The organism is Vibrio sp. Vb2960, from assembly GCF_033337665.1.
GTDB lineage: Bacteria > Pseudomonadota > Gammaproteobacteria > Enterobacterales > Vibrionaceae > Vibrio > Vibrio alginolyticus.
Genome location: NZ_JAWORD010000005.1, coordinates 173,015 through 230,685 on the forward strand (window position 1 = coordinate 173,015; position 57,671 = coordinate 230,685).

The 57,671-nt window shown below is 43.8% G+C and carries 47 protein-coding genes (2 of these 47 running past the window's edge); 14 read left to right on the forward strand and 33 right to left on the reverse strand.

What is annotated here, in order from left to right:
- On the reverse strand, window positions 1-838 hold the 5' portion of the coding sequence (locus tag R7O03_RS06320) for a sensor domain-containing diguanylate cyclase (RefSeq protein ID WP_318131592.1). It extends 704 nt beyond the left edge of the window; the window shows 838 of its 1,542 coding nt (coding positions 1-838); it begins with the start codon at window positions 836-838; its stop codon lies off the left edge, out of view.
- Window positions 839-1,129: 291 nt separating this feature from the next.
- Here R7O03_RS06320 and R7O03_RS06325 point away from each other — a divergent pair, with 291 nt between their 5' ends.
- The 3 genes from R7O03_RS06325 to R7O03_RS06335 are packed head-to-tail and all read left to right on the forward strand — an operon-like array spanning window position 1,130 to window position 6,607.
- The gene (locus tag R7O03_RS06325) at window positions 1,130-1,762 is read left to right on the forward strand and encodes a DUF2760 domain-containing protein (RefSeq protein WP_017634945.1); all 633 of its coding nucleotides are present in this window, start codon (window positions 1,130-1,132) and stop codon (window positions 1,760-1,762) included.
- The gene (locus R7O03_RS06330; protein ID WP_318131593.1) at window positions 1,762-3,726 is read left to right on the forward strand and encodes an Hsp70 family protein; all 1,965 of its coding nucleotides are present in this window, start codon (window positions 1,762-1,764) and stop codon (window positions 3,724-3,726) included. The genes R7O03_RS06325 and R7O03_RS06330 overlap by 1 nt, the downstream gene beginning before the upstream one ends.
- Before the next feature lie 55 nt (window positions 3,727-3,781).
- Window positions 3,782-6,607: an Hsp70 family protein gene (locus R7O03_RS06335; RefSeq protein WP_213912416.1), complete on the forward strand. Its 2,826-nt coding sequence runs from the start codon at window positions 3,782-3,784 to the stop codon at window positions 6,605-6,607.
- A gap of 85 nt (window positions 6,608-6,692) precedes the next feature.
- Here R7O03_RS06335 and R7O03_RS06340 read toward each other — a convergent pair whose 3' ends face one another.
- Window positions 6,693-6,887: a hypothetical protein gene (locus R7O03_RS06340; protein ID WP_005377692.1), complete on the reverse strand. Its 195-nt coding sequence runs from the start codon at window positions 6,885-6,887 to the stop codon at window positions 6,693-6,695.
- Window positions 6,888-6,973: 86 nt separating this feature from the next.
- Here R7O03_RS06340 and R7O03_RS06345 point away from each other — a divergent pair, with 86 nt between their 5' ends.
- Window positions 6,974-7,660, forward strand: coding sequence for a DNA-3-methyladenine glycosylase I (locus tag R7O03_RS06345; protein WP_213912415.1), 687 nt, complete (start codon window positions 6,974-6,976; stop codon window positions 7,658-7,660).
- An 83-nt stretch (window positions 7,661-7,743) separates the two neighbouring features.
- Here R7O03_RS06345 and R7O03_RS06350 read toward each other — a convergent pair whose 3' ends face one another.
- Together R7O03_RS06350 and R7O03_RS06355 are read right to left on the reverse strand one after the other, a co-directional pair.
- A complete protein-coding gene (locus R7O03_RS06350) occupies window positions 7,744-8,721 on the reverse strand; it encodes a Gfo/Idh/MocA family protein (protein ID WP_017820639.1) in 978 nt (325 codons plus the stop codon).
- 11 nt (window positions 8,722-8,732) lie between these two features.
- A complete protein-coding gene (locus tag R7O03_RS06355) occupies window positions 8,733-9,020 on the reverse strand; it encodes a putative quinol monooxygenase (RefSeq protein WP_017820638.1) in 288 nt (95 codons plus the stop codon).
- A gap of 103 nt (window positions 9,021-9,123) precedes the next feature.
- Between R7O03_RS06355 and R7O03_RS06360 the strand changes: the two genes are divergently transcribed.
- From R7O03_RS06360 to R7O03_RS06385, 6 genes are all read left to right on the forward strand, one after another.
- Window positions 9,124-10,002: a LysR family transcriptional regulator gene (locus R7O03_RS06360; RefSeq protein ID WP_017820637.1), complete on the forward strand. Its 879-nt coding sequence runs from the start codon at window positions 9,124-9,126 to the stop codon at window positions 10,000-10,002.
- A 424-nt stretch (window positions 10,003-10,426) separates the two neighbouring features.
- Window positions 10,427-11,770, forward strand: coding sequence for a sodium/glutamate symporter (locus R7O03_RS06365; RefSeq protein WP_213871989.1), 1,344 nt, complete (start codon window positions 10,427-10,429; stop codon window positions 11,768-11,770).
- A 204-nt stretch (window positions 11,771-11,974) separates the two neighbouring features.
- The gene (locus R7O03_RS06370; protein WP_005377704.1) at window positions 11,975-12,466 is read left to right on the forward strand and encodes a type II secretion system protein; all 492 of its coding nucleotides are present in this window, start codon (window positions 11,975-11,977) and stop codon (window positions 12,464-12,466) included.
- Window positions 12,467-12,737: 271 nt separating this feature from the next.
- A complete protein-coding gene (locus R7O03_RS06375) occupies window positions 12,738-14,477 on the forward strand; it encodes an ABC transporter transmembrane domain-containing protein (protein ID WP_025998567.1) in 1,740 nt (579 codons plus the stop codon).
- Between the two features lie 3 nt (window positions 14,478-14,480).
- Complete coding sequence (locus R7O03_RS06380) at window positions 14,481-16,256, forward strand: ABC transporter transmembrane domain-containing protein (RefSeq protein WP_169644495.1); 1,776 nt, start codon at window positions 14,481-14,483, stop codon at window positions 16,254-16,256.
- Between the two features lie 250 nt (window positions 16,257-16,506).
- On the forward strand, window positions 16,507-17,055 hold the full coding sequence (locus R7O03_RS06385; RefSeq protein WP_017820633.1) for a hypothetical protein: 549 nt from the start codon (window positions 16,507-16,509) through the stop codon (window positions 17,053-17,055).
- Between the two features lie 42 nt (window positions 17,056-17,097).
- Here the strand turns inward: R7O03_RS06385 and R7O03_RS06390 are convergent, their stop codons facing one another.
- The 8 genes from R7O03_RS06390 to R7O03_RS06425 form a co-directional block, all read right to left on the reverse strand.
- Window positions 17,098-19,320 (reverse strand): TonB-dependent siderophore receptor, encoded by a 2,223-nt coding sequence (locus R7O03_RS06390; RefSeq protein WP_318131594.1) that lies wholly within the window; start codon window positions 19,318-19,320, stop codon window positions 17,098-17,100.
- Between the two features lie 199 nt (window positions 19,321-19,519).
- On the reverse strand, window positions 19,520-21,496 hold the full coding sequence (gene fhuB, locus R7O03_RS06395; RefSeq protein ID WP_213893823.1) for a Fe(3+)-hydroxamate ABC transporter permease FhuB: 1,977 nt from the start codon (window positions 21,494-21,496) through the stop codon (window positions 19,520-19,522).
- Complete coding sequence (locus R7O03_RS06400) at window positions 21,493-22,377, reverse strand: iron-siderophore ABC transporter substrate-binding protein (protein WP_054574124.1); 885 nt, start codon at window positions 22,375-22,377, stop codon at window positions 21,493-21,495. Before R7O03_RS06400 ends, fhuB begins: the two co-directional genes overlap by 4 nt.
- A gap of 11 nt (window positions 22,378-22,388) precedes the next feature.
- Window positions 22,389-23,153 (reverse strand): ABC transporter ATP-binding protein, encoded by a 765-nt coding sequence (locus R7O03_RS06405; RefSeq protein ID WP_005377721.1) that lies wholly within the window; start codon window positions 23,151-23,153, stop codon window positions 22,389-22,391.
- A 324-nt stretch (window positions 23,154-23,477) separates the two neighbouring features.
- Complete coding sequence (locus R7O03_RS06410) at window positions 23,478-23,696, reverse strand: hypothetical protein (protein WP_005377723.1); 219 nt, start codon at window positions 23,694-23,696, stop codon at window positions 23,478-23,480.
- 87 nt (window positions 23,697-23,783) lie between these two features.
- Window positions 23,784-24,908: an HD-GYP domain-containing protein gene (locus R7O03_RS06415; RefSeq protein ID WP_054701448.1), complete on the reverse strand. Its 1,125-nt coding sequence runs from the start codon at window positions 24,906-24,908 to the stop codon at window positions 23,784-23,786.
- 274 nt (window positions 24,909-25,182) lie between these two features.
- Window positions 25,183-26,388 carry an aromatic amino acid transport family protein gene (locus R7O03_RS06420; protein WP_033905238.1) on the reverse strand — a complete coding sequence of 402 codons (1,206 nt, stop codon included), beginning with the start codon at window positions 26,386-26,388 and terminating at the stop codon, window positions 25,183-25,185.
- A gap of 161 nt (window positions 26,389-26,549) precedes the next feature.
- Window positions 26,550-27,743, reverse strand: coding sequence for an iron-containing alcohol dehydrogenase (locus R7O03_RS06425; protein WP_047102205.1), 1,194 nt, complete (start codon window positions 27,741-27,743; stop codon window positions 26,550-26,552).
- Between the two features lie 626 nt (window positions 27,744-28,369).
- Between R7O03_RS06425 and R7O03_RS06430 the strand changes: the two genes are divergently transcribed.
- Entirely contained in the window at window positions 28,370-29,635 is a 1,266-nt protein-coding gene (locus R7O03_RS06430; protein ID WP_031778971.1) for an HD domain-containing phosphohydrolase, read from the forward strand.
- 54 nt (window positions 29,636-29,689) lie between these two features.
- Here the strand turns inward: R7O03_RS06430 and R7O03_RS06435 are convergent, their stop codons facing one another.
- Both R7O03_RS06435 and R7O03_RS06440 read right to left on the reverse strand, forming a co-directional pair.
- Complete coding sequence (locus R7O03_RS06435) at window positions 29,690-30,292, reverse strand: 2OG-Fe(II) oxygenase (RefSeq protein ID WP_005377733.1); 603 nt, start codon at window positions 30,290-30,292, stop codon at window positions 29,690-29,692.
- 159 nt (window positions 30,293-30,451) lie between these two features.
- Window positions 30,452-31,222 (reverse strand): TerC family protein, encoded by a 771-nt coding sequence (locus R7O03_RS06440; RefSeq protein WP_005377734.1) that lies wholly within the window; start codon window positions 31,220-31,222, stop codon window positions 30,452-30,454.
- Between the two features lie 411 nt (window positions 31,223-31,633).
- Between R7O03_RS06440 and R7O03_RS06445 the strand changes: the two genes are divergently transcribed.
- Window positions 31,634-32,572 carry a LysR family transcriptional regulator gene (locus R7O03_RS06445; RefSeq protein ID WP_005377737.1) on the forward strand — a complete coding sequence of 313 codons (939 nt, stop codon included), beginning with the start codon at window positions 31,634-31,636 and terminating at the stop codon, window positions 32,570-32,572.
- 19 nt (window positions 32,573-32,591) lie between these two features.
- Here R7O03_RS06445 and R7O03_RS06450 read toward each other — a convergent pair whose 3' ends face one another.
- The 4 genes from R7O03_RS06450 to R7O03_RS06465 all read right to left on the reverse strand — a co-directional run bounded on the left by R7O03_RS06450 (window position 32,592) and on the right by R7O03_RS06465 (window position 37,306).
- Window positions 32,592-33,473 carry a YjjW family glycine radical enzyme activase gene (locus R7O03_RS06450; protein ID WP_213968795.1) on the reverse strand — a complete coding sequence of 294 codons (882 nt, stop codon included), beginning with the start codon at window positions 33,471-33,473 and terminating at the stop codon, window positions 32,592-32,594.
- A 22-nt stretch (window positions 33,474-33,495) separates the two neighbouring features.
- Window positions 33,496-35,040, reverse strand: coding sequence for a YjjI family glycine radical enzyme (locus R7O03_RS06455; protein WP_318131595.1), 1,545 nt, complete (start codon window positions 35,038-35,040; stop codon window positions 33,496-33,498).
- A 212-nt stretch (window positions 35,041-35,252) separates the two neighbouring features.
- Complete coding sequence (locus R7O03_RS06460) at window positions 35,253-35,876, reverse strand: LysE family translocator (RefSeq protein ID WP_017634019.1); 624 nt, start codon at window positions 35,874-35,876, stop codon at window positions 35,253-35,255.
- Window positions 35,877-36,088: 212 nt separating this feature from the next.
- Window positions 36,089-37,306 (reverse strand): HD-GYP domain-containing protein, encoded by a 1,218-nt coding sequence (locus R7O03_RS06465; RefSeq protein WP_064368376.1) that lies wholly within the window; start codon window positions 37,304-37,306, stop codon window positions 36,089-36,091.
- Window positions 37,307-37,793: 487 nt separating this feature from the next.
- On the opposite strand from R7O03_RS06465, the gene R7O03_RS06470 reads away from it, so the two are divergent.
- Window positions 37,794-39,497: a putative bifunctional diguanylate cyclase/phosphodiesterase gene (locus tag R7O03_RS06470; protein WP_138939414.1), complete on the forward strand. Its 1,704-nt coding sequence runs from the start codon at window positions 37,794-37,796 to the stop codon at window positions 39,495-39,497.
- Window positions 39,498-39,605: 108 nt separating this feature from the next.
- Here the strand turns inward: R7O03_RS06470 and R7O03_RS06475 are convergent, their stop codons facing one another.
- The 5 genes from R7O03_RS06475 to R7O03_RS06495 form a co-directional block, all read right to left on the reverse strand.
- On the reverse strand, window positions 39,606-40,079 hold the full coding sequence (locus tag R7O03_RS06475) for a response regulator (protein ID WP_053303110.1): 474 nt from the start codon (window positions 40,077-40,079) through the stop codon (window positions 39,606-39,608).
- Window positions 40,066-41,403 (reverse strand): ATP-binding protein, encoded by a 1,338-nt coding sequence (locus tag R7O03_RS06480; RefSeq protein ID WP_275114990.1) that lies wholly within the window; start codon window positions 41,401-41,403, stop codon window positions 40,066-40,068. The genes R7O03_RS06475 and R7O03_RS06480 overlap by 14 nt, the downstream gene beginning before the upstream one ends.
- Before the next feature lie 3 nt (window positions 41,404-41,406).
- Window positions 41,407-42,825 (reverse strand): SLC13 family permease, encoded by a 1,419-nt coding sequence (locus R7O03_RS06485; RefSeq protein ID WP_017634015.1) that lies wholly within the window; start codon window positions 42,823-42,825, stop codon window positions 41,407-41,409.
- 236 nt (window positions 42,826-43,061) lie between these two features.
- On the reverse strand, window positions 43,062-43,526 hold the full coding sequence (locus R7O03_RS06490; RefSeq protein WP_017820619.1) for a GNAT family N-acetyltransferase: 465 nt from the start codon (window positions 43,524-43,526) through the stop codon (window positions 43,062-43,064).
- A gap of 35 nt (window positions 43,527-43,561) precedes the next feature.
- The gene (locus R7O03_RS06495; protein ID WP_054579459.1) at window positions 43,562-43,924 is read right to left on the reverse strand and encodes a hypothetical protein; all 363 of its coding nucleotides are present in this window, start codon (window positions 43,922-43,924) and stop codon (window positions 43,562-43,564) included.
- Between the two features lie 478 nt (window positions 43,925-44,402).
- Here R7O03_RS06495 and R7O03_RS06500 point away from each other — a divergent pair, with 478 nt between their 5' ends.
- Window positions 44,403-44,960 carry a DUF3750 domain-containing protein gene (locus tag R7O03_RS06500; RefSeq protein ID WP_064353879.1) on the forward strand — a complete coding sequence of 186 codons (558 nt, stop codon included), beginning with the start codon at window positions 44,403-44,405 and terminating at the stop codon, window positions 44,958-44,960.
- Window positions 44,961-45,011: 51 nt separating this feature from the next.
- On the opposite strand, the gene R7O03_RS06505 is transcribed toward R7O03_RS06500, so the two are convergent.
- From R7O03_RS06505 to R7O03_RS06550, 10 genes are all read right to left on the reverse strand, one after another.
- A complete protein-coding gene (locus R7O03_RS06505; protein ID WP_318131596.1) occupies window positions 45,012-46,589 on the reverse strand; it encodes a sensor domain-containing diguanylate cyclase in 1,578 nt (525 codons plus the stop codon).
- 185 nt (window positions 46,590-46,774) lie between these two features.
- Window positions 46,775-47,245: a heme-degrading domain-containing protein gene (locus tag R7O03_RS06510; protein WP_053306491.1), complete on the reverse strand. Its 471-nt coding sequence runs from the start codon at window positions 47,243-47,245 to the stop codon at window positions 46,775-46,777.
- The gene (locus tag R7O03_RS06515; protein WP_318131597.1) at window positions 47,242-48,282 is read right to left on the reverse strand and encodes an oxidoreductase; all 1,041 of its coding nucleotides are present in this window, start codon (window positions 48,280-48,282) and stop codon (window positions 47,242-47,244) included. The genes R7O03_RS06510 and R7O03_RS06515 overlap by 4 nt, the downstream gene beginning before the upstream one ends.
- Before the next feature lie 11 nt (window positions 48,283-48,293).
- Window positions 48,294-49,067 carry a DeoR/GlpR family DNA-binding transcription regulator gene (locus R7O03_RS06520; protein WP_318131598.1) on the reverse strand — a complete coding sequence of 258 codons (774 nt, stop codon included), beginning with the start codon at window positions 49,065-49,067 and terminating at the stop codon, window positions 48,294-48,296.
- A 178-nt stretch (window positions 49,068-49,245) separates the two neighbouring features.
- Window positions 49,246-50,088, reverse strand: a complete 843-nt coding sequence (locus tag R7O03_RS06525) for a phosphate ABC transporter substrate-binding protein (RefSeq protein ID WP_318131599.1) — start codon at window positions 50,086-50,088, stop codon at window positions 49,246-49,248.
- The gene (locus R7O03_RS06530; protein WP_054574113.1) at window positions 50,078-50,698 is read right to left on the reverse strand and encodes an OmpA family protein; all 621 of its coding nucleotides are present in this window, start codon (window positions 50,696-50,698) and stop codon (window positions 50,078-50,080) included. The genes R7O03_RS06525 and R7O03_RS06530 overlap by 11 nt, the downstream gene beginning before the upstream one ends.
- Window positions 50,691-52,004, reverse strand: a complete 1,314-nt coding sequence (locus R7O03_RS06535) for a TolC family outer membrane protein (protein WP_005377756.1) — start codon at window positions 52,002-52,004, stop codon at window positions 50,691-50,693. The genes R7O03_RS06530 and R7O03_RS06535 overlap by 8 nt, the downstream gene beginning before the upstream one ends.
- Before the next feature lie 15 nt (window positions 52,005-52,019).
- Entirely contained in the window at window positions 52,020-53,333 is a 1,314-nt protein-coding gene (locus R7O03_RS06540) for an HlyD family type I secretion periplasmic adaptor subunit (RefSeq protein ID WP_021033865.1), read from the reverse strand.
- The gene (locus R7O03_RS06545; protein WP_318131600.1) at window positions 53,330-55,501 is read right to left on the reverse strand and encodes a type I secretion system permease/ATPase; all 2,172 of its coding nucleotides are present in this window, start codon (window positions 55,499-55,501) and stop codon (window positions 53,330-53,332) included. Before R7O03_RS06545 ends, R7O03_RS06540 begins: the two co-directional genes overlap by 4 nt.
- Window positions 55,498-57,671, reverse strand: part of the annotated coding region (locus tag R7O03_RS06550) for an Ig-like domain-containing protein (RefSeq protein WP_411977466.1) (this coding region is incomplete at its 5' end). 5,944 nt of the annotated region lie beyond the right edge of the window; 2,174 of its 8,118 annotated nt are in view. The genes R7O03_RS06545 and R7O03_RS06550, both read right to left, overlap by 4 nt.

Below are 57,671 nucleotides of genomic sequence, written 5' to 3' on the forward strand. Positions count from 1 at the left end.
TGTTATCCCAGCTAGCACTTTGAAAGAGAACAGGGTCATCTGCTGCGTCGAATCCCAAGTCTTCTACGCGCACCGACATATCGAGCTCCGTCGCGGTTTTCGTAATCAAATCCTCAAAGTAAACCGTACTTCGGATAACGCCGGTCACTACTCCTAATAAATATTTGTTCTCGAAGTCGAACACTGGATGGAACACCAGCAACCCAGTCTTAGGTATGGACTTGTCATAACCATCTTGCAGTAAGCGAACTTTATCCGAGACATTCGCTCGCCCATTTTCGGAAATATCATCCAAGATTAAATCGAAGCGTTTGCGCGAAAAATAGAAACCCAATAGAGAAAGGTTTTCCGGTGTTCTTGGGTAGATATCCGACGCGATAAAAATTGGCTCATTGTTTTCAAAAATGTACCCGTAGGTTTTGGGACCATCTTTAGGAACGGTAAACGGTTGGAAGTTTGGAAATTTTTGACGGGTCTTTAAAATATGTTCATCAAGATCTTCGAATTCGACCTTTTGCATCCATTGAAGTCCAATAAGACTTCGTGAGCTATTAATCACTTGTTCCGCATACATGGGAAACGATGGCCAATAGCTTCGCTCAATCGAATGGAAAAAGTTTGCGCCCGCACCAATGAACTTTAGATCATTCTCGACGTTTGCTTTAAGTGATTCTGCTTGTCGGTCGGCTAAAGTATCAAACGTCGTCTGTGTATACCGTTGCTGCATTGTATAAGCAGCACCAACTACACCAGCAGTGACACATAAAGTCGCCAAAAAAGCTAAAATAGAGTCTGAATGTCGTTTTATAAAGCTCTTATGAGCGGTGCTTTGTGTCATATCGTAATTTTTGATACTTCCGTAAGTTAAACTTCGGGATCTATTGAAATACTGCGTTAGCAATGCACAAACATCAAGCAACAACCTATATTGGGGAGTCTGATCGTCGATTTTTCACGCTGTTCGTACGGTATAGTCACGAATTATTACAGCCTTAAGCCTTGAATATGCTACCATCCGTCATCATTTTAATGTCTAAACTTGGTGCAAGATCGCAAAGACGATCGTTTTAGTGAACAAATATGAGCCAATACTGAGCACCAATAAATCAATAGAAAGAGAAAAAACGTCATGAACATTGATTTGAACCTAATTCCTCAAACGTTCGATATGCTTCACGCTGGCCTAACCGCATCGAGCGTTTTGCTTCTTCTAGTTGCAGTGTCGCGCAAATCAAAAGTGGTCGAGAAAGTGGTAGAAAAACCAGTCGAGAAAATCGTCGAGGTTGAGAAACCAGTTGAGAAGATCGTTGAAGTAGAAAAAGTAGTGGAAGTAGAGAAAGTCGTAGAGCGTGTTGTAGAAGTTGAATCAAAACTTGCAACCGCATCAACAGACTCTGCAATGCAGCTGCTTTCTATCATGCAACAAGAAGCTCGTCTGATTGACTTCTTAAAAGAAGACCTAACGTCATTCTCTGATGAAGAAGTAGGCGCAGCCGCTCGCGTAATCCACACTGGCGGTCAGAAAGTACTGAACGACTACGTGACGCTAGCGCACGTTCGTAACGAAGACGAAGAAACTCGCATTACGGTTGAAGAAGGCTTCAACCCACAAGAAATCCGCCTAACTGGCAACGTAACAGGCAGCGCGCCATTCAACGGCACGCTAGTTCACAAAGGCTGGAAAGCAACATCAATGACGTTGCCTAAACTTGCTGAGAACTACGATGCATCTGTGATCGCTCCAGCTGAGGTTGAGCTGTAATGGAACACATGAACCAAGAAAACCATTCTCAAGAAGCGTCTGTTGAAACTCAACAGACGCCTAAATTCAGTGTTGGTATCGACTTAGGTACAACACACTGTGTTATGTCTTTTGTTGATACACACAACGAAGACGCTCGCGTTGAAGTGATGCCAATCCCGCAGTTGACTGCGCCGGGTACGGTAGAGACTCGTAGCCAATTAGGCTCTTTCCTTTACCAGCCGCACGAACACGAAATGAACCCGCAATCACGCGTTCTTCCGTGGTCGAGCGAGCCAAAAGCTCTGGTTGGTGCGATTGCACGTAACCTAGGTTCGAAAACGCCAATTCGTCTTGTTGCAAGTGCGAAATCTTGGCTTTGCCACGCTGGTGTAAACCGTCGTGATGCTTTCCTGCCAGCAGGTAGCCCAGAAGAAGTGGAAAAAGTCTCCCCTCTTCGTGCGACAGAGCTTTACCTAGAGCATCTAAAAGACGCTTGGAATCACGCGAACCCAAATCACAACCTTGCCGATCAAGACGTGACTATTACGGTTCCTGCTTCTTTTGATCCTGCTGCTCGCGATCTAACTGCAGAAGCAGCACGTAACGTTGGCTTTGTGCACCTAACGCTTCTAGAAGAGCCACAAGCTGCGCTTTACAACTGGATCGATAACAGCAACGACAAATGGCGCGACGAAGTTGAAGTTGGCGACATCGTGCTTGTGGTCGATATCGGTGGTGGTACAACCGACCTTTCTTTGGTTGAAGTAACTGAAGACGACGGCAACCTAACTCTGAACCGCATCGCGGTAGGTGAACACATCCTACTTGGCGGTGACAACATGGATCTTGCACTTGCGTACCGCTTGAAAATGAAGCTAGCGCAAGAAGGCAAAGAGCTACAGCCATGGCAAGTTCAGGCAATGACACACGCATGTCGCGACGCAAAAGAAGCGCTATTGAACGACAGCGAACTTCAGTCAGTGCCAATCGTAGTACCAAGCCGTGGCTCTAAACTGCTTGGCGCAACGCTGAAAACAGAACTGACTCAAGAAGAAGTACAACAAACACTAGTTGACGGCTTCTTCCCTCAAGTTGCGATTACTGATCACCCTGTTCAACGTAACCGTGGTGCACTAACGCAAATGGGTCTGCCTTACGCACAAGATGCAGGCATTACTCGTCACATTGCTGCGTTCTTGTCTAAACAAGCCAATGCTCTTTCTGCTTCAGGAAATGGCGCAGAAACAGCCCCTCAAGATTTCAACCCATTCGCTAACATGCCTGGTATGCCAGGTGCGGATGCAGCGCAATCGGCTGACTTCATCAAGCCAACGGCAATCCTATTCAACGGTGGTGTTCTGAAATCGAAACTTCTAGCAACTCGTCTAGAAGACACGATCAACGAATGGTTAATTGAAGCAGATGCTGAAATGGCAAAACGCCTAACAGGTGTGGATCTAGACCTTGCGGTTGCTAGCGGTGCGGCTTACTACGGCTCTGTACGTCGTGGTCAAGGCGTTCGTATCCGTGGTGGTATTGCTTCGGCGTACTACGTGGGTATCGAGAGTGCGATGCCAGCGATTCCGGGCATGGCGCCTCCAATGGAAGCACTTTGTGTTGCACCATTTGGTATGGAAGAAGGTTCAAGCGTTGACGTACCAAGCCAAGAGTTTGGTTTGATCATCGGTCAGCCGGTTAACTTCCAATTCTTCGGCTCAACCGTTCGTCGTGATGACCTAGCGGGTACTCACCTAGACTACTGGGCACCAGAAGAGCTTGAAGAGCTTCCAGAAATTCAAGTAACGCTGCCTGTATCTGAAGGTCGTCGTGAAGGTGAAGTGGTTCCGGTAACCCTAGCCTCTCGTGTGACAGAGCTTGGTACGCTTTACTTAGAAGCCATTGCCGCTGATAACGGTCAAAAATGGCATGTTGAGTTCGATGTGCGCGAAGACGCGAAAAGCAACTCAAACGAAGAAGAATAAATAGAAATCAAACGGCATCCAATCGGGTGCCGTTTTTAAATACACGAAGGTTTGTATGGCATCTCCTCGTTTTCTTGTTGGTATTGACCTTGGCACCACAAACACTGTGGTGGCATATTGTGAAATCACCGACAACCTTGAACAATCCGAAGTATCCCTATTCGACATCGACCAATTGATTGGTCCGGGTGAAGTGGTTCGTAAACCATTGCTGCCCTCTTTCCGCTATCACCCTGCGGTTGGTCAAATCTCCCCTTCTGACCTAACACTCCCTTGGGAAAACGAACCTGTCTCTGGCGACATTAGTAATGTGATCGTGGGTGAATGGGCTCGTGAATTAGGCGCTAAGGTGGAAGGACGTCAGGTATCCAGTGCTAAAAGCTGGCTATCGCACCAAGCAGTGGATCGTAGTTCAGACATTCTTCCTTGGGCCGGTGCGCAAGACGTAGATAAAGTCTCACCCGTTATTGCCAGCGCAAGCTACCTCAACCACATTCGTCAAGCATGGAACTACCGTCATCCTAGCAATAAGTTAGAAGACCAAGATGTGGTTGTGACCGTTCCAGCGTCGTTCGATGAAACCGCTCGTAAACTCACGCTTGAAGCTGCACAGCTAGCTGGTTTGAAGAAAATCGTCCTGCTCGAAGAGCCACAAGCCGTATGTTACGATTGGTACGCACGCCACCAGCAAACCGCAGCTGATGAACTCAAAGAGTTACCGCTGATTCTGGTGTGTGATGTGGGCGGTGGTACTACCGACTTGAGCTTGATTGAAGCCAGTTTCTCTTCTCAAGATGAACTAGCCCTTGATCGTATTGGTGTTGGCGAACACTTGATGCTGGGTGGTGATAACCTCGACTTAGCATTAGCACACCTTGCGGAGAGCCGCCTTTCTCAAAATAAAGGGGAACAAAGTAAGAAGCTCACTGCAGCAAGCCTGACTAAGCTGATTCAGCAAACTCGTAAGGCGAAAGAAAACCTACTTTCAGCAAGTGCACCTGAAGAAGTGAAGATCACCATGCTGGGCAGCGGCTCGAAACTTCTTGGCGGAACAAAGAGTATTGGGCTGAGCAAACAAGAAGTGCACCAAATCGCTTTAGATGGCTTCTTCCCGCTTTCTGATTTCAGTGAAGTGCCGGACAAACGCCGCAGCGCGGTTGTCGAGTTTGGTCTTCCATACGTTGCTGACCCAGCGGTGAGCAAACACGTAGCCGAGTTCTTAACTCAGCACCAACAAGTTGCTCGTGCCGCTCTCGGCATTGAAGACGACAAACAAAATGCAATTCCAGTCGGTTTGCTACTTAACGGTGGTGTGTTCAACAGTGAACTTGTGATTGAGCGAGTCACTACCCTACTGTCCGATTGGCGCGGCGCTCCGGTTACGGTATTAGATAACCCACATCCAGATTGGTCTGTTGCACTAGGTGCTGTTGCGTTTGGTAAAGCACGTCGTGGTGCACAGCTAAAAATTGGTGGTGGTGCAGCGCGTTCTTACTTCTTGCATCTTCAAGAAAAGAACAAGATGGGCAAAGCGCTCTGTTTGCTTGCAAAAGGGACAGAAGAAGGTCACGAGATCCGCTTAAGTGGTCGTCGTTTCTCGCTTACCTTGGGTGAACCCGTTCGCTTTAACCTGCTGACTTCCACCCACGACACCTTAACCAATAACACCGCCATTCAAAACGGTGTGATGGTGGACGTTGACCCCGACTTATTTGCTCCTCTGCCGCCTTATATCACCACCCTTGAAGGTGAAGGCGCTGAACTACAAGCCAACCAGAAAGAGCGCGTAGAAGTACAACTGGCGTGTCAGTTGACCGAAGTCGGCACGCTTAAGATGGAATGTGTCAGCGCAGAAGACGATAACAAACGTTGGGAGCTGGAATTCGAAGTTCGTAACAAGCAAACCGATGACAGCGAGCAAGTTAAACTTCACCCTAAGTTGAACGAATGTAAGGAGCTGATCGCTCGCCTTTACAGCGGTAACAAGAAAAGCGCAGAAGGCAAAGAGATCAAAACCTTAGCCAAAGACCTTGAGAAGAAGCTCGGCAAACGTGACGAATGGGACTTCACCACACTCCGTCAACTTTTCGATACTTTTGCACAAGGTCGTAAGCGTCGCCGTCGTTCTGAACAGCACGAGAAAAACTGGCTTCGTTTGGCGGGCTTTGCACTGCGTCCGGGCTTTGGCGATCCAACAGACTCTTGGCGTATTGAGCAAGTTTGGGGACTGTATCAACAAAATATTCAGTTCAAAAACCATCAAGGTTGGACAGACTGGTGGGTATTCTGGCGACGTATCGCGGGCGGTCTAAGCCAAGAACAACAAGAAACCATTTTGGCAGACATCGCAAAATATCTGCATCCCGGCGCGATGAAAAACCCACAATCCGCCAAAGCGGCACAAGACATGGGTTACGAATCCATGGTGCGTCTTTCAGCCTCTCTAGAGCATCTAGAAGTGGAAGATAAAGTTCTATTGGCAACGTGGTTCTTGAGTAAAGCGATCAACCAAAACCAGTTTGAACAAGCACACTGGTGGGCAATGGGTCGCTTGGCATCACGTACGCCTTTATATGGCAGTCAGCATAACGTCGTTCCTCGTGAACAAGCGGAACAGTGGTTGCCTAAACTGTTAGAACAGAACTGGCAGAAAGAGCCAATGATCGCGTTTGCAGCCGTAATGATTTGTCGTAAAACAGGCGACCGACTATTTGATATCTCAGACGACTACCGTGAGCAGGTACTGGCTAAGTTGAAGCAAAGTAAAGTGCCTGAATCTTGGGTATCATTGGTTGAAGAAGTCAAAGAGCTATCTGAGAGTGAATCGAAACGTATCTTCGGTGATGCACTGCCAAGCGGTCTGACGCTGGTAAACAACTAAGCTCCCATGCTTATAAACGCAACAAAGCCCTTCGAGTGAAGGGCTTTGTTTTATCTGATTCTGCTTGCTGACGATAGTCGACTCGTTAGTTCATTTCCGTATTGATTACCACATCACGCGTTTCATTATCCATATCACTGATGCCGACAACTGAGATTTCACGGTCAGATAAATTCTCAATCATGCTGTCTTCTAACCCACCATCCGTCATCCACGCATAGAATTTTTCTGCAATACGATCCGAACCTTCTCCGACAAACGTTAATGTGACCTTCTTCATTTGTGACACTCCATCAATTTGCGATTCAGCCACTTAAGCGTAGTATGTTTCGCAAATATCGACATAAACTAGGACTAACTTCTTTTATGAGTATCGAAAAATTTGACGCGATTTATCAGCGCGCTGCCGAGCGTAAAGGTGGTGAAGATCAACTTGAAGCGCTTTTATCTCATCCGCTAAGCAAAGAAGAGCTGGCAGCGATTCCCGACGACCGTTGGCTGGCTGCTTTTTCAATGAAGGTATTCCAAAGTGGGATTTCGTGGAGCGTGGTTCGCAACAAGTGGCCGAACTTCGAAGAAGTGTTCTTCGGATTTAAGATTGAGCCGCTGTTGATGCTGTCAGACGAGCAATGGGAAACCAAAGCAACCGACAAACGCATCATTCGCCACCTCACTAAAGTTATGTCGATTCCTGCCAACGCTCGTATGCTCCACGAAGCAAAAATCGAATACGGCTCGTTTGGCAAAATGGTTGCCGATTGGCCGCAAGATAAAATCACCGACCTGTGGGCGTATTTGAAGAAACGCGGTAATCGCCTAGGCGGAAATACTGGCCCTTACACACTTCGTCAAATGGGCGTTGATACCTTCATCTTGTCTAGCGACGTCGAGGCTTACCTGCGCAATTGCAAGATCATTGAAGGTGGCAAAGATACGAAAAAATCGCTCGATGCAACCAACAAAGCGTTTGTTCAATGGCAGCAAGAAAGTGGCAGAAGCCTGTCTGAGATCAGCCAAATCATTGCGTTCAGCACCGGCGATAATCGCATTTAACAGAGACTGAACCCAAAACAAAACGGCGCACCAAATATTGGATTTAGTGCGCCGTTTTTATGTTCATTGGTTCAAGTACAGACTTACTTTGAAGCCAGTGATTCCCACTCAGTCAGTAGCTGCATAATACGGTGAGAGTCTTCCCATGTTGCACAAGGGTTCTCTAACGATGTACGCCCTGCTTCAACCGCTTGGCGAATATTGCGCACTTGATAGAAGAAAGCGTCTCCAGCTGCCGATACAGACACCTCGCGCTTCGACGTCTCGTAAATTTCCACACTAAACTGGTTGTCTTGCGTTGGTAGCCATGGATTCGAGTCTAACGTAATACTGCCTTTACTACCCAGAATAGTGAATTGGTGTTTCAATCCATGATCTTCGGCGGTGTGTACGCTCGCCGTTTGTTGCTCACCGAATTGCATCATCAAACTCGATTCACAGATATTCCCATCGTTACCTCGTCGACCAATCGCCGTCATAGAGCGGTTTCCAAAGGCTTGTTCACCCAACATGGTTTTCACCACCAAATGCACCAATGACATTGGGTAGCAACCTAAGTTATACAAAGCACCTTTACTGTCTGGATTAACAAACTGCGCAATCGACGCAATATAAGACGTGTGGATGGAGCGAAGTTCACCAATCTCTCCCGATTTAAGCACAGAAACCAACTCGCTGATCAATGGGTGATGTAAGTACATCAAACCCTCAGCAAAGAATACCTTGTGCGTTTCGACTGCTTTTAGTGCCAACTCGGTTTTTTCCATATCTACCGACAGTGACTTTTCACACAGGATCGCTTTTCCCTGCTCTGCCGCTTTAACGATAAAGTCATGATGAAGGTGATTTGGCAATGCGATGTAAATAATGTCGACTTGCTCATCGGCAATCAACGCATCGTAATCGTTGAACGTATTCTCGATGCCATATTGCTCAGCGAATGTCTTTAAGTTCTGCTCCGAACGCCCAGCAACCGCGTACAGTTCACTCTTGTCATCGCCTTGGATTGCCTCAGCCATGACACCTGAGATAAAGCTTGTGCCTAAAATACCCCATTTCATGTTCGCCTCTCCTATTGAGCTTGGGTTTCGAATGCTTGAACTAACTCTGCCATTTCAGCCGCAATAAACGCTTGTGTATGCGGCATAGCAAAATGCGCTTCAATCGCGGCGCGGTTTTCATATCGCTCCCAAAGAATCACACGTTGTGGATCTTTAGAATCGTAGGTCGCACTCGCTTGCAAGCACCCCGCTTCGCTTTGCATATCAAGGCAAAATTGTTCAATGGCTTCAACTACTTGTTGTCTTGGCTTATCGGCATTCATTTTCAGTTCGGCGGTAACAAAAATCGTCTCATTCATGATGGATCTCTTTCTCCATTCTTAATCATACGCCCACTGTAATTAACCTCGTTTGATTGATAAACTCTGCTTTAGTTATTTCTTTATAAACTCTGGGTGTGCAATGGATAAATTAACAAGCATGAAAGTTTTCGCTTACGTGGTCGAACACGGCAGCTTTCGTAATGCTGCACACCACTTTGATATTTCACCGACCATGGTTGGCAAGCACGTGAGCTTTCTTGAGCAAAGCTTAGGTACACAGCTGATTCATCGGACCACGCGCAAACAGTCCTTAACCGAAGCCGGTAAACTCTACTACCAAGAGTGCCACCGCATTATTGAAGACATCACTAACGCAGAGAACTTAATCCAGACGCTGATCAACCGTCCAACCGGAACAGTAAAAGTTAACTGCCCTGTCACGTATGGCAAAAAGGTCATTGCTCCTATCGTGGCTGACTTCTTAGCTGAATTTCCCGATTTGAACGTTGAGCTGATGTTGGACAACAATTTGATTGACCCATATCGAAGCGAAGCAGACGTGATTATTCGAATCGGTGAGTTGGTCGATTCGTCGTTAGTCGCGAGAAAATTGGGTGAATACCACATGACTTACTGCGCCTCACCCTCTTACCTTGAACAACATGCCCCTATCCAATCGCTTGATGACCTTGAACATCATCATTGTTTGGGGTTTCAGTATCACCAAGGAGAAAGCCAACAAGTGGTGAACATGCCATCTAATACCTTTGGAAACAGTAACACCCGATTAACGTCTAACAATGGTGATGTGCTTAAGTTTGCTGCGTTAAAAGGCTCTGGTGTTCTTCTGCAACCAAAGATCTTAGTTGAACAGGAAATCCAATCTGGCGCCTTGGTAGAAATTCTCCATTCACACATTCCCAAGCCAAAACCGATCCACCTGCTTTACCGTTCAAAACAGCTTTCCCTTAAAAATCGCACCTTAGTCGATTTTGTTCTTTCGCATGTGAATCCGTAACGCCCCACATAAAGCGGCGACAATTTAACCATTTAATTAACTTTTATTGTCGATATGACAAATATTATTGCTTGTTAATTGTCTTTATTTTTCATGTTGTTAGTCAGAAACACCCATAACTAGGCATAATTTATTGATTCACACCAATTGCATTGCTCTAACAAAGTGACTAGGATTGCCGCCTTTCCTGAGTGAACTATCAAAAAAATATCGAGAAATTTAATCTAATTTCTCTTCCTGTTCGTGTGCAATCACAACATTTACACTCATTTCAAATTGCATAAGCACATTCCTTTGCTTATGAAAACGACATTGATTTCTCAACGCTGTTAGTCACGTATGTGGCTTTTTGGCTTGAGAGAGATTTTTATTCAAGGTAGGTCACAAGGACGCTACCCCTTGACTGCATTTACTGGAGGATAAGATGCCTAAAGGTCTAATGCTGACTGACTTAGCCATCGCTGGCTTACTATTAATTTTGGCAAAAGTCATTCGCGTTCACGCGCCATTATTACAGCGTATGTACATTCCATCGGCGGTTCTCGCAGGATTATTCGGTCTAATTTTTGGACCAGCCCTGTTAGACGTACTGCCTTGGACCGATACGTTTACCGCTAACGCAAGCCTATTAACTGCTGCACTTTTTTCTGCGTTAGGTCTGGCAACGGATGTTCCATCACCTAAAACCGTCGCACAGCGTGCTGGCTCATTGTGGGCGTTTAACCAAATCGCTTCTGTTTCTCAGTGGTTGTTTGCAGCAATGTTTGGTCTAGTTCTCACAACCTTCTTCTGGCCAGAGATTAATCCTGGCTTTGGTGTGACAATGTCTGCGGGCTTTATGGGCGGACATGGCTCTGCATCTGTTGTTGGTGAAATCTTCACGGGGCTTGGCTGGGAAGATGGCTTCACACTTGGCTTAACGTTCGCAACCGTGGGTATTTTCATCTCGATTTCTGTCGGCATGCTCATGCTGCAATTCGCATTGAAGATGGGTTGGATTCGTAGCTTTACGACCTTCGACAGCATGGACGAACACGAACGCAAAGGCCTTGTTAAGCCTGATGATCAAGAACCGGTAATGAAAGACACCATGTCTTCCCTGTCGGTTGATTCTTTCGCGATTCACGCTGCGTTAGTGGTTGTCGTAACCGCTTTCTCTTATGTCGCCGCCAACTACTTGTCTTCTTTCCACGATAAGGTGCAGATCCCGACGTTTGTAACTGGCTTCCTTGGCGGCATGCTTGTGCGAATCATCGCGAAACAAACGAAAGCTTCACGCTATCTTTGTGACGGTGCATTCAAACACGCTGCGGGCATCAGTACCGATTATTTGATTATCTTTGGTATCTCAGCCATCAAGATTACCGTCCTAGCCCAGTATTTAATGCCGATGGTAGTGCTTGCAATCGGCGGTATCGCCTTCACACTATGGCTAATCTTCTGGGTTGCCCCACGTATCATGGGAGAAGATTGGTTCGAGAAAGGCATTTTCTCTTGGGGTTGGTTGACCGGTACGGTAGCTATGGGTATTGCGTTGCTTCGCATTGTTGATCCAAAAATGCGTAGCAAGGTGCTTGATGATTACGCCATCGCTTATGTCCCTGGCTCAATCACTGACATCTTCATCATCTCTTTGATGCCAATCGCGATGTATAACGGCATGCACTGGCAAGCGCTTGGTGTAGGATTAGGTTACATCGCAATTGTCTTATTTGTTTGGCGATTCATTTTTAAACGTAACCGCAGTGCTCTGACACACGAATCTTAGTCGCTTTACTCGGGAGGATTTTATCCTCTCGAGTTCATTCCTTGGTTTTTATCAAAATCACTCCTCATCTCGAAAATAAGCAACTTGTTTTATATTTGAGATTTGCAATCCCGATCTCTTACTATCATTCTTTTTTAATACTTGACCTGAAAGTTTCTATATCAGAATAGCCGCCTATTCGTTTCTAAAACATGGAGAAAGGCTGTGCGTCGCTCTCAAGGATTTACTCTTATTGAACTCATTGTGTGCATCATCATTCTTGGTATCGTAAGCGTCGTTGCATTTCCTAAATTTCTTGGCTTACAAAAAGATGCCAGAGTGGCGGTTCTATATGGAGCCAGAGAAGCACTCATGACCGCCAACAACTTTGTCTACACCAAAGCAGTGATTCAATCTCAAGAGACAGTAGATGGCGGCATACAATATAACATTGATCTAGATAATGACGGCCATAACGACCTAATTGGTTACTTTGGATTTATCAAAAATGTTATTCCAGCAAAAGAGCTAGCAGGCTTTGATCCGCAACTCACTATCAACACTTGGTACGGGGTAGATAGCCCAGACGAGCCCTACTTCCTTATTGGTTTTGCAAACAAGCCTGTTGGTCCAGAACATATGTGTTATGTCGAAGTTTACTACCCAGAAACTCCTGGTGGCCAAGTGAAATACAAAATACAAACTGACGATTGCTAATTCCCATATAGAGTGGCAGTAACACTTTTACTTTTGGTGTCTTCATCGTTATTGCAAGGTAATGGCTCCAAAACCACCATTAACAACTATTTCACATAATGTCGTCGCACAGTTAGCTCATAGAGATAAAACCAGTAATTTGCGCCGACACATGGCTATAATTGAAACAATCTATCGTTTTTAAACCCGCCTATAACTTGTGCTTGTAAACTCATCATTTCGCTCAATAATAGTTCTATAACAAATTCAATAATTTAAAGCGGGAGGCGTAATGAGAATATTCTGGCAGCTACGTTGGTATTTCCAACAAAAGTGGAGGCACTATGTCGGATCCATTCTGCTTTTCGCTGTGATATCAGCACTACAGCTTGTTCCGCCCAAAGCAGTTGGCATCATAGTTGATGGCGTCGTAGACAACACTTTAGATACAAATACGCTGATTCTATGGCTCTCAGGGTTAACTGTACTGATCTTTACTATTTATGGGTGTCGCATCTTATGGCGAATTTGGCTTTTCGGCGCAAGCTGGGAGCTCGGGACCATTCTACGTAACCGTCTATATAGGCATTTATCGACACAGCCACCTCGTTTTTTTGAACGTTACAAGACGGGGGATCTGATGGCTCGTGGCACTAATGATGTGCGTAATATCGTTATGACTGCCGGCGAAGGGGTTTTAACCGCCGCAGACTCTTTGATCACTGGTATTGCGGTTTTAATCATTATGGTAACGCAAGTAAGCTGGAAGCTCACCGTAATGGCGCTTCTTCCAATGCCATTTCTTGCCATCATCATCTTCTTTATTGTGCGTATCCTACATCAACGCTTTCGTGTCGCTCAGGAAGCCTTTTCTACCATGTCAGACATGACACAAGAGTCACTTAATGGCGTGCGAATGCTGCGTGCTTTCGGATTAGAAAACCAAGAGCAGCAACGTTTTGAAGAGGTTGTGGATGATACTGGCGAAAAGAACATCGCTGTCGCAAGAGTCGATGCTAGATTTGACCCGGCAATTCAGTTAACCATCGGTCTTTCTTTCCTTCTTAGTGTCGCTGCTGGTGCTTACCTTGTTGATAAAGGTGAGATCACGCTTGGTGATCTGACCGCATTTACGATGTATTTAGGGTTGATGATATGGCCGATGTTGGCATTCGCATTCCTATTTAACATTTTAGAAAGAGGCTCTGCTGCATGGAACCGATTACAAGAGATCTTTGATGAAAAGCCAGAAATTATCAGTGGCAATAAGCCAATAGAAAATAAACCACTTCCGTTAAAAATTGATATCGACGATTTCCATTGGTCTAGTGATTTACCGCCCGCTTTGACGGAAGTAAACATCGAACTGGAACCCGGAAAAATGTTGGGAGTTGCAGGGCCGGTAGGAAGCGGAAAATCGACCCTGTTAACACTACTTTTGCGTCAACATGATTTAGAAAACGGCTCAATTAAATTCGGTGATGTCGAGATCAAGGATGCCCTACTTCCACAGTGGCGCAACCGTTTTGCTGTCGTTAACCAAAGTCCGTTTCTATTCTCCAAATCTATCTTCGACAATATTGCCTTAGGCAACCCTAATGCAGAGAAAGAAGAAGTCTATAGAGCAGCAAAGTTAGCCTGTATACATGACGATATTGAAAAGTTTCCTGAAGGCTATCAAACAGAAGTTGGTGAAAAAGGCATTACACTCTCCGGCGGGCAAAAACAACGTATTGCGATAGCACGCGCTATGCTGCTGAATGCTCAAGTGTTGGTTTTGGACGATGCACTTTCCGCTGTTGATGGGCGGACCGAACATCAAATCCTTAAGAATTTAGAAACATACTACCGTAATCAAGCCCTAATCGTTATTGCGCACCGCCTCACCGCTTTGGAAGCAGCAGACGAGATCATTGTATTGAATCACGGACACATTACTGAACGTGGGCAACATAGCGCTTTATTAGCGCATAAAGGCTGGTACGCCGAGATGTTCGAGTATCAGAAACTAGAGCAGGCGATGGAGGAATAATGAATGAACCAGACCAGCACGTTTAAACGGTTAATGTCTTACCCATTATCTCAACCAAAGCCAATGATTAAAGGACTCGCCTTGCTGTTTATTGCTGCGTTAGCCAGCGCTGGCGGCCCTTGGTTGATTCAATATTTCATTGATGAGCACATCGCTAAAGGTGACTATTCACAAAATGTTCTGATTTCGCTAGCAGTAGGTTATATCGCTCTTCAGATCGTATCGGCAACATTCCAGTATTTTCAGTCATTGCAATTTAGCATTGTCGCGGCTAACACGATCAAAGCGATTCGTAAGCAAGTATTTTCTGGCGTGATTAAGCAGCCGTTATCTGCGTTTGATTACACTCCTGCTGGAAAATTGGTGTCGCGAATCACCAACGATACGGAATCTTTACAGCAATTTTATGAGCTTTTGATCGCGACCGTGGTGAAAAACGTGGTCATGATTGTCGTAATGCTTGGCGTTATGTTTTTCATGAGTTGGAAGCTCACACTCGTTGTGCTTGTATTGCTGCCGATCGTCATCGGCTTTATGTACTTGTTTAAGCAGCTAAGTACAGAAAGCTACCGAAAGATGCGTGACCTATTGACCGATATAAATGCGAATCTGAGTGAATCCATTCAAGGGATGAGTGTCATTCAATTAATGCAACAAGAAGAGCGTTTTAATAAACAGTTCAACGAGCTAACCGCAGAGCATCTGGTGGCATCTAAACGAGTGATTCGGCTAAACGGCTATCTGCTAAGACCATTAATGGACTTACTCGCTGGTCTTGCGTTGCTTTGCTTGGTTGCGATCTTTGGTTTTAATGGTATTGAGTTGATTGGTGTGGGGGTACTGTATGCATTTATCAGTTATCTTGCGCGAGTTACTGAACCACTAATTGAGATGACTCAGCAACTTGCTCTACTTCAGCAGGCGTTAGTGTCAAGCGAACGTGTTTTTGAATTGATTGACGCGAAAGAACAAACTTACGGGGGCGATCATCAACCATTAAGGTCAGGTGCTATCGAACTTAAAGACCTCACATTTAGCTACGATGGTAAACAGGACGTCCTAAAAGACATTTCGTTGAAGGCCAACCACCAAGACTTTATCGCGCTTGTCGGGCATACAGGAAGCGGTAAAAGCACATTAGCGTCACTGTTAATGGGCTTTTATCCAACGCAATGTGGTGAACTGCTCATAGATGGTCGTCCACTTAAAACATTAGGGAAAGACGTACTTCGCAAAGATGTGGCAATGGTTCAACAAGATCCACATATTCTCCCTGCTTCAGTCAGAGAAAACATCTCTCTCAGTCGGGCGGTTGATGACAATCAAATATGGGATGCGTTAGACAAGGTAGGTTTGGCAGAACAAATTCATCGTTACCCTAACGGGCTAGACACGCAGTTAGGTCAAGGCGAAACTAATTTATCTGCAGGTCAGAAACAGCTTTTGGCGTTAGCACGTGTGCTTGTGGTAAAACCTAAGATATTGATATTAGATGAAGCAACCGCAAATATTGACTCAGGAACAGAGGCTTTAATCCAAAAGAGCTTGGCGGTCCTCAGACAAGACATGACGCTCGTTGTTATTGCTCATCGGCTTTCAACTATCTTAGATGCAGACCAAATCATTGTTCTTCATCATGGGGAGTTAGTCGAGAAAGGCACACACAAAGCACTCTTAACGCAAAATGGTCGTTATGCTCAAATGTATCAGTTACAGCAAGCAAACCGACACCTACAACAGATTGAAGAAGACACCAAGCAACTCGAAGAAGCGGTGTGATTTTATGCCCGTGCCTTCTTTTATTTAGTCGGCATGGGCATAATTGGTGTAACTTCAAAATTTAGCCTTGTAAGCTTCCAATTTCTTCATAATGTGAACTAATTTTCTATTTCTTACCTATTATTGACATAACCCCTCGCTATATCACGCAAGGTCGTTGTAAAATCGTACGGTACTTAAGTCTACTGCCTGTGGCATTGGGCTGAATTCCGCTTTCTAATTATGCACATTAATCTCATGACACAAGTCCATGGACAAAGATAAGTTTACTAACATCTATCGCTTGCCTGGTTCGATTCAAATTCGTATCGGTAAATGGCAAAAGACGTTCCGCGGCACCTCTGATTTAGTTTTACATCAGGCGCTAATGGAGCGTAATAAGCAATTTAAGAAGCCAGACTTTTTACCTAAAGGCTGGTGTGTCACTCCTGTTGATGAAAACGACATTACCATTACGCATCACGGTAAATATATCCAAACCGTTATGCGCACAATGCTGGACAGAAAGGTCTCATACAAGCGACTGTTCCTATCTCGAATGAGTCTCGAAGATGGTGAAAAAGTGCTCCACAATTACAAGCTGGAGTGGGTAAGAAAACATAACCAGATCGCCAAAAAGTACAATCAAATTAAAAAGAAACAATATATGAACTTTGCAAGAGAAGAAGAGGAAACCCTCTACCCTTCGATTCCAAAGGGTGAGTTTGACAAAACATTATGGAACAAACTTGTCGTATCATCGTTTGGCCCGCAGAAAAAGTACAAAAACCCGCACTTTGTCCGTAAAGCCGATTTCTAAATAAACACCCCTAAAGTGAGGGGTGTTTATTTATACGTTAACTCACCAGTCGTAAGTTAAACTTGCAATAACATTTTGTCGGTCGCCATACCAACAAAAGCCATCACATGTCGCTATGTACTTTTTATCCGCGATGTTTTTAGCTGCGACTTGTAGCTTGTAATCGCCGATTCGATAACTGACCGTCGCATCCATTAAGAAATAACTTGGTACTTTTAGTCTCTCTTCATTGTCTCCGTATGACTCACCTGTATAGCGCGCGCCTAAGCCAACAGCAAAGCCATCAAGAGGTCCATCAAAGAAACGATAATGTGCCCAAGCTGATGATACGGTATTCGCCACTTGGGAAGGTGTTTTGCCAACCCATGCCTTATTGATGTCTTCTTTTATCTCTGCATCAACGTACGCAATGTTCCCGATCAATGTTAAGGATGGTGTCACATTAGCTACAGCTTCAAACTCAACGCCGTTATTTTCTATTTTTCCTATTTGCGTTAATTCACTCAAGTAGATACGAGCCAAGTTTTCTTTTGTTGCCCGATACGTTGCAATATTGAAATAACCATCAAATGAATCCGGTTGGTATTTCATACCGATTTCAAATTGATCACCGCTTTCAGGCTTCGCTGGCTTACCATTGCTGTCTTCTTGAATAATTGGATCAAAGTACTGAGAGTAACTAAAGTATGGCGTGAAGCCAGAATCAGAAATATAAGCCGTTCCCACGCTAAACGTCCACTCTCCATTATCGACTTTCGTGCGAGCACCCGTGGTAACATTATGTACTTCATTACTTGTATCGTCGTAACGTGCGCCCAATAACATCGCCCATTTATCGTTGATCAGCATATGATCTTGAAAGTAGACGCCGAGCTGCTGATTATCGATTTTCGTTCTTTGCTTATCGGTTTCGCTCAATGGTTGTAGCGTATTCGGATCGAGTAACATTATGTTATCCGAATAAGTAGGATTAAATACATTAAACCTAGGGTCAGGCAAAGCTCCCATTGGTGTGTTTAAGAGCGCATTACCATCAGCAACGATAGGATCATTCGCAAAATCTTTACCATCGATACTGATCATTTGAAAATCTATGCCCAACATCAAGTTATGCTCAACACTTCCCCAATTTACTTGGTGCATCAAACGATTATCGATATTAAAAGCATCAGATGACCCATCTTCTGTTGAAGCACCCCGAAGTATGGTTTTGCGTTCATTTGATGGGTCCAAAGCCGGCCCCAACGCAGGCACGTCAGCCGAGTAAACGTACGAATACATTTGTCTTAGCTTAACATCCATTTCGCTGTAACGAGCTGCTTGAACAAATGAAGTGGTATCATTATATGCATGAGAAAACTCATAGCCTAAAGACATCTGCTCACGCTCAAACGTCTCCCAGTTAGGATTGCCTATCGCTAAACTATCACTGATCTTTCCATTTTTGTTTGGCGTTAACGTTCCTTCAACTGGCAAAAATTGCAGATAAGGATCTGAGTCGTCTTTTTGATAGCTCGTTAGAAAGGTAATTTCAGACGTCTCATTAAATTTGTACGTCATCGATGGAGAGAGAAGAATGCGCTCTGCTTCTACCCTACTAATTCTCGTCCCATTTTTTCTCGCTAACCCTTGAAAGCGGAAAGCTAGCTGCTCACTCACCTCAGAGTTTACGTCAAGAGAAAGTTGTTTACGGTCTTCAGAACCGTACTCCAAAGATACAAGTCCTGACCCCCCATCAAATTGAGGTCGCTTACTGACAACATTGATAACCCCACCTGGAGGGTTTTGCCCATAAAGAACAGACGCTGCACCACGTAAAACTTCAACCCTCTCTAACGCAAACGGATCTATTTGCCAACTATAGAAGCCAGAAGAATATAAACGGGTACCATCTTGATACAACCCACTGTTCGCCTGTTTAAAACCACGAATAATAAACCAATCTTGCTTGTTATCTTCGCCGAAATAATTAGTTTGAATGCTTGGTGTGTACTGTAGTGCGTCAGAAATGCTAATAGAGGCACGATCATCCATTTGCTCTCGCGTAACAACAGACACCGCTCTTGGAGTCTCATTGATAGCAATATCAGTTTTCGTCGCTGCCCGACTCTTCGCTCCGAGATAACTAAAATCTGGACCAACTGCACTGTCTTGCTGCTGTCCAATCACAACTATATTTTCATCTTCCTGAGCCAAGACATTTGGCGTTGATACAGCTAATACAACCGCCATCGACGTTGGTGTCAGCATAAACTGCCGAGTCATATTCTCTCCTTTTTGTCGGCAGCCAAACCAACCCTTCATGACTTCAGCGACCGCTGAAAGAAAAGCGAGTTACGGCATCGCCAGTTGTTTCCGTAAAAGACAAACCAGAGGTTTTGCATAAAGCACTCGCATAGGTTACGAATGCCACTACGAGTGCTTATTTGTATAAGTACTTTCTTGGTTGAGGCTTAGCTCATTTCTATAAGCGGCGTAAACCCCACATTAAATACAAACCGCCAATGAGAGACGCCATAAGCCCTGTTGGTATTTCTTGCGGGTAAAGGACCTGTCGTCCCAACCAATCAGCCAACAACATCACCCCTGCCCCCAGTATCGCGGCGCATAACATGTGTTGTGACGCTTTGTTAAAACCAAATAAGCGAGCTAAATGCGGAGCCAACAACCCAACAAAGCTAATCGGACCAACAACCAATGTCGCACTGACCGTGAGACAAGCAACTAAAAGAAGCAGTGTTGCGCGTGAACGATCAACTCGAATTCCAAGCGCTTTAGAGGAAGCGGCACCGACAGGAAGAATATCTAGCCATCTTACGCAGAGAAAACTCAACCCTATAAAGACAAGCGCAGATAAAGACAACGGGAGTAACGTTTCAACCGAGACATAGTAGGTAGACCCTGACAACCAAGCCAATGCTTGATAACTTCTTGGGTCACCAGTGGCTAGAATAAAGCTCTGTATTGCATTCATCAGTGCGGTTATCGCAATACCAGTCAACAAAATACGCTCCGGCTGAAAGCCTGATTTACGGTTTAGCAGCACAATGACTAATACCGTCGCTAATGCACCTACGAACCCGCCTAGAGAAAGAGTGAAAATTGACGAACCAAACCCAGTAAACATCGCGATGATCAATCCCATCGCTGTCCCTGAACTGATACCGATCACTTCAGGACTTGCCATTGGGTTTCCACTTAGGCGTTGAATCATGGTTCCAGCAATCGCTAACATTGCCCCCGCAATTGCTGCTGCAAATAATCTAGGTGCGCGCCACTCCAAAAAAATCCAATTTTGGCTAGAAAATAAGTTTGCCCACCCTTCATTTTGCACAGCAACCGTGGCAAAAAGAACAACAGAAATTAACGTGCCGATCAACGCCAATGAGATCGCTTTAGGGTTTAGCTTGTAAACATGTTCACGATGTCGAGTTAACACTGTTTGAGTATGGCCCTGCGTCTTTTGTGATAAGCGAGGTAACAGCCATAACAGTAGCGGAGCGCCCAGTGCAGCGGTTGCTGCTCCCGTTGGTATAAAACTCGCCATTAGCCCTGGCAGTTGCTGAATAACCAAATCGGTTAAAGTCAATAACATGGCACCAATCAGCATTGATACCCAAAGCTTATGCTGGATTTTATTGATACCTATCAATCGAGTAATCGCTGGCGCCGCTAACCCGATGAAACCGATGATTCCTACGGCAGAAACCACCCAAGAAGTGATTAACACCGCAAGCCCAAGACAGACAAAACGCAACTTAGCTAGCGAGACACCTAAACTCTTGGCACCTTGCTCGGAGAGTTCCAACAGACTTAACGGCTTTGCAATCACAAATGCAACGACCGTAGCAAGTGCGATTCGAGGGGCAAGATACGAGAAATCTCCCCATCCACTCTGAACAAGCGAACCGGCTCCCCATATCATTAACCCATTCAGCTTTTCGGTATTCATCATCAGAATAACCGTACTTAATGATGCAAAGTACAGGTTTATCACTAACCCAGAAACGACGACAACCGTTGGAGATAACGCTCGTCGCCATGACAACAGCATCACCAACCCCATCGATATCACACCGCCGATGAGAGCAACCAAATTAGGCGCGATATCCAACATCCAAGGTGCGAATAGCGTAGCTAACATCAAAGCAAAACTTGAACCGCTCGCCACACCAAGTGTCGTGGGTGAAGCGAGAGGGTTACGCAGCACTTGCTGCATCAATACCCCAGCAACCGCTAATCCAGCACCAGATATAATCGTGGTGAAGACTCGAGGCCACCAGCTAAAGTGAAGTAAAACAGAATCGATAGATTGAAAGTTAGGCTCCCATAAACTGCTTAGAGCCAACGAAAATGAGCTTACTTGGTACAATTGGAAAGCACCAATAGAAAAGGTAAATGCCGAAAGTAACACCACAAAGCTTAAAGGCATCGTTTTCATTGTGTTAACTCCTCGACCTTACTCGCCGTAACTAACTCTGCGAAACGGAGAGCTGAAGGCATAGAACCAAAACTCCAAACGGGTGCGACTTGCATGACCTTTTCACCAGATTGTTGAACAACATATTGCCAAAATGGGTCTTGAGAGAGCTGCTCCGCTCCACCGTAAGGTAATGGCTCTACGATAACAATTTGAGCTTTTATGCCAGCTAACTTGTCGATGCCAACTAGGCTAAAGCCCCAGCTATTCGTCTTTTCATTCCATGCATTACTCAGCCCAATCTTTTCGATAGCCTGAGAGTAAAGACTATTTTGACCAAAAACACGAACGTGCTTCGTATCCATAAACTGAATCATTAAAAGCGGCGGCTGGTCTTTGTTTATGCGCTGTTTTAATAAAGAGAAACGTTTTTCATATTGTTGGATAAGCGCCTCTGCTTCCGCTTCTCTTCCCAGCTCTTCACCAAACCTCCGAGTGAAACGAGTAAGTACCGACCAATCTGTGATCCCGCTTTCATATAAGTCAATCGTGGTAACGGGGGCAATATCGACTAAACGATGCTTCATTGAGGAGAAGTACGGGGCAATAAAAATACGGTCAGGTCTGAGCTCGTAAATACGCTCTATATTGGGTTGAGTTCTTAACCCTACATCCTTAGTTTGAGGTGGTAACGGTGGCGATTTTACCCAAGCATCGTAATCTTGCCCTTGAGCGACGCCTACGGGCACAACCCCTAACGCCAACATCGTTTCAGTTTGTGTCCAATCAACCGACATCACCCGAGGTGATGCGTCAGCTAGTGCTTGAAAAGAACTGACCAAAAGCGCACTAAGTGAGAGAGCGAAAGAGAAATGTTTAAGTCGAGTGTTTGTACTGCTCATTATTCCAACCTTTAGCTTGGCATCGCCACCGGGTAACCCGCAGGGTGGTCAGAGATCATCATCTCTATCCCATATATGTCCCTCAACTTAGGTTCAGTAAACACCTGTTCAACATTGCCTTGTGCAATCAAATCACCTTGATGTAATGCAACGATGTAGTCGCAAAATCGTGCAGCCAAGTTGATGTCGTGTAATACGATAATAACGCCCAAGCCCAGTTCTTGACTGAGTTTAGAGATAAGCTTCAACATATCGACTTGATGGCTGATATCTAGCGCAGACAAAGGCTCATCAAGAAGCAAATACTCGGTTTTTTGGGCTAACAGCATAGCTAGCCACACACGTTGACGCTCTCCTCCAGATAACGTGTCCACTAAGCGATCTGCGTATTTTAGTGTGCCTGTCATCGCCATTGCTTCTTCAACAATGTCGTGATCTTTCTTACTCAAACGTCCAAGTAAACCATGCCATGGATAACGACCAAAACCGACTAAATCTCGACCTAAAATACTGTCGGTCACTGGAAGATGCTGAGGCAAGTAGGCAATGTGTTGGGCGAATTTTTTCGCTGAGAGATCGTTAATGCTCGTTCCATGCAGAACCACGTCACCAGCGGTGTATGGCTGTTGCTGTGCCAGCAACTTTAACAATGTGGATTTTCCTGAACCATTGTGTCCAACAAGAGCGTATGTTTTTCCGGGTTCAAATGTCACATCAAACGCTTTTAGCAATGACTTGCCTTCAATCTCAAACTGGAGTGCTTTAGCTTCCAACATCCCTACTTCACCTAATAGCCATTTACGAATAACAGTTATTCAGAGCTCTCATTCGTTGATCACGTTTGCCGTTCTTATTCAACAGAACGATTAATAAGGGAGGTTTTATATAACAACAAAGATACAAATGCAAACCGTTGTCATTATCATTACATCAACAAGATCATTGAGAGAATTGCTAAGTGTTAGTGATAATTTGCTCGGCTGAACTTCATTAGTAAATTATAGGCAGGTCAACGAGAGTAGCGGTCTCCCACTGCTCTCGCATAAATTTGAACGAATACTGCAGCGTATGAAGAAATGAAAAATGCCGCAGTGAATACATTAATGACGAGCGTCAGCGCCAAACTCTACTTCTTTATAGATATCGGCCAGCGACTTTTTACCTTGTTTGTCTTTGGCTGAACGCTTTTTCTTAGTTTGATAATGGTATTCTTGCTCCTGAAGTGCTTGTTCGTGCTCTTTTGCTGACTCAACAAACTCAGGATTTGCAAGTGCTTGTTGGCGTAAGCGGTTTACTCTTTCAAGGGTTTCCCACAACATACTTCACCTCCAAACTTGTTACTGTATATAAAAACAGTATTATTTAAATATTCCTCCTCGTCAACATTTCAACTTTGTTACTGCTCTTCACATTAACCCCAAGCCTGTATAGTGCTCAGGATATTTGTGGATGATTTGCTTTATATAACCTTGATGCTCTCGCAGAGCATTAACACATTCTCGAGATAACCATCCCTGATATACCCATTTTTCAAGCTCTAACAATGCGTATGGGATGGACCACGCTTGTCTATACGGATGGTGCGTTGTCATAAAATCAAAGGCATTTGCAGCAGCCGTAATTTGCGCGGCTATTGGTATATCGTCACTGGTTAAACCATACGGATAACCAGTGCCATTTAAGTTTTCGTACTGATAAGTAACCATCTGCAAAAACAAAGTCACACTCGGGTGAACCGGATTTCCGATACGGGCAACTATGTCATCCGCTGAATCGATACAACGCTCAATATGTTGAATCAATATCGCCTCTTGTTCTTGAGAGTAATTTGTTCGGCGGCTAGCAATTTCAACTGGCAGCTGACTATCACCGAGCGCATGGAACTGAGCAAAAATACCAATATCTTCGACCATTTCGTCATTCAGGTGATAACGATCCGCTAACTGCGTTGCGATAATTTGACTGTAGTACTTCATGCGTTTGGTATGCGCGTAATACTCAGGTGAATAGCCTGGCATCATACATTGCATTCGGTTCGCTAGCGTTTCTATCGCATTGACTACTTGAGTCTCTGATTCAACCGCAAATCGAATCATTTCGAAATAAGGTTTAAGACCATTCAGCGCTTCTAAACTAAACGCATCACGTTGAGTGGAGTTCAAAAATACAAAACCAGTAAAAGCTTTATTGTCATAACAAGGAATAGCAGCCGACGACTGATATCCGTGTTTGAGTAAAATTTGAACCCGAGGACAGTGATTAATATCATGAAGGTCTTCGACGATACGAGGAACCGCGTTTTTAGAGGCAATATTGAGGTGGTGGAGTTTACGGAATGCTGATTCGTGATGGGCTAGACACCAAGTGTCGAACTCACTTTCTGCAAATGATTTGAGCACATCTTGGTCTGGGTGATATTTTGCAAATGACACCCTATCAATACATGGCAAGTGCGCCTGCATCCTGCCTTTTAGCGTTTGCAGTTGCTCGTTAAGCGGTTTTGCAAACGGGTAAAAACTCCGGTGCGCCATGCTTCACCTCCACACCAAAGCAGAGAAACAAGAAAAGCTCATTGTGTTGCAAATTCAATGGTATTTTGAGCGGTTTTTTCCACTTAAACTATCGATATACCACAACTTAAGTGTACGAAATAAAAGCACATTTCTACCAATTTTTTCACCGGATATCTTACGGTAATTTGATCCAGATTAAAAAAGCCAACGAGCAAAACTCGTTGGCTTAACAATACTGATTGATTACGATGGATTCAGTAACTAGAGGTTATTCAAAGAACGTTCTGAACAACTAGCCTAGAGCAGGAAGCACACCCAGCGTAATTAACACCTGAGCGAATACGATGCCAGTGCCAGCGATGCCCGTTATCACTAGCGCACCTTGACCACCTGCGACGCGGTACTCCCCAGTAAAATCATCCGATTTACGAACCTTGATCACCATAACCAAAGGCAAAAAGATGGCTAAAATCGCTAAGGCAATCGCTGCATAGCCCAAAGCCATAATAAAGCCTTGAGGATAGAAAAGTGCGAAGCCTAGCGGTGGAGTAAACGTCACTAGTGCCGCAATCAAACGATTAGGCTTATCGTTACTTCCTTTGATGGTATCACCCAAAAATTCGAATAGACCCAAACTCACGCCAAGGAACGATGTCAACAATGCCAAGTCAGCAAACACACCAACAATGCTACCCAAATTTGATTGGTGTACTGTCTGAGATAGTTGACCAATCAGTGCGCTCAACCCTCCGTTCTCAACAAGCGTACTTTGGCTAACCACACCCAACGTCACGATTTGCCAAAAGATATAAATAACGAGTGGAATCGTCGAACCAATAATAACGGCTTTGCGTAAAGAAGAAGTGTCACCGTCTAAGTAATTCACAATTGCAGGTATACTTCCGTGGAAACCAAACGAAGTAAAGATCACCGGAATCGCCGCTACAACAAGGCCTTGTTCGATTGGCATACTTAACAAGTAAGATTCCGTAACGTTTGGAGCAAGAAAAGAAAGCACCGCAACCATCGCAATGAGCTTCATCGCGAACAGTACTCGGTTTACTTTATCGACCGTACCGGTACCCACCGTCACAACTAAAGTCACAATTAAGGTAAAGATTATCGTTGATGTAGGCCCTGAAATATCGAGGTCAAACCATTGTGCAAGGCGGTCTCCGAACTGAGCACCACCGCCAGCGATATACGCTGCACATAATGAGTAGAAAAGAAACAACATCGCAAAACTTGCCACCCACTTGCCTTTTTGACCTAGGATCTGTTTCGCCAAAGTATGAAGTGTAGCACTACTCTCCGCATGTTGATGAAGCTCAAGCATAAGCAAGGCAGTGAAAGCCATCAGAGCCCATAAGCCTAGCATGATGATAATAGAAGTTGAAAAACCAATGCCGGCAGAGGCAAGTGGAAGCGCTAGCATACCAGCGCCTATTGTAGTGCCCGCAATAATTAGCGTACTACCGAATACTTTAGAACGACTCATTGTATATTAATCTTTACACTTTATTAGAAATTATCAGTATTAGATCGGGCAACGGCGGACCGAAACCAACACCATATTTGTATTGCCGTCGATATTGTAGGATCTTTAGCAGAAGATCAAGCAAAGTGTAAGGATAAAAAACCACACATGTAAACTATAATTTACACCTTACTGATATTTAACAATAACTGTGTGCATTCTTCCCTGTTCATGAACTTGGGAACAGGGTAATTCCAGTGCGCCTCTTTCAGAATTAAATCAACAAGCGCATCAGCATCTTCACGTTGAATGAGCGCACTGGTTTGCTCAATATCAATAGTTGAAAACAAGGACTCCAGATTCGCCAAAAAATGCTGAGCACTTGCGTTACCTAACTGCCCCTCGGCCGTCAACTCATCGAGCTTTCTTAGTTGAGGCTCAATCTCTGATAATGAAAAGCGCAGCACAGGCAACAAGGCTAATCCGTTTGCCATACCATGAGGTATTCCATATCTCGCACCGAATGTGTGAGCAAAGGCATGAACATAACCCAAACTCGCTTTGGTAAATGCTAAACCCGCGTAATAGGATGCCATAGCCATTTTATGACGAGCTTCGACATCATCCCCTTGCATCACAGCCCTAGGAAGATATTTAAAAATGAGTTTAATAGCGGCAACCGAATAAGCCATCGTTTCTTGAGTAGCGTTTTTCGATACATAGGCCTCAATAGCGTGGGTTAATGCATCAACGCCAGTATCAGCCGTGATCTTAGGAGGTAAACCAATCATTAAATTCGCATCTAAAGCTGCCATTAGTGGCACCAACTTTGGATCCATTAAAGGGGTTTTAATGTGTGAGGAGGGATCTGACACGACCGCAGCTATAGTAACTTCACTTCCGGTTCCAGCCGTTGTTGGAATAGCAAAAAGCGGCGCTGGCATTCGCCATACCTTCAATAGTCCAGCTAATTTTTTGATTGGCCGTTTATTGGTAACTTTCGCAGCGATGACTTTTGCACAATCCATTGCAGAGCCGCCACCCAAAGCTAATATGCCCTCACAATGAAAACGATGATAAGCCTCTAGACCGCTCTCTACCTGATCATAGGTAGGATCGGGCTTAACTTGCGAGAAAACATCTAACTGTAAATCGAGTTTTGCTGCAGCCTCAAGCACCTTATCTACAATACCGACTTGGACTAACCCTTCGTCGGTAACTAACAAAACGCGTTTAAATCCCAGCTCGGTTATCGATTCTAATAGCTCATTCATCGAACCAGGGCCGGAAAACAAGGTTGGTCTCGGCATAGGAAGGATATGGGCTGCAATTTTTAACCCAGCGGTGTAACTCCGGTATAAACGATGCTTCAACATACGAAATCCTTTTCATTTAGAGCTATCATTCTAGCTACTTTTACTACCTATGCTTACTTTGCAATCACACATTTTCAATAAACTTATCTCACTAAAAGGGCTAGCATCGCTGGGAAACCGTACCATTTCATTATCTTTCCTCAACGACATGAGCTACAGAGAAAATGTTTTCAACGACGCTCTATTGTCATGTAGTTAACAAGCTTCTTTCCCTATTACTCTGTTAGTTACAGAGCGAGCCTCGAAGAAGTCTTCTTATTTTTTGCCAAAAGCAACAATATGAATTCTGTTAATCACACATCAATACCGTGTGTCTCTGGTTGAGCCCGAGCACGATTTACAAAAATAAAAATAAGAATGCGTTACATCATGATTTATTGTCGTTTTCAAATAAGTCAACAAGAGCAACAATAATCTTTCAAAACTTATACTTAGTTCAAATATCTGACTCTTAACCATGAGCTTCAGGTGATATTATTATGCAACTAGGATTATTATCCCGCCCATAATCAAAACTATGTCTAAACGCCCACCTTTTTGGGGTCTATTCGCTGTCGTACCCAATTTTTCCTATCACCTTCTGATTTGGGTTTAGCGTGGGCTAATTAGCAATGTCGGTATAAACCATGAATCATTCTTGCCATTCCCATACGGACATGGGCTTTGAAGTCGATCTGAAACAAGCACTTATCTGGGTTGCTCGAGCACTCGACTATGTAGGTGTTGATGATACGCACCATAGCCATCGTGTCGCTTACATCGCTTACCAATGTGCTCGGGTCATGAACTGGGAACCAGAAAAAGCGGAGTTTTGCTACTTCGCAGGGATGATCCACGATTGTGGAGTCTCCGAAACACAAGAACATAAAATGTTACTTGAGGAGTTGGTGCCACAAGATGTAAAAACACATTGCTTAAGAGGATACCGAAGCCTCAAGCAGTGTCGTTTGTTGCGTCAGTTTGCTACACCTGTTCTTTACCACCATACACATTGGAGTGAACTAAAATATCTTGATTTACCGCCTTTTGAAAAAGAGGTCGCTGCCCTACTTTATTTAGCCGACCGTCTCGATTTTATGCGTTCCAAATACGTCATGAACTGCCACTGTGACATTGTCACACTTCATGAAGAACTAATTGCAGAATGCATCATGGCAAACGCTGGAACTTTGTTTAATCCAGACATGGCTAAGGCAATGGTTAAGCTCGTTATGACCGACGCATTTTGGTTCGCGATGGAGTCTGAAAATATAGAAACCATCGGATTAAACTTTAAAAGCATTGATTGGCTTCAAAAACAGCTCACCATCCAAGATATGAATAGTTTGGGCATGTTTATCGCTCGAATTGTTGACGCAAAAAGCCCATTTACTTATCAACATTCGCAAAAAGTGGCGGAGTTATCTCGGTATCTAGCCATCAAGCTTGGGTTCTGTGAGAACGACCAAGAGATGTTATTTATTGCTGGGTTGGTGCATGATATCGGAAAGTTAAAAACACCAGATGAGATTCTTCATAAAGAAGGATCTCTTAATAAACAAGAGTATACGCGTATCAAACGCCATACAATTGATACTCAGCTCGCATTGCATAAGGTCTTCCCTAACGCGAAAATAGCGGAGTGGGCTTCCAATCATCATGAACGTTTAGACGGGTCGGGCTATCCCTATCACAAAACAGGCGCCGAGCTCGATGTTCCATCGCGTATCATTGCTGTCGCGGATGTCTTCCAAGCTCTGTCTCAGGACCGTCCCTACCGAGGACGAATGGCTCAAGCGCAAATCGCCGCGATTATGGGCGAGCAAGTCGCTAATCAAGAACTTTGTTCTGACGTCTATGCAGTGCTAGAGCGAAACATGACCGAGTGTTACGAGCTATCAACTAATGTTTAATCGATAAAGGGCGTATCTACGCCCTTTGCTGATTTTGTACAGGTTGCAAACCAATCATTTTGCAATATCAAGTACATTGTCTCGCACACCATTGATTCTGAACCAACCTGCAATGCTGAACCGCTCTGCGTTGGTCGGTAAAACCTCATGCGGGAATTGCTCAGATAAGAATAAAAGTAAGCGTCCTGATTGAGGAGGGATGGTTGCTATCTTATTATCATTTAGATCGTAAACCACCAATTCACCTGCATCCTTTTCCGTCCAAGATTCGTTCATGTAAAAAACGGTTGTCAATCGACGGTTTTCATTGCCCTTAAAACAATCTAGATGCTTTTGGTAGAAATCCCCTTCCTCGTACTTGGCAAAGTGAGCTTCATACTCAAAAAGCCCCAGAAACAAGTGACGGTTCACTTCTTGGCGTATTTCTTCCATCTTATCTAAGTAAGAAGTAACCGCGTGCCCCATATTGGGCGATAACCATTGAATTTTGTCACTTCGAATTGACTCAATACGTGTCACATCGTCATTACGACCAATACGCGCTTTTTTCCAGTTACTTGGAATGCAGTCTCGTAATTGAGCCACTTCTTGTTCAGAAAGAAAATCATCCCAGATGTAGTAGCCATGGGTTGCTAACGCATCGATCATTTTATCCATTATTGTCGTTCACTCATATTAGTTGGGCGGTCTATATAAAAAATCTTCAACCCCACAACAAATGCGATTTTTTGTCGAAACGACAACAAAATAAAAGAGAGTAAAAATAGGTGATGACGAATATAAAAATGCCGCTCATATGAGCGGCAATATCTTTTATTATTGACGAGCTTCTAATCTGGTTGGATGAACTCGCAACGGACTAAGACGTTTAATAGTCGGGCGTTGTTTGTTTTTTAACTGGATATGGCAAAGTTCCAGAATTAAGCCGAATGCCATCGCAAAGTACACATAACCTTTGTTGATATGAATTTCGAAGCCTTCTGCCATCAATAAACCACCTAACAAAACGAGGAATAACAAAGCAAGTGTCTTAAAACCAGGGTAACACGACACCAGGTTATTGATTTTTTCTGCTGTCATGACCATCACGATAGCAGAAGAAACAATCGCTGCGACCATAAGTGGGACATCACTTGTTAAACCAACGGCGGTTATCACCGAGTCCATCGAGAATACAGCATCCACGGCAACAATCTGCAACAGAACTACCGCTAAACCAGTACGGGCGTGAGTTGAGTGAGCAGACTCGTTGTGATTTAACCAACTCCACAACTCTTTCAGGCTTTTAGCCAAGAGGAATGCACCACCCGCAATCATGATGACGTCTCTTCCGGTAAACGCTTGGTTCGCCAAAGAAAATAGCGGTTGAGTCAGTTGCATGATCCAAGAGATTGAAAACACTAAACCAATACGAGCAATAACAGCAAGACCAATACCAAGGTTTCTTGCCAGCTTACGTTGGTGCAGCGGCAGTCTTTCACATAAGACAGAGATAAAAACGACGTTATCAACGCCTAAGACAACTTCAAGCGCAAACAAAGTGGCGAAAATAGCCCAAGCTTCTGGTTGCATAAAAAGTTCTAGCATGAGCATGTCTCCAATAATAAGAAGACATATGGTGAAGGGTTTTGCCGACTAAAGGGGTCGTCCATTAATTATTTATACCTTTGTTACTGAGGGATCATGAGTAAATCACCAAACAATCAACAAAACAATATCTATTTTAATTAACAAGGAACAAGTTTAATTCGTGTACAAATCAATCAACTCCTCCAAATTGATTAAAATTACATAGAAGCTTTAGAATTGAATAAATGAAAGCATTAAAGTCCAACAAAACTAAGATAAATTTCTAGACTTATAAGCACCATCAACCCTTATGCAACCCATTAAATGCATTGAGCTCAAAGAGAAACAGGCGTGTTTCCGAGATAAACAATAGTAAAAATTTGTTTCATGCTGATATACTGCCAAAAATCATAAGAAACCATGCTATTTATGGACTACATTGCTCTTTCGCGTATAAGCCTTAAACATCTAACTGTTTTACATATGTTGTTAACCACTCACAGCGTCACACTTGCGGCAGAACGCTTGTGTGTAACACCATCGAGCGTCAGTAAAACGCTCGGACAGTTGCGCGAAACGCTAAAGGATGACCTTTTTTACCGTGATGGCACTCGCTTAGTGCCGACAGCATTTGCGCTGCATATAGGCCCATCAATCCATGGCATACTCTCCAGTATGAATGGATTATTACATCAAGGCTCTTTCAATCCGGCTTACTATCAAGGTAGTTTTTCATTAGCAATGCGTGAAAGTTCATTTGAGCTCTTTGCGCCAGTTCTACAGCACTTGTCCCAACAACTGAGCAACCACGCGCACTTGAATGTCCATGCGAAAGAGGAAATGAGCTTCGATGCATTAGCAAGAGGTCAAGTGGATTTTTTGTTGCTTCCTCACGATCTCAGCCAACCACCCACACAAAATAAAGACTTGGTCTGGAAAACCATTTTGAAAGACGAAATGGTTTGCTTAATGAGAGCATCGAACCCACTCGCTGAGCAACCCTTATCTGTTGAAAGTTACCTTTGTGCAAGACACATCGGTATTCATGATAAAGATCTGTCACAACCTTATTTTGAGCAAAATCTCACCCAAAGGCATTCAAAGCGAAACTTGGCCATGCGTGTAGCCGACTTTGGTTCAGCTGCGGTGATGTGTCAGCACTCGGATTACTTGTTCACATGCTCCAAGCTTTGGGCAAGAGCGGCAATGCAAGCAAAAGGTTTGGTTGAACAAGCTCTTCCATTCGATTACGGACAGGTAGCCTACAGCCTCGTTTGGAACAAAGCGAGCTTAAACGATCCCGCTTTAAAATGGTTGCAGCAACAATTACTCGACGCCTGCGCCATGTTAGATGCCTGTGATGCGTAAGCATAGATAAACAACGGTACTACGTGAGTACTGTCGGCACTGTGATAGGGTTACTCACGTAGCATCGAAGCTCTGATTTTAAGCGTTCGATATCATGATGAGAGCACATATCCCAAGTTAACGCCTCCCCCACTACTCCGTGATGCTGAAAAGCATTTAAACGGATAAGCACCGATTCAGGAAGAGTACTCAAGTAACGTCCAATTGCTACGATTTCTATATCTAAATCACTTTTTTGGGGAATATGCAGTAAGCGGATCTCGTACAATTTTTCGTGTTCAGCTAGGTAATGAAGGGTTTTAAATACACGATGATTATCACGCCCAGTTAGCCACTGATGCGTCTCCGTCTGCCACGCTTTCAAATCGATCATTGCGCCATCCAGAAAAGGGAGAATACGCTGCCAACCAGCAACCGCTAAAGAACCGTTACTGTCGATGAAACAAGAGAGGTGCCGTAATTCAGGATCTTGTTTTATCCCTTTAAACAGCTCAATAATGAAAGGAAGTTGTAAGGTAGATTCCCCACCGGATACTGTAACACCACTGATGAAAAAGCGATGCTTGCGTATCAAATCGAGCATTGTTACTACAGAGTAGTCAGTAATTTTTGGATTAGATTGGTTCTGACATATCTCTATACAATGATCGCAGTGGGTGCACTCCTCTTTAAGCCAAACAACGTTGTTGTTTTCGTCGAACTTCAATGCGCCTGCTGAACATTCACTCACACACTCACCACAATGATTACAATGGTTTATCGTGTGAGGATTGTGGCAGTTCAAACACTGATAGTTACAACCCTGTAGAAAGATGACTAGACGATTTCCTGGCCCATCAACACAAGAGAAAGGAAGGATACGAGTGACTTTTGCCAAAAGGCTTCCACTTCGTCTAGACATCTTGTTCTTTCCTAAACCGAACTTATGCCTGCGTGTAAGTCGGTGTTACTTCATGACTCACCACACGTGGTGAGCGTTCTAAAATTTTGGTATTTTTTGCTGCTTCTGCACCTAGAAACGTCGTGTTGGTTCTCGAACCTTCTTCATCATATTTCGCGACGTCTGAAAGTTTGATCATGTAGCCTGTCACGCGAATTAAGTCATTTGAAGTGACATTCGCGGTAAACTCACGATAACCAGCATTTAGTGCCCCTTTACATAAATTGAACATCGCTTCTGGGTTAGATTTCACCGTTTCATCAATCGTCAAAATATCGCTGATACCCGCACGATAATGCTGATGATGCTTCGCCGTTGCTTGTACATAAGTGACAGGGTCTGGCTCTGCACCATAAGGCAGACGTACACCTGGCGTAACATCATGATCTAAGCTAATGCCGCCTTGTGCATGTAAGAGCGCTTTGCCATCTAAACCATATTTCACCGGGGTTGAGTCCACCAGTTTAGCCAGTGTTGCTGAAACATCATGAGCAAAAGTATTTGCTCGATCATTTTTTCCGTATCGCCCTATTTGCCCTTCTTTTTCAAATAGAAGGTTTACCGCTTCGGCCATGCCGTAAACGCCATACATTGGCGCGAAATAGGACTCTTTTATCAACCCCTCTTGCGTCAAAAAGCCTTGAAAGAAGTTCGATTTTTCATGCAAGTGCGTGCTTCTTGCGTTTATGAGCTCGACCATTAATCGATGGTAAGAAGGCAACGCACTGTTTAAGAAGTCGTTACAGTCTGATGCTCGTTTTGCAACTTCTTTTAAATTCATTCGCACCAATGTGTTCGAGCCACCTGCTAATGGAAGCGAGTTGTAGCAACTTACGATACCAAAGTGTGAGCCGTTGTAGGCTTTCGCGTGCATTGGGTAATTGGCGATATGCGGTTTACTGCATTCACAAATGTTCTGTGTCGCTTGACGAAGTAAGTCATCAGGCGTAACTGTCTCATCGTACATAAAGGTGAGATTCGGTGCGATCTGCTTGAGCTCCGCATCTACTTTTAAAACAGTGCGACAAATAATGTTGTCTGTCGGTCCGACATTCACATGCATAAACGCATCTGGCAATGTGCGATCCAGCATGATCCAAAAATGTTTTAACTTTTTGTAAATCTGGCTCTCTGTTAGGTCGCCTATGTAAGGCAACAAGACATCATCTAACTGACCTAAGTAAACCGGAATGTTCGTTACCGAAGGAACATGATGGTAAATGATGGTAAGCATATTCAGCGCATCATCGAAATCATCAGCCGGAGACAACTCTAAATAGTCTGAGCCTTGCGATAGAAATTTAGCGTAATCAGGCAACACATAGCGAGGTTTAAACGGTGCATGACCTTCAAACATATCGCAGATGATGCCTTCATCCATTGCTTGTCTCAGTGATGGAGATACGGTCATATAAGGAATGTACGATTCCGCCTCTAAAGCTAAACAACTCGACTTCTGTTTTGGAGAAAGACGGACGTCGGTCGCGATATCTAGAAAACGTTGTTGTAGTTTAGAAAGGCTTGTCATCTAAGATATTCCTACAAAGTAACCACAAGCCCACAAGACAAAATACGAGCTCTACCCCTAAAGAGTAACGTGATTTTACTCCTGCTTGACTGTTGCCACTAATGAAAATAAACAAAACGTCTATTTCCATTCTGGAAATAAGACAAAGCTAAATTAGCGCATTCCAACTTACTATATGGGAAAACCTAACTGCGTACCGAAATCTGTCTTATTTATCGGTTTGCCGTCGACAACATCACTCCTGCACCAATAAATACTCCACCAGTCAAACGATTGAACAACTTCGCCCTTCCAGCGACAAACAACCAATCGGAGGCTTTTACCCCTAACAATGCATAAAATGTTAGCCAGCTAAGCTCAAAAACCACAAATGTAGACGCGAAAATCGCGAATTGAGACAGTAGCGGTGCGGAAGGTTCTATGAATTGAGGAAACAAAGCGGTGAAAAAGACTATCGCTTTGGGATTACTAGCGCCAACAATGAAACCACTAGTGAACGCGCTAAACGCTGTCGCGGAACTTTGAGTCGTTGCCGTTTTATTAAAATCTGTCTGAGATGAGCGCAACGCTTGAATACCTAACCAGATTAAGTAAGCGGCACCACACCATTTGATAATATTAAAAACTAACTCAGATGAAGCAATGACAACTCCCAGCCCGGTAAATGAGAGCGTAAGGATGATCGTAATCGCAGATAAACTGCCAAGCGCAGTCATGAAAGCAATACGAAACCCACTACTCACTCCTTTACTTAAACACAACAGTGAGCTTGGTCCTGGTGAAGCTGTGAGCACGAGAATGGCAAGAGTGTAAAAAATCCATGTATCTATTTGCATTGGCATCCCTTCCAGCAAAATGAGGTTTATAGCCCATTGTGTAGAACTATTTTATCGCCCGTTTATCGCCCGGTTTCTATCCATGATAGCCGAGGTCTTAATAACCATCTTGCATCTAAATAACTTAGAAAAAATTAACAGATAGTTATGCAAATAAAATACGATCTACATGCAAGGATGTAAAGCCTGTTGTATAAGCTTATCTATTTCTCTTAATCATAAAAAGGCTTAGGATCGATCTCTAACGATGAAGGCGCGATCGCTCTTTCAATTTTGTACGCACTCGTTTTTAAGTCCACCATCGTGACATCAATGTATCGTTTATACTTGCGGGAGTAGAAACATTTCACTTCTGGCTTTAATGCTTGAGATTCATTTGAAGACCAAACAATACCAACACGCCCATCGTTCAACTCGACAATGGAGCCTACGGGGTACATCCCAATGCAATTAATGAATTTGTAAACTAAGTCTGCGTCTAAATGAAATGGCGTTAGACTCAACAAGATTTTAAACGCTTCCGCAGAACTCATGCCTTTTTTGTAACAGCGATCAGCCGTTAGCGCATCGTAGATATCTACAATACAGCTCATACGGCCGTGAATTGGAATCTCATCCCCCTTCAAGCCTCTAGGATAACCATTGCCATCTAACTTCTCGTGGTGCATCAAACAAACATCACGGCTTACGTCACTAAGCCCTTTTACGTGAAGGATAATCTCACCTGCGAACACTTGATGTAGCTTCATATGTTCAAATTCTTCAGGCGTTAGCTTCGCTGGCTTGTGCAAGATCTTATCATCGACTTTAATTTTACCTACATCATGAATAATGCCACCTACAGCAAGCTGTTTTAGCGTTGGCTTATCCAAGCCCAAGTACTTACCGAATGACACTAAAAGACAAGCGACATTGACGGAGTGTTCCAATAAATAAGAGTCTTTTTTTCGGAGTGCAGAGACACACTGCAACGCATCTGAGTCAATAAAAACACTTTCAATGACATCGTCAGCCCAAGCTTCTACTTCATCAACTTCTATGATTTTTCCTTCAAAAGTTTGATTCAATAGTTTTTGCGCCAAATCTTTTGCTTCGGCGATCAGCTTTTTGGCTCGCTTGTGTTGGATGTCTCTCGAACGATAAGCTCGTTGACCCCTCTTAAAATCGGAGTGTTTCTGCTCTCGCGTCTCTTTAGTGGCACCAGTTGATTCATCTACAGGCTTGAAGACACACTGCTGCGAAGATAATGTTTGATCTACCCAAACATACTTTACGCCACTTGTAGCAAGCTTCTTAATGCCTTCAGGGCTAGATATCCGCCCTGCATTGGCTAAATTGACGCGCTTGTTGTGCTCTATCGCGGTAACAAACATACCAACGCCGATATCAGCGAGCGCAATTTTGATTGAATTTTTCGGATCGTACTGCATATAAAGAAGGCTTACTCGATATTAACGTCCGCATTATAAGAGATTTGATTACTTGGCGTGATAATAAATTTGAATTGATTACAATTAATGAGCATCCTGTCAATTAATAATCGGTCGCGCTCATTAAGTCCTTTTTGTTATTATGGTTTTATCCAAGATAACATATATACAAATGACGTTAGAAAACAGCACATTGATACCGACACAACTGAAAATAACTTTAGGATAATTATTCATAAATATTTATAGATTGCGGACGGCATCAATAACTGTATTTTATAAATGATTTTTACTGTTGACTATTTTTTATAAATGTCGATGATTAGCCGCCTAATCTTAGTATGTTATTAACCTAGTAGCGCATAAAATGATAGCCAAACAATTTGAACTGACACTTTTGTGATTGTAATGTACGCCAGCAGATCAACTCTATGTTATCAACCCCAACACTCATCTCTGATGCTAAAAGGCTCGAGGAGGAAATATCTTGACCACCCTATTTGACCAACAAGTCTCAGATAGTGACCGAGAGTTCCTAAAAATCGTCGAAGAACGATTCATTCATATCTTCGATGTATTTAACGAAGGCCTCTTTTACATGGATGAGTTTGGCACCATGGTATTTTATAACAAGGGCTTTTATGAGCAGCTTGGTATCAACGCTGGTCGAATCAGCTTAGAGCAATGGTTAGACCTTGTTCACCCTCTCGATCGAGAAAGACTCTCCACTCGGGTCGATGCTCACATCATTACCAACAACACGAGAGTCACAACGACCTACCGCGTGCGTAAACCCAATGGACAGTACGTCTGGATTGAAGGCGTAGCCATGACCAAAGAAACAGAACATGGTCATTATATGGTTGGTAGCCACCGTGATATTTCTGAACGCAAGCTGATGGAAAGCTACATTCATCAAGTCGCATTTCATGACAATGCGTCAGGTATGGCTAATCGCGCCCATCTCTTGCTGGATATTGAAGATAGTGTGCGAGCCACCGATTCTTGTGCATCTATCTGTTACATTCAGATAGAAGAGATTAAATCTTACTTAAATCAATATGGCAGCGAGTTGGTCGATGGGTTAGTGGAAAAATTGCTACAAACTCTCAGTCACCTACCTTCTCCAAATAGTTCTGTATATCGCGTACATGATGATGACTTTGCGATTTTGATTCACGATGAATGCTCGGTAGAAACGCTGCAAAGTTATGCCGAAAGTTTAAAGGAAACCTACCACGAGGCAGTGATTGAAGAGGGCCAATACTTAGGAAGTAACATTAGTATTGGTTTGTATCCTTGCATAGATCCAAGTCACTCAGCAGAGGAAATATTACGTAAAGCAGCACGAACTTGTCAGTACGCAAGCGAGCAGAATAAAGACCGTGTTGCGGTTTACAGTGAGAAAACTCAGCATGCCGTAGACCGTTATTTCTTTATTGAACAAGGTCTAAAAAGTGCACTAGAAAAACAGACATTAAGCGTTAAGTTTCAGCCAATTATTGACGCCAAAAGCTCAAAAGTGGTGAGCTTCGAATCTCTGGTTCGCTGGCGTAGCAAAGAGTTTGGCGAAATTTACCCAGACGAATTCATCCCCGTCGCAGAGAACAAAGGTTTGATTGTCGAGCTCGGATATCAAGTCTTTGCCAAAGCGTGTGAATTTATCAAAAACTACCGTGAGCGTTACCAAAACCAAGTTCGCGTCAACGTGAATGTTTCTGTACTTCAGTTAATGAACAGTGAATTCCCTGCGCGAATTAAAGCCATGGCGGATGAGGTTGGTGTCGATCCTGAGTCTATTGTTTTGGAACTAACAGAAACGTTTATTTTGGATAATAATCAGACAGCCATTGCCCCTCTGAATACCCTCAGGGAACTAGGATTTGCACTCTCTCTGGATGACTTTGGATCGGGTTACAGTTCATTAAATAGCTTCTTCGACCTCCCGATGACACAAATCAAAATTGATAGGTCGATGGCGTGGAAAACACTAACCAACCGCTCTTCACAAGAATATCTGAAGTTTCTTATCACTATGTGCCAGGAAAATAATATTGAAGTAGTGATTGAGGGAATTGAAGACGCCAAAATGTGTGAATTTTTTACCGAAATGGGCGTCGATTATCTGCAAGGTTATTGGTTCTCTAAGCCACTTTCTGTTGCCAGTGCAAGCCGCTATTCGTTGAGTTAAGCATACTAGAGCAATATTCCGCACGGCCACGTTAAACATGCTGAACTATTCACTATAGATTTCAGACACTAACTGGCCGTGACGAAAACAAAGCTTAATGCCCCCCTATTAACGTAGGCGTTCAAACACCACACTCTGATCTAAATGTTCGTGATACTGAGTGTAATCTAAGCCCACATCAAAGATATATTGGGTCACCAGGTTTCTAACGCACTCTATTAATTGGCTTGCTTGCCATGGTTTTTCAAAGTAGCGGTCAATGCCTGCGGAGTTGATCGCATTAATCGTATCGGTGTGCGTCGCTTGCCCGGTAAGAAGCACTTTTCTCGTAAAGCCAAAACGACCGTCTTTTGATACATCGGTCAGCAGCTCTACTCCCGTTTTACCTGGCATCACATGATCGGAAATAATCAATGCGATCATCTCGCCTTCTGCATCAAATTCATCCATCAGTTCTAGAGCCTCACCTGCTGATTCGCAGTCTTCGATATTCAACCATTGATTTAACGGCTCTAAATCTTGTAGAACCGCGCTTAGTACCTCTCGTTGGTCATCAACGCAAATTACATTAAGCTTCTCCATGTTCACCCTCTACTGGTAACTTGATTCTAAAAATCGTTTTTTCACTGTCGCTCTTTACCACAATAGAGCCGTTATATCCGGCGATAATGCGCTTCACAATCGACAGACCTAACCCTAAACCAAACGACAATCCCCCCTTTTTAGTGGTGAAGTTTGGCCGGAAAATTTTTCTACGTGTCGCTTCATCAATTTCTGGTCCGTTGTTAGCAATCGTGACCAAAATTTTACCCTTACTCTCCCGAGTATGTATTTCGATACCGGGTTTCTCCGTTTCACCAAGTGCATCGCACGCATTCTTTAATATATTTACCCAAACTTGGACGAGTTCGGTTTGAGAACCAATAAAAGCAGGTAAATCCGCAGGGCTAAAACGAACACTCACTCGTCTTAAGTCACTTTGCAATAGAGCCAAGGCGCGATTGATTGAATCATTGATGTTAATCGCTTCATCCAAGTCGATATCCGTGCGCCCCAATTGTTTTACGGATCGCACAATGCCAACGGTATGTTTAGAGGCGATGCGTAAGTCATGGAGATCTCGTCCCATTTGCCAGAAACGTATCGCTTCTTCTGGTCTTTTTAGCCAATGTTCTGAAAGGAAGTTGTTTGGAACGGCACGTGCAAGATCACGAGCAACCTCCTTGGTTAAACCGTAGTATTTTTCGAAGTGGCGCCCCCGCTTTCTCGCTTCGCTAGAAGAGACTTTCTGCCCTTGCATTAAACCAAAATCAAAAAATTGACTCGCTTCCGGATGAACTTCTTCAAGCAGTTCCATGATAACTGTCTCTAGCCGTTCTGATTTACTGCTTACAACGCCTATCGCATTGTTCAACTCATGAGCAATACCCGCTGCAAGCTGCCCCAACGTTGTCATTTGCTCTGCGGTATGAAGCTTTTGTAGTGCTTTTTCTTTAGCCAATGCCTCTTGCATTGCGCGCCGTTGACGACGAGATAATTCGTTAACCATCACAGGCATAAATTGTGTCGTCAATGGCCCGTATGTCGCCTCTTCCACGGCGGGTGTATCACGTTGTATCCAAGCTAATTCAACATCGGTTTGAGCAATCACTGTCGAAGAGGCAGTCCACGTACCAGAAAAGAAACTATGTACGCCAATAAACGCACCTTGAGACGCAGAAAATACCTGAATCGGTTTCTTGTCATCTTCCGCGTAATAGCCCGCCAGTTCTCCCGACAGCACATAGTACAAGCGATCGTTGTAGCCAGCTTGCTCAATAAGCACCGACCCGGATAGAACCGTTAATTGGCGTTCAAGGTGATTAAAGTAGCGTTGTACTAACGCGTCTAACTTCGTTTCGTACATGGGTTATCCAATATGCCCAACAGTATGTAAAATCCACACCATCACAAAGCTGAGTAATACGCCAATCACGCCTAGCACGGCACCGATACGAGCCATTTGGCCGCTCTCGACATGCCCTGTTGCATGAGCTAACGCGTTTGGTGGCGTACTAATTGGTAACGACATACCGAGTGAAGCGGCAAATGTCACGACCAAGATCAGAGTAACTTCACCGCCGAGAGGCGTTAGCGAAGCCATAGAAGTACCCAGCGCAGCCATAATCGGCATCAGCAAGTTTGCTGTGGCTGTATGCGACATAAAGTTTGCCATTAACAAGCACAAGAAAGCCGCACCAAACAAGACAACATATGGCGAGAACTGATCAAACGGAATGCTGTGTACCACCAGCTTCGCAAGCCCGGTTTTATCTAGAGCAAGGCCCAGAGCAATACCGCCTGACACCAACCAAAGCACATCCCAAGAGATTTTCTTCAAGTCTTCTTTGTTGATGATGCCCGTCAATGAGAACACTGCGACCGGAATTAATGCTACTGTGTAAGAATTCATTCCATGTGCAGAACCCATCAACCAAAGAATAATCGTGCCGGCAAAGGTGACGTAAACCATTATTGCTTTGGGTGTTTTCAAAAACTTGCTTTTAATGTTCAGATCGATGGTGGTTTGTTCGGCTTTATACAAAAAGCCAATCAGAAACCAGGCTAACGCCATCATCACAATAACGAATGGCACACCAAATACCATCCATTCACCAAACGTAATTAAGTTGTCACCAACCAAATATTTTAGGGCGATGGCATTCGGTGGCGTGCCGATTGGAGTACCAATGCCACCAATGTTGGCTGCAACAGGAATACACAAGGCGAATGCAATTCGACCTGGGTCTTTAGGCCCGAAAACCGCTATCACAGGGGTTAAAATGGACAACATCATCGCTGTTGTTGCGGTGTTTGACATAAACATGGAAAAAACAGCGGTGATCAGCATCAACCCCAGCATAACGAACTTTGGTTTTTGTCCAAATGGTTTGAGTAACACTCGGGCTAAGTTGACATCTAACCTGTACTTTGTCGCCGCCATAGCCAAAAAGAAACCGCCGAGGAAGAGCATGATAATCGGACTAGCGAAGGTCGCCATTATCTCGTTGTATTGTAATAGCTCACCAAAATGTGGCTGCCCTTCTTGCAAACGAAAGAGCACAATACCTTTATTTGATACAAGCAATAGCTCTAGGACAATGATCACAACCGAAGTGGCGTAGATTGGAATTGGCTCGAATACCCAGCAAAGTGCGGCAAGCAAGAAGATTGCAATCACTCTTTGCTGGACGATAGTAATGCCATCAAATGGGAACGCAGAGAGAGGCATTAACCAAACAAGCAATGGTATCAATGTTGGAACAACGTATTTGAGATAAGGGCGCATAGTACTACTTCTCTTCCTGAGATGGTTAGCCAGACACATTTGGCGTTTGGAACGCTATTACCCGCCGTAAAACCAAAACTTTCAGACTGTTTTAAGCCTTCAGAGACGAAATGCGGTAATGGCGTTCCAGAGAAGATTATGTACACTGTTTTCAAACAAAACGTTGGTGCGAGATCAATGAACTCGTTTTCACATTGGAAAACATTTTATATCTGTGTTCAAGCTCACTATTTAAGTTAAATATACTTTTCCATCATAAAGTTAGTTAAGGTTTCTCCCCTAACCTCAACACGTTGTCGAGACTTAACTGTGAAACCCATTTTCTCGTAAAAAGGTCGGGCGGTAATACTCACTTCAGAATACAGTCGTTTTATCCCCTGTACTTTTGCCTGTGAAAAAAGAAAAGACATCAAATCACGACCAACACCTTGTCCTTGGTATTCATGATGGCAAAAGAAATGATCAATCAAGCCGTCACCTTGCAAATCACAATAGCCAACGACCTGCCCTTCTATCTCCGCGACGTATGGTTGAATATCGTCCATTTTTCGTTGCCACACATCGAGGTCAAAATCTGATGGTGCCCAAGCGGAAACTTGTGATTCCGTATAATCGCGACGATTAATGATTCGCACAGTATGGTAAAAGAGTGCCCACAGTGTTGGGGCATCCTCGGTGCGATAACAGCGTATTGAGAGCATCAATTTCCTCATTCCTATTCAATAAATACTAAGCATTAACGCAAAGTGATACTAGTGAACTCATCATTTTCAATGCCAATCACTAAAGGCTTCCCAATCTGATTACTGTTCATCAATACGGTAGTATTCAGCTCACGGCTTGATCTGCGTATATTGCTTTTTCTTATGATATGAATATTCACAATATAATCGGAATACTCCTTTGTGATTCCGCCGGAAAATTCTACGTGCTCACTTTCATTGTCTCGGACAACATGAAATTTTCGATTGGCTTGAATATCAGTACTGATGGAGGAGTCGCCATAGCTCAGCACAACGGACGTTGGTTCGCTATCTTGATTGGCAAAACAGCCAAATGCGAACATGCTTAATGCGAGTATACTTTTTGATTTAAACATTAATTATTCTATTTCTAGTTATTTTTCTGCTATTTGCATGACCAAACAGCACTTGTTCTGTGAGCGCCTATTGTGCCATAGCTGAACGCTGACTCTAAACGCGCAAAAAGATGAGCGATGAAAATTCCGTCCAAAACAAGCAAATGTGAGACAATGTGAGGGTCCCAAACTCACTCAACCAGTCAAAGGCCACTGTAAACCTCTGTTTTTTATGCTTTTAATTCATGTGACCGTGTAAGGAATACATACAACCTCTTACTTTTTCATACGCAACTAGACGAATCGTTCGAGAAATACGGCATCGTCTATGCCACATGTTACAAATCGGCTTACCTTATTATTACGTATGAACTGGAATTATGGCACTAACTTCCCTCTCTCTTTTAATAAGGAGAGGATTTCAACAATCAGACTTGCCACGTTTTTATAGCTAAAATCAATAGAGCGTTACCAGCATCGGTTGGTCTAGGAGCAATAAATGAAAGACCCTCTCAACTTTACTCACCTTGTAAAAATTTGGCTCATGTCAATCGCGGTTATGCTGGGTGGATGCACTCAAGGAGATTGGCGTACCGCAAGCAGAGAACCTGCGGGTATCGCACCCGATCCTTCCAATGTCAAGCATGCTGTGATTGAGTTTTACGCCGCAGACGCGTTTGGTTGGCGAGGCTGGTTTGCCGTTCATACATGGTTTGCAATAAAGCCTGAAAATGCGAACGAATATACAGTGTATGAAGTAGTCGGCTGGAGAGTGAATCGCGGACAACCCGCTCTATATCAGTACCAAACTGGGACGCCAGATCGATATTGGTATGGTGCAAAACCAGAAAAGATCCTCTCCATACAAGGTGAAAAGGCCCGCCAGCTTATCCCTAAAATACAAAGTGTGATTAACCAATACCCTTGGGCTGAAGAATATACGCTGTTTCCAGGGCCAAATAGCAATACATTTCCGGCTTGGGTGGGTAAACAAATTCCAGAATTAGAGCTTAACTTGCCGTTTCGCGCAATTGGTAGCGGTTACGCCAGCGATTAACAGCAAAGATTAGTCACTGGCTCGTTTTATGTTCAGCATAAAGCGCAATATCTATTGTGCGTCGTCACCCAACTCCGTTCTATTTCTTCCATTATGTTTCGCTTTATACAGTGCATTATCGGCGTCTTTCATTACCGCTTCAATTGGTGTGTCATTGCCTTTCCAGTGAGAAACGCCCAACGAAACCGTGACTTTACCAACCACCTGGAAGTCATGTTGTTCCACGTTGTGTCTAATACGCTCTGCAACATCCATAGCGTGGTTTACGTCTGTTTTTTCCAAAAACATCATAAATTCTTCACCGCCAGAACGACACAGGTGATCATTAGAGCGAGCTTGGTCTTTCATTAACTGCGCAAACTCTCTAAGTAAGTTGTCACCCACGTCATGGCCATAGTTATCGTTTACGCTCTTAAAGTGGTCAATATCTAGCGCCAAAACAGAGAACGCGGTATTTTCCTGCTTAAACAAACCAAGAACTTTATCTAATCCACGTCGATTCAATAATCCAGTCATCGAATCTGTTAATGTATCCAGTTGCAGCTTATCAATGGTTTTTGACACGATACCAAATGCTTTAAGAAAACTAAGCTTCAAATGTGAGACCTCAAAATACCAAGACTTAACCAGTTTGAGATCATCGATAGATGATGAATGTTCTTCGACACCTCGCACAGCACCCGCTAACTGCCAAAGTGGTCTAGAAATAAGAAGGGACAAGAACCAAATTAGCAGCAAAGTTAATAAACCAATTGGAATCGACTTAAGGAAAACATTCCACATCTGTTCATCTAGCACAGATAACGTCATCGATTTCGGGCGCTGAGCAACAATTCCCCATCCTGATGACTTTACTGGTGCATAACCAGCAAGCATTTCGACGCCGCGAGAGTTAACAATTTCTTTGTTACCGCTCTGCCCTATCGTCACCGCTTTGATTGCCTCATTATCGTCAATTACTTCACCAACTCTCGATTGATCTGGGTGATAAATCAGAGTGTTACTCTCATCGACAACGTAAAGGAAAGAACCATCTTTGTATGCGTGCTGGCTGAGTAACTCTGCAAGAATATTTTCTTTTTCTAGATAAATAGTGCCGCCGATATAACCTAAATATTCATTAGATTGAGAAAATATAGGGTATGAGATGGTTAACAAGTAATTTCCAGCTGGCGATATAAATGGTTCAGTAACAACCGGTGCTTGAGCGTTTAAAGACTGGCGTTTTCTTTCACCCACTAACCTTACACCTTTCACCTGAAGTGTTTCAGGGGATACAGAAATAATAACCCCTTTTGCATTAACGACAACCACAGAGTTAAATGATTTGGTTTGCGTTCTTAATCTCTCAGCCTCTTTATCAAGAAGCTGAGCGTCATGCATCTTGTCTTTTAGCACGTTCGCACTGTATTTTAGCTGCGACATTGAGCTTTCTATGAAAGAGTCTGTCATTTCAGACATTTTTTGGGCGTAAACACGGTTTGATTCTAACGTGTTATTGATGATGAGATCCCTTTGAACACGATAAATCGAGTAGAATGCGTTGATCAAAGTGACAAGCACACTGAACACACATAGGGTGACAATAAGATTTCTAAGATTGAGTTTTTCTTTTCTTCTAAAAGACATTGCCAATGGCCAACTTTGAAGGCTTTCTATATGAATGAGCGTATAGGTTATATGAAATTGATTTGATTTTCAGGTAGTAAGTTGGGATCAATGTTAATATTTGCTCACATTAAAGAGCACTTTATGAGCTAAAAAGAGAATTCAGTAGCACGATAAAGAAACCGTGCTACTTTCATATTTGGCGTTTAAGAGGGTTTTGTCTCTGTCATCGTTTTTAATATATCCACAACTAGCTGATGATCATCTAACTGCGGTAAACCCGATACCGTCACAACCCCAACCAAACCAGACCCAGAAAGCCGAATTGGGAACGCGCCACCATGAGCGCAGTACTCACGAGCATCGAGATGAGGCTGATTTTCGAAATCACGTTGCTTTTGCTTGTTGTACAGAGAAAGATAGTAAGAGCTGTGGCCATACCTTAATACTGAGTTTCGCTTCCTACGGACCCAATCTACATGATCAGCGCAGGTTCCTGCCATCGCGTATTGAAATAGCGTTTGTCCAAAGCCGTAAACCTCAATAGCAACAGCCGCGCCGCGAGCTTCAGCCTCTTCTTTTAGAGCGAGGCCGATAGACCACGCAATATGGTGATTAAATTCCGCCAACTGAAGTTCATGCTCTTGCAGGGCCACGAGTTCAAGCGTCAAACTCATGGTTTCACCTGAATCGTTTTACCCGTTTTACTGCTTTCCAATGCCATCTCAATCAGAGCGATATTCTGTACTGCTTGAGCGGCAGGAACCGGGTTATCAGTGCCCAAACGAATGGCGTCTGCCACACCAACAAAGTAAGCTTGGTACGCGCCTCTCTCCGTTTTGATAGTTTGCGCACCGTCTTCGTCGTAACGGACACCGTATAACGCCTCATCTTCTTCCGACCAAGCATCGTTTTCCGGCAAACGGCCTTCTTTTAAGTAGCCCTCTTGAGGATCTAATCCGAACTTTTCATATTTAGCTTCCGTACCCAATACTTTGTAGCGGAGATTCGGCTTTGGGCTATACAAGTTTGAATGCAAGTGCACAATATGCTCAGGGTAATGAAGTATCAAATTGTAATAATCAATCGTTGTCGCACCCGGGCGCATCATTCGACATTGTGCGTCTATCGCATCTGGCAAGCCAAACAACACCAATGCTTGATCGAGAAGATGAGGAGCAAGGTCGAATAGAATACCACCACCATCTTGGGCTAGCTCTCGCCAGCGTTGACGAACTTCAGGGCGGTAACGGTCAAAGTGTGACTCGAATAGCTTTATATCACCTAACTTACCTTGTTCGATAAGAGATTTAACCGTGAGAAAATCTCCATCCCAACGTCTATTGTGAAAAACGCTCAGCACCAGACCTTTCTCTTCCGCCAAGGCGATAAGTTCATTACCGTCTTCTATACGAGTAACAAACGGTTTCTCGACGATGACGTGTTTCCCATTGTTCAACGCACGCTTTGCAAGTTCGTAATGTACGTCATTTGGCGCAGTAATGATTACGAGCTCTGCATCACTATCATCGAGTAAAGTATTCGCGTCAGAAAACCACTTAGCATCTGGCCAATCATTTTGAACCGCCTCCTGTTGACGAGAGCTTATCGCGCTCAGCGTTAAATTTGGTAGCGATTTAATGAAGGGTAAATGAAACGTTTTTGCTGAATATCCGTAACCAATCACAGCGGTTTTTACGGGATCGTAAGCCATTCTAAGATTCCTTATTTCGGTGATACAACAATACATTCAATATCATTGTGATCGAGGAGTTGTTGAAAATCTGATTGAGGGGGATGGTCTGTAATAATGATGTCGATCTTTGACAAATCACATACGTGGTGGAAATTGTCGCTACCAATTTTTCGGGATTCACAAACGACGATGACCTGCTGAGCTTGAGCAATCATCGCTTGTTTCATTGTTGCTTCTAACAAACTATTTGTTGTCAGCCCTCGGGATGACAATGCACACACGCCAATGAACGCTTTGTTCACGTGATAATGCTGCATTTGCTGCTCTGCTTGCGCCCCTAAAACTGCTCTGGCATAAGGGTCAAAGTGTCCGCCTAAGAAATGAACGTCCATTGTGTCGTTTGTCTCAGCAGCGGTCAGCACATCAATGCTGTTAGTAACGACGTTGAGCTTGTTTTCTCCACAACGCGCTTTTCCTGCATAGAGTGGGAGCAGAGACAAAATGGTGCTGGTATCAATAACAAGATGGTCGCGCTCATCCAACAACGCTGCGGCAGCTTGAGCTAGTCGATGTTTAACGTCACTCAAGGGTCGACTCGCGTATGCCTCGGTATGGGAAGAGATCGGCGCAAGCATGACACCACCTCGTATTCTTTGTAACCCAGGTTGCTGACTCAACTTAACTAAGTCTCGGCGAGCTGAATCTCGCGAGATACCAAAGTACTCACAAACTTCAGACAACGTTACTTTGTTTTGCTGCTCCAGCTTCGCTCTGAGTGCTACGAGTCTTTCTTCTTGTGTCATAACTTAAATTCACTTAAGTGATTTTAAGTGAACTTGCCACAATAATAGAAAAATTACCAACAAAACCACTTACAACCAACTCAATTGACCAAAGGTTAACCAAAGATAAATGAGCAGCAAGGCAAAACTTCCTAGGACGGTACGTTCACTCAAGCCCACATAGTTAGGCGTATGAAGTTTATTTATACCCGTTTAAAACAACTGGCTCATCTAGCCCTAACTTCACTCTATTTCTTTTAATAAGCGCTTTTGGTAGTGGAATAAACCCAGCATTTCGTACCTGTTGTGTATTGTTGTCGGTTGTAAGGAGTTCAAATAGCTTTGATTTTTTGATCTTCTGATTAGTGTCGAATTGTTTATTTATATAAACGTAATAGACCACGGAAAATGGATAGCGAAGAGAATAGATGCAATCTGTGCTCAAAGAGCATGAGTCATCGTTATGATGAACAGAGAGAGCCTTGTAGCTCGACCACTGTTCTGAGTATTTAAAATCGGAGTATCGCATATAAGCTTTGGCTGACAAGTCGTCGCTTAAAGCCCGTTTCAATCGGTCTTCATCAAGCATTTGAATCGATGATTGACAACCATTAGAGCTCACATCTGGGTTACTTAAACGCATCTCCCCGAAAGCATACGTATTTGCATCACAGCGTTTCAATTCACTAACGGAAAAACTATCTACCGTACTCTTTTGACTATTGATTACGACAATAGCGTTTGCCATTAAAAACAAACGTGTAGGCCTGTGACCTCTTTCTCGTTGAAATCGGGAGATGTTTTCATCTGACCATTTCTTAGATGTGATCGCAATAGAGGTTCCGTCATTTAGCATGTCGTTAAAACCACCAGACTGAGATGCAAGCGCTACATTTACATTTGGCTCATCTATCAATGTTTCTATCGTTTCTAGTATCTCTGGTTCGACAAAAATCGATGTTCGAGCCTCAGAGTCAGAAAATGCCAGCGGTGAAATCAAACATGAAGTTAGAGCAAGGAAAGGCAAGACTTTAATTTTCATAATTCAACTCCAACTTCGAATTAGGTGTCAACTCGCTGTCCGAACTAAATATAGTCCACGCTTGTTCAGTACTTTCAGCTTTCGTGTTTACAACAGCAATTGTGCGCCTTTCCCGTTTTTTTAGTTGTACCGTCAATGCCGTATTCTGATAAAACTCTTGCTCTTCAATTCGATTGTCTTGAATGCCGTTTCTCACTAGCAATTCTCGTATAGCTGCCGTTCTTTTCTTTGCCAACGCTTTGTTGTATTCGAGTGACGCTTCAGGGCTTGTGTCTCCTATCAGTATGACTTGCGCATTTGGGTTACTCTGAAGCAATGCTTTCAACTCGCTTAGCGGCATATCATGAGATGACGTTACCTGATGCTCATCCATCGCAAAGAAAAAACTGATCAGGTGTGTCTGCGAGTCGTTGACCCAATTCGCACAGCCTTCACTGTCAACAACGACACCTTTTGGCGTATCTGCGCAGTTATCTCGTTGGTTTATCACGCCATCACTATCATTGTCTTTAAGGTCGTTGTACTGGTAAGTGGTCAACGTCGTATTCGGTGATTCAGCACAGCCTGCTAACATAAAAACTAGAAGACTCGTCACTGCGAATTTATCCATTATTGTTCTCCTTCCAGTTCTCTGGATACTCAACTCGCAACGCATAAGTCAGAATCCCCATCGAGTTGAATAAACGGTAAGTGGCAACCAAATGATCGTACTTTGTTCGGGTATAGTTCCGTCTCGCAACAAACGTTTCAACTTTGGCATCTAATACATCTAACAAACTGCGTCGCCCTACATTGAACTGCTGGATGTACCCTAATTCAGTTACTTTCGCCGCATCAACGTTGACTTTTAAAAACTCCATTTGCTGTTGAAGCAATGTATGTGCGTCCCATGCCAGCCTTACACCTTCATTCGCATCTAGTTCTGCATTTGCTCGAATAGCCCTCGCCTCCTCTACTCGCCAGGCAGATGACTCCACTCGGGAGTCTGTAGAAAAGCCGTTAAAAAGATCGTAGTTGACCGTCAGCATAACCTTTGCATCTTCGTTAATGCCTTCAATATTATCCACGTTGTCTGTTTTGTTGGCTGACAGCTCAAGCTTGAGCTCTGGGTAGTAATCCCCCTTTTCTCTTTTTACTTCATGTCGAGCCGCCTCTAAATCTTTCATCGCCGACTGTATGGATGGGTGCAACCTAACCGCTTGTTTGAGTGCTTCGTCAAGCTTATTCGGAAGCAATTCCTGCGGGTAAACAGGCTCAACTAAGTTTTGCGGCGCTCGACCAACCAAACGTACAAATCTTGTTCTAGCATCGGAAAGATTGTTTTGGGCGGCAATCAATGAGGACTGTGTTGTCGCGACACGCGAAGAAACCTGCGCTAAGTCGGAGTTGCTGGTTAAACCTTTTTCTTTTTTATCTAGAATGAAACGGTAGATCTCTTGGTGTTCATTTAGGTTTCTTTCTGTCAGTTTCATCAACTCTCGGGCATGTAAAACATCCACATACGCTCTGACAGTATCTAATGCAACATTTTCCGCAGATGCCAATAAGTCCAAGCGTTCAGCTTCAGCCTCGTAAGATAGGCGATCAACATCAGCACTTGTTTTAAATCCATCAAATAACAGTTGGGAGATTCTTACGCCCATCTCCGTTCTTTCTAATGTTCTATCTTCACTGTCGATGTAGTTTCCGTTGTTATATCGAGTACCTTCGTACCCTGCTGCTGCATACAAATTAACCTGAGGAAGAAATGAACCATTTATGGCATTTCGGTCTCGTACCATCGACTCATAGCGAGAATAGCGAGCAAGCAAACTGGGGGAGCTATCGAGAGATAACGTAACTGACTCTTCTAAAGTCAAAGCGTTTGGCGACGATGATACTGCAAACAAGACCAATAACGTTGATTTAAGCCGCATCTTATATCCTTATGTCTATCTTTCTCTGAGCGAATTCTCTTTCGCACGTAATATAGGTTTTAACCAATAATTCAGTACTGTTTTTTCTCCTGTAAGAATGTCTACCACAACCTGCATTCCCGGGATGATCGTAAACTTATCATCAACCTTGAAAGTAACGTTGGCACGGTAGTAGGCATTGCCCTCTTCATTTTGAAGTGCATCGGCGCTTACGTAGGTCACTTCTCCTTCTAGGCCTCCGTAAATGACAAAGTCATAGGCAGACAACTTTACCGTTGCCGGCAGGCCAGGCCTTATGAAGGCGATATTCTGAGGAGAAATTCTCGCTTCAACGATTAACGTGCTATTACGAGGGACTATTTCTAAAATAGGCTCACCCGGCTTAACCACACCTCCGATGGTTCTGACAAAAACATCTTTGATGGTTCCATCGACCGGAGAAAGTAACTGCGTTCGATTCAACTGATCCGCAATCGCCTGACGACTTTCATTGAGCTGCGCTAGTTGCGTCACAACTTCATTGAGCTGCCCTTGTGCCTCTGCCCTAAAAGCAAGCGCAGTACCACGATAATCTGCGATGGATTCAGAATACACAGCCCTTTGCTTTTGGGCAGCAGCTTGTGAACTCGCGATGTCTCCTTTGAGCTTTATAACGTCTCTATTCAGTTTTAATAATTCCACTTCAGCCACCGCGCCACTAGAAACCACCTCTCTCAACATATCTCGCTCTTTCGAGACAATAACCAGACTGCTTTTTAGTGTTTGAATGGTATTCAAGGTATCTAGATAAGCTTGCGATTGTTGCTCAATTCGCAATTTAGCCTCCTCCAGCTCAGACTCCAGTTGGCTCAACCGCTCAAGATAGTTTGCTTTGGCATTCAGATAGGCAGAGTGGCCGGTCATCGAAATATCAAATGGCTGAGGCTCGATACTCACTTGTTGTTTCCAATCCAGTTGGAGGCTATTCACTTTTACCGTTTCTAATTCAATTTGAAGCCTCTGCTTTCTGGCGAGCAAAGATTCAACTTGTTCAGAGGTCTCCGAATAGGTCGACTTAAACCTTGTATCATCCAGAATGGCGATGGTTTGCCCCTTAGTGACGCTTTCACCAGGCATGACAAGTAACTCCTTTAGAATGCCTCCCTCTAAGCTCTGAATCGTCTGAACAGACAAAGTAGGAACAACTTTTCCTTCGCCGACAACCACTTCGTCTAACCTCGCCCACGAGGCCCAAATAATCACACTCAGCACTAACGCGGCAGACAACCAAATCAACGTTCTCGAACGGTTTGCTAAATGAGCATTACTCCAACGAACTGTGCTCATCATTGACCTCCTTCGCGTACAATTGATACTGCGCGTACTCTGTTCGTCTTCGCGTTAGACTGTTGTTTAGCAAAAATTTCTTGGGGCGCTCCTTCCCTCAAAATTGTGCCTTTATCAAGCACAACAATTCGATCACAAAGCGATAATAAGGAATGTTTATGAGAGCTAATAATCATCGTCGTCGAGTGCGGCAACGATTTGAGAGCATTAAACAATGCATTCTCAGCAGGCTGGTCTAAGGAACTGGTTGGCTCGTCTAAAATTAATGCTGCTGGGTTTCGATAAAAAGCTCTTGAAATCGCTACAGCTTGCCTTTGCCCCCCCGACAAATAACGCCCTCCTTCTCCGACTTGCGTTTCTAGACCATGAGGAAGGCGACTCATGTACTGGTTCAAACCCGATAATTCTATCGCACGGCGTAAACGTTCTTGATCAATAACATGATGTCCTAATACTATGTTTTCCATAATGCTGCCGTATATAAGATGCGAATCTTGGCCAACCCAACCCGTTTTCTCTCTTATCAATTCGGCGGGCCAAAGCTGACTGTCAATGTCATCAAAATAAACGCTACCCTGTAAGGCACTGAGTTGATTGGTAATAATAGAAAGGAGTGTAGACTTTCCTGCTCCTGCACTACCAATAACGCCAACGCGTTCGCCTTGCTTGATAGTAAGATTAATATCTCTCAAACATGGCATATCAACATCTGGGTATTGGAAGCTCACGTTTTCTAAACGTATATTCCCTGTAAATTCGGCAGACGTAATGACCTGACTGCGTTGCGCCTCCTGAGGTAAAGACATGATAGAATTTAAGCCTTCAACCGCTGTTTTTGTCTGTTGATAGCGAAGTAACAGCATAGCTAACTGGTTAATCGCCCCTGCAGCACGACCGCTAAGCATGACAATAGCAATGAGCCCCCCCATGCTTAGCAATCCCTCAGAAATTCTGTACACGCCTGTTACAAGTAACATTACGGTAATTATCTGCTGGCTAGATTGAATGGAGTAAGCAACGATATTCGAACAGTTTCGCGATTGATTTTGCCAATCAGAAAGCATGGATACCGTTTGCTCCCAACGCTTTTGTGCTTCTCCCGTAGCGTTATTTTGCTTAATCTCTTTTAAAGAGGACAATGAATCAAACAAGTGAGCTTGTCGCTTCATGGATAGTGCAGCACTTTCCGTATGTGATTGTTCTATTTTTGCTTTTACCGCAAAACCAAGGATCAGCAGGGTAAACATGACGGCAATAGGTATGAACATCATTGCCCCACCTAGCCAACCTATTAAGACTAAAAATAACAACGTAAATGGGAGATCAACTAAGGTCACAAGAGATGCAGAAGTAAAAAAATCGCGAACACTATCAAAATCTTGTAGTTGTCGAGCGAATGCACCGACTGATGCAGGACGGTGTTCAAGTTTCATCCCCATAACTTTAGAAAAAAGTATCGAAGAAAGCTTGTTATCGATGTACTTACCCGCGGTATCAGTGACAACTCCCCTTGCTTTACGCAATAGCCAATCAAAAATAATGATGACGGAGACACCAGCGACCAAAACCCATAATGTACTGAAAGCTTGATTAGGCACTACACGATCGTAAACGTTCATAGTGAAAAGCGGAATAACTAGCGCTAGCGTATTGATAAGGAAAGAGGCAATCAAAAGATCTCGATACCACGGAGACATTTCTTTCACTACGGCGAAAAGCCAATGTTCATTATAATCCGCTTGAATAGAGCTTATCCGTTTGTCCAGCTCTGGACGCATAGAAACTTGCCATGCTTGAGGCTGGAATTGATTATGCAGCTCCTCGCTCGTGACGTATTGCGTTTCACCTTGATCTTCACTAAATAACGTGACTTGATAATCGCTGTTATGTCGCTCAGATATAATAGCGGGTTGTAACGTCTTCCTATTGATTACCACCAATGGAAAGCTCAACATTGCGGTGGATTTTAAATCGATTAATGTGAGTTCAAGATCGGCTCGCTCAGCGGCTCTGATGAATAAGTCACTATCCAATCTACCCTCAACAAGAGGTAATCCAGAAAGCACCTTTTTTGTATGGTGTCTAACCTCAAAATAACGCATCAACCAAGTTAACGATTGCCCCCAAGGATCGTTAGTCAGCTCACTTGATGAGGATGAGTGATGCTTCATGACATACCACCTACTAGCAAGTTGTTGTCATCAATCATCTTCTGTAAGACATTTTCTTCGGCTACGCCAGTCGAGTCACCTTTGTAAAGCTGATCGAGAGTGACGCCCTGCATAAGAATCTGTTGTTTTGTCCCCGTTTCTTCTGGTTTTATGTGAAGCGTTACGCCATCATCATTCTCTGTTAAATCCAGCTTATTATCGACTTCTGTTATCGAGGTAGCGGTGATTATCGAGGCGATGTCAATTGTGTCATTATCATCACCAATAACGGATATTTGGAAATCGTTGATCACATCGTACGAGGGCTTTAACTCGTTACCGAGCCCTGAACTGTCAAACTGGAATACATCGCTGCCACTTCCTCCAATAAGCAAATCATTAGCATCTGTCGCAAGTAATGTTTGGCCCCCTTCTTCCACTAAGGTAACATTGACTGTCTGAGCAGCACCTTCTGCGACTGTAGCACCCAGTGTTGCAATCGGTTTTATCGACAACGTAAAATCACTTGCACCGCTAAACCCGCCAACGATGGAAAGATCAGCGACATCCTCTTGATCAACAGTATAAATGCCGTTCAATCTTTCACCATGACTCAACTCTAGATCTGTTGGTAATCCGCGAATCTCCACACTTCCAAACTCTTCGGGTGCAGGATTGACTAAATTCATGCTCAACCCCAAAGGAATACTCCCAGACGCTTCAGACACAATAGACTGATAATCGGCCGTTAGGGTTGGCTCATCAGCTTCAGGGGTAACAACAATGGTTAGATCGGTAGTTTGCACATCTCCAAAATCGGTTTCGAGTGTCTCTGACACTATCGCTTGATCAAACGTTCTAACATTGAGAGCAACATCCATCGTTCCAAATGCATCCTTCGGAATGAACTCCAAACCTGACACTTCATTTGCTCGCACTAATACCGTCGCCACGGCATTGCCCGCGTCATCGAAGGTAAAGGATGAGAATTGAGTTCCAATACGAATCCTACCTAAGCCTTCCAATGCAGAGGGTTCAGAGCTTGCTTTGATCAACATCGACACTTCTATATATTCGTTGCTATTTGTTTCAAAACCGCTCGCTAAAAAGTCAATCGAAATGGAATCACCTTCATCTCCAGTGAACGTGTTAGAGGTTGTATTCAACGATACATCATCGCCAATCGGTTTTACGCCGACGTTGAACTGAGAAGTGGTATAGTTATAGTCGTTTGATCCAGACTCTTGGGTAATAGCTTGCAGTGTTAATGAAATATCCCCACTAAAATCTAGTGGCGGTAGAAAGTAAACCTTATCAAGTTGTGCTTGAGTTAGCTGCCACTCCTTGCTCTCACCATCCGTTGAACCGTTATCAGGGAGTAATTCGAGCGTCCCATTATTGTCCCAAACCAACACGGCTCCGTCTGGCACTCCTGTCATGACCAAAGACATCGACTCAGAACCATCTTGATCGATTAATGATGCAGATAAGTTTCCTAAATAAATATAATTATCTTCATTACCAACTACGTCTTCTGTTTCCAGAACCGCTTTATCAACCACTGGGGCAATGGTAACGGTAACTTCTGTTGATTTAGTTTGAGTATCTTTCGCACTGTCAGTACTTAAACAACTTCCCGTGACTTCATCAGTAATGTTTGCGTCAACGGAAATAACAAGCTCTCCACTGTAGTTTTCAGGTGGGATTAACTGAATTTCGTTTAGACGCGTAACATCTGTCACCACCCATGTTCCATCACCGTTGTCAATGAGTAGGCTCGGGTCCACGGCAGTAAACCGCGCATTCTCGTCAGACACCGATAAAGAAACCCAATTGACACTTTCAAGGCCAGTCGCTGCGTCACCTTCTCCAGTAATGGACTGCATTGGCCCTTCACTATCGCCCAATACAAGAGCAAGATTCAGGTTGGTTATAGTATCTTCTTGAACCGTAACTTGGCTTGGTGCTATCGCGATATCATCGACAACAGGAGAGATTTGTACCGTAATGGTCTGAGAGGTTGTTTTCGAGTCACCATCGCATGGGGCCGTTTCTGTCACTTCTAAATTGAAAGTAATGCAACCAGCAAAGTCCTCATCCACGCCAGTAAGCGTCAAGGAAGACAATCCAGCGCTAGAAATTGAATAACCCAACAGATTGCCCGCATTATCATAAGCAGGTATCACACCTT

Coding starts and splice junctions, on each gene's coding strand:
- R7O03_RS06325 (WP_017634945.1), top strand. CDS start 1,130: ATGAACATTGATTTGAACCTAATTCCTCAAACGTTCGATATGCTTCAC.
- R7O03_RS06420 (WP_033905238.1), bottom strand. CDS start 26,388: ATGAGTCGTTCTAAAGTATTCGGTAGTACGCTAATTATTGCGGGCACT.
- R7O03_RS06400 (WP_054574124.1), bottom strand. CDS start 22,377: ATGAGCAGTACAAACACTCGACTTAAACATTTCTCTTTCGCTCTCTCA.
- R7O03_RS06415 (WP_054701448.1), bottom strand. CDS start 24,908: ATGGCGCACCGGAGTTTTTACCCGTTTGCAAAACCGCTTAACGAGCAA.
- R7O03_RS06430 (WP_031778971.1), top strand. CDS start 28,370: ATGAATCATTCTTGCCATTCCCATACGGACATGGGCTTTGAAGTCGAT.
- R7O03_RS06405 (WP_005377721.1), bottom strand. CDS start 23,153: ATGTTGGAAGCTAAAGCACTCCAGTTTGAGATTGAAGGCAAGTCATTG.
- R7O03_RS06350 (WP_017820639.1), bottom strand. CDS start 8,721: ATGAAATGGGGTATTTTAGGCACAAGCTTTATCTCAGGTGTCATGGCT.
- R7O03_RS06340 (WP_005377692.1), bottom strand. CDS start 6,887: ATGAAGAAGGTCACATTAACGTTTGTCGGAGAAGGTTCGGATCGTATT.
- R7O03_RS06530 (WP_054574113.1), bottom strand. CDS start 50,698: ATGGATAAATTCGCAGTGACGAGTCTTCTAGTTTTTATGTTAGCAGGC.
- R7O03_RS06435 (WP_005377733.1), bottom strand. CDS start 30,292: ATGGATAAAATGATCGATGCGTTAGCAACCCATGGCTACTACATCTGG.
- R7O03_RS06500 (WP_064353879.1), top strand. CDS start 44,403: ATGAAAGACCCTCTCAACTTTACTCACCTTGTAAAAATTTGGCTCATG.
- R7O03_RS06335 (WP_213912416.1), top strand. CDS start 3,782: ATGGCATCTCCTCGTTTTCTTGTTGGTATTGACCTTGGCACCACAAAC.
- R7O03_RS06545 (WP_318131600.1), bottom strand. CDS start 55,501: ATGAAGCATCACTCATCCTCATCAAGTGAGCTGACTAACGATCCTTGG.
- R7O03_RS06380 (WP_169644495.1), top strand. CDS start 14,481: ATGAACCAGACCAGCACGTTTAAACGGTTAATGTCTTACCCATTATCT.
- R7O03_RS06455 (WP_318131595.1), bottom strand. CDS start 35,040: ATGACAAGCCTTTCTAAACTACAACAACGTTTTCTAGATATCGCGACC.
- R7O03_RS06475 (WP_053303110.1), bottom strand. CDS start 40,079: ATGGAGAAGCTTAATGTAATTTGCGTTGATGACCAACGAGAGGTACTA.
- R7O03_RS06510 (WP_053306491.1), bottom strand. CDS start 47,245: ATGAGTTTGACGCTTGAACTCGTGGCCCTGCAAGAGCATGAACTTCAG.
- R7O03_RS06450 (WP_213968795.1), bottom strand. CDS start 33,473: ATGTCTAGACGAAGTGGAAGCCTTTTGGCAAAAGTCACTCGTATCCTT.
- R7O03_RS06540 (WP_021033865.1), bottom strand. CDS start 53,333: ATGATGAGCACAGTTCGTTGGAGTAATGCTCATTTAGCAAACCGTTCG.
- R7O03_RS06440 (WP_005377734.1), bottom strand. CDS start 31,222: ATGCTAGAACTTTTTATGCAACCAGAAGCTTGGGCTATTTTCGCCACT.
- fhuB (WP_213893823.1), bottom strand. CDS start 21,496: ATGAAAACGATGCCTTTAAGCTTTGTGGTGTTACTTTCGGCATTTACC.
- R7O03_RS06480 (WP_275114990.1), bottom strand. CDS start 41,403: ATGTACGAAACGAAGTTAGACGCGTTAGTACAACGCTACTTTAATCAC.
- R7O03_RS06390 (WP_318131594.1), bottom strand. CDS start 19,320: ATGACTCGGCAGTTTATGCTGACACCAACGTCGATGGCGGTTGTATTA.
- R7O03_RS06460 (WP_017634019.1), bottom strand. CDS start 35,876: ATGCAAATAGATACATGGATTTTTTACACTCTTGCCATTCTCGTGCTC.
- R7O03_RS06355 (WP_017820638.1), bottom strand. CDS start 9,020: ATGAATGAGACGATTTTTGTTACCGCCGAACTGAAAATGAATGCCGAT.
- R7O03_RS06525 (WP_318131599.1), bottom strand. CDS start 50,088: ATGAAAATTAAAGTCTTGCCTTTCCTTGCTCTAACTTCATGTTTGATT.
- R7O03_RS06465 (WP_064368376.1), bottom strand. CDS start 37,306: ATGCAGTACGATCCGAAAAATTCAATCAAAATTGCGCTCGCTGATATC.
- R7O03_RS06385 (WP_017820633.1), top strand. CDS start 16,507: ATGGACAAAGATAAGTTTACTAACATCTATCGCTTGCCTGGTTCGATT.
- R7O03_RS06495 (WP_054579459.1), bottom strand. CDS start 43,924: ATGTTTAAATCAAAAAGTATACTCGCATTAAGCATGTTCGCATTTGGC.
- R7O03_RS06365 (WP_213871989.1), top strand. CDS start 10,427: ATGCCTAAAGGTCTAATGCTGACTGACTTAGCCATCGCTGGCTTACTA.
- R7O03_RS06505 (WP_318131596.1), bottom strand. CDS start 46,589: ATGTCTTTTAGAAGAAAAGAAAAACTCAATCTTAGAAATCTTATTGTC.
- R7O03_RS06375 (WP_025998567.1), top strand. CDS start 12,738: ATGAGAATATTCTGGCAGCTACGTTGGTATTTCCAACAAAAGTGGAGG.
- R7O03_RS06445 (WP_005377737.1), top strand. CDS start 31,634: ATGGACTACATTGCTCTTTCGCGTATAAGCCTTAAACATCTAACTGTT.
- R7O03_RS06425 (WP_047102205.1), bottom strand. CDS start 27,743: ATGTTGAAGCATCGTTTATACCGGAGTTACACCGCTGGGTTAAAAATT.
- R7O03_RS06360 (WP_017820637.1), top strand. CDS start 9,124: ATGGATAAATTAACAAGCATGAAAGTTTTCGCTTACGTGGTCGAACAC.
- R7O03_RS06515 (WP_318131597.1), bottom strand. CDS start 48,282: ATGGCTTACGATCCCGTAAAAACCGCTGTGATTGGTTACGGATATTCA.
- R7O03_RS06535 (WP_005377756.1), bottom strand. CDS start 52,004: ATGCGGCTTAAATCAACGTTATTGGTCTTGTTTGCAGTATCATCGTCG.
- R7O03_RS06345 (WP_213912415.1), top strand. CDS start 6,974: ATGAGTATCGAAAAATTTGACGCGATTTATCAGCGCGCTGCCGAGCGT.
- R7O03_RS06520 (WP_318131598.1), bottom strand. CDS start 49,067: ATGACACAAGAAGAAAGACTCGTAGCACTCAGAGCGAAGCTGGAGCAG.
- R7O03_RS06330 (WP_318131593.1), top strand. CDS start 1,762: ATGGAACACATGAACCAAGAAAACCATTCTCAAGAAGCGTCTGTTGAA.
- R7O03_RS06410 (WP_005377723.1), bottom strand. CDS start 23,696: ATGTTGTGGGAAACCCTTGAAAGAGTAAACCGCTTACGCCAACAAGCA.
- R7O03_RS06490 (WP_017820619.1), bottom strand. CDS start 43,526: ATGCTCTCAATACGCTGTTATCGCACCGAGGATGCCCCAACACTGTGG.
- R7O03_RS06485 (WP_017634015.1), bottom strand. CDS start 42,825: ATGCGCCCTTATCTCAAATACGTTGTTCCAACATTGATACCATTGCTT.